Here is a 55,925-nt window from a genome sequence, read left to right on the forward strand (position 1 = left end):
GAGTTGGAGAAGCACGCCGACGCCGACACCGCCGCCGCCGCGCGACGCCTGCTCGTCGCGGAGCACTCCGGCGTCGACCTCTCGACAAGCGGCGCGTACGCCTTCGACGCGGCCGATGCCGAGTCGAACGTCGAGAACATGCTGGGCGCGATCCAGATCCCGCTCGGGGTCGTCGGCCCCGTCGAAATCCGCGGCGGGGCGCTCTCGGGCGAGCACTACCTCCCGATGGCGACGACCGAGGGCGCGCTGCTCGCGTCGGTCAACCGCGGCTGTGCGGCGCTCACCACCGCCGGCGGCGCCGGCGCCCGCGTCCTCAAGAACCGGATGACGCGCGCGCCGGCGTTCCGCGTCGCCGACGTGGCCGAGGCCGAGGCGCTGTCCTCGTGGGTGCGCGACAACGTCGGCGCGCTCCGGGAGGCCGCCGAGTCGACGACGAGCCACGGCGAACTGAAGGAGGCGACGCCGTACGTCGTCGGCAACACCGTCTTCGTCCGGTTCGGCTACGACACGAAGGACGCGATGGGGATGAACATGGCCACCATCGCCACCGAGGAAGCCTGCGACGTGATCGAAGCCGAGACGACCGCCTCGCTCGTGGCGCTCTCGGGCAACCTCTGCACCGACAAGAAGCCCGCCGCGATCAACGCCGTGGAGGGGCGCGGGCGCACCGTCGCCGCCGACGTGAGCGTCCCCCGCGAAACCGTCGAAGGGACGCTGAAGACGACGCCCGAGGCCGTCGCGGAGGTGAACACCCGCAAGAACCTCGTCGGCTCGGCGAAGGCCGGCAGCCTCGGCTTCAACGCCCACGTCGCCAACAGCGTCGCCGCGATGTTCCTCGCCACGGGACAGGACGCCGCACAGGTCGTCGAGGGCGCCAACGCCATCACGACCGCGGAGGTCGACGGCGACGGTGACTTGTACGTCTCGGTCACGATCGCGTCGCTGGAGGTGGGCACCGTCGGCGGCGGGACGACGCTCCCAACCCAGTCGGAGGCGCTGGACGTGCTCGGGATCCGCGGCGGCGGCGACCCCGCCGGCAGCAACGCCGACGCGCTCGCGGAGGCGGTGGCGGTCGCGGCGCTGGCGGGCGAACTCTCGCTGCTGTCGGCGCTGGCCTCTCGCAACCTCTCGTCGGCGCACGCCAGCCTCGGACGGTAAGCGCCGTCGCCGGAAGGGGTGGCCCCCGAACGCTGTCGGTACCGCGACCCCCCGAACGCTGTCGGCACTACCTCGAACGCTGTCGGCACCGCTACCGCTGTCGAGCGCCGTCGCGAGCGCCCGGATCGCCCACACCGCGTGCCGCCGGATCCGCAGCGGGTCGCCCCACAAGTGCGCTGCCATTGGCGTCTGGACCGCGGCCGCGGCGAGCAGGAACTCGCCGACTGCGGGGTGGACGTACACCCACGCCGCGATTCCGGTCGTCTCCTCCCACACGAGCAGCGCGTACGCCGCCGCGCCGTGCATCGTCAGGAACACCCCAAGCAGCGAGACGAACGCCGCGAGAAACAGGAACCCGGCGTACGGCGGCGGGTCGGCCGTCGCGGCGCCGGATTGGAGCGGTAACGCGAGCGGAACGCGGAACGTCCCGGCGGCCTCGACGGTGGCGACCGCCGATTCCGCGAACATTCACATAGTCGGACTGGTCCGCTATTCGATATGAACACTCCGACGCCGTTACAGAAGTCGATACTCACCGCGCGACTCGGTCGCCTCGCCGCGGCGCGCCAGCCGGTCGAGGATGTCGCGCGCCGCCTCGGCGGGGACGCCGTGGTCGGTCGCGTACGCGACGACGGCCTCCTCGGTCGTGTTCCCCTCGCGGATGGCGTCGCGGACGACCTCGTCGCGCGAGCGTGACCCGCCGCCGTCGTCCGCACCGGCGGCCGCGACCGCGTCGGCGTCGAGCCCCGAGTCCTCGAGGTACTCGCGGTCGTCGACGGCGCCCTCGAAGCCGTCCAGTTCGCGCTCCAACTCGGCGACCGTGCCCGCGTCTTCGAACGCTTCCGAGTGCCCGCGCTTGTCGGCGAGGAGCGTCGCCCGCGCCTGCGCGGCGGCCGCGCGGTCGTCGGACTCGTAGAAGCGCTTCAATCGCGCGGTCGGGTGTCGCGTGCCGCACCGCGGGCAGATCGCCGAGTCCTGTCCGTCGGGGTCCGAGACGAGCCAGTAGGTGCCGCAGGAGCGACAGCCGACGACCGCGTACATGACGACCGCTTGCTCGCCATCGGAATTGAACCTTGCCTCCGGCGACCGATCGGTCGGGGCGCGATCGGACCGGGGCGCCCCGTGGGCGCGGCGAGTCTCGTCGCCGTGGCGCCCGCGGAACTAAGGTGGTCGCAGTCGGCGGGGTCCGTATGGAGCGCGAACGGCACGACCCGAGCGCGGACACGGAGGCGGTTCACGGCGTCCACCTGGCACAGTTGGCTGCGGGCGCGGAGACGAGCGTCCAGCACTTCTCGATCGAACCGGGTGCGGAGGTGCCGGCCCACAGCCACCGCCACGAGCAGGCGGGCTACATCACGGCCGGCGCGTTGACGTTCGTTCTCGCCGACGGTGAGGAGGTCGTCTGCGAGGCCGGCGACTCGTACGTCCTCGCCGGCGAGGAGGTCCACGGCGCCGAGAACAGGGGCGACGAGCGGGTGGAGGGCGTCGACATCTTCAGCCCCCCGCGGACGGACCCCGACTGGCAGGAGTAGCCGAGAGCGGGGCGACCGCGGCGCGGGGCCGGCCGCGGGCTCAGTCGGCGCGCACCTCGGCGTCGGCGTCGCCGTCGAGGTCATCCTCGTCGACGCCGGGCGCAGCGGTCACGTCGACCTCGTCGGGCTCCTCGGCGCCGCCGACGTGCATCTCGCCGTCGTCGTCCTCGACGTACGCGTCGTCGGCGAAGCCGGCGACGGCGTTCTCGAACTCGCCGTCGGCCATGCGGTCTGGCGTGGCCGGCGCGTCCGCGACGCCGTCGGCGGGGCGGAACTCGCCCAACGGGTCGTCGATGGTGATCCCGTGGCGCTCGAAGAACTCCTCGTAGCGGCGGTAGTGCTGTTCCAACTCGTCGCTGGGGATCTCCATCATCTCCGCCCAGCCGTGGGTGAAGAAGTCGAAGTTGGCCTGCACGTGGGTGATCTCGCGAGCCTCCGCCTCGGGGTAGCCGGCCTCCAGCGCGGCGACGTAGGTGTCCATCGTCGCGTCGAAGAAGTCGTCGAGGTGCGCGCGGCGCTCCTCCCGGCGGTCCTCGTCGGCCTTGTTGAGGAAGATGTCCGTGTGCATGTCGACGAGCCTGTCGTTGACGTAGCCGCCGACGACCGGCGTGGTGAGCGCGCGCTTGGCGGCCCAGTGGCGGACGTTCTGCCGGAGCTTCATACCCGTCGTTGGGGTCGGATTCCCTTGAATGTGCGGCGAGGATGCGGCCGCGCGACGGCCCGGCGAAGACAGCGGGTCGACGAAGCGAGCAACTGCGAGGCGACCGACGGCGATCGAGTCGCTCGGGCGGCGCGCGACACCTCGATATGCTGTTCTCCTTGTTGTCCTAGAAGACTGCAGAATGCCCTTGATACGTACCCTCGTGAATCCTCACGTCGATAGCAACCCACATTAACCCCGAATCCGAATCCCCGGTATGAGCGAGTCGTTCGTCATCATCGGTGACGGAATCGCGGGTAGTTCCGCCGCCGAAACCCTCCGGGAGGAGGCGCCCGACGCCGACATCACCGTGATCACAGACGAGGGCGAAGCCCTCTACAATCGCATCCTCATCAAGGAGTTCGCCAAGGGGAAGCTCCCCGAGGCCCCGATCTCCATCCACGACGACGGGTGGTACGAGGAGCGCAACATCGACCTCGAACTGAACACGCTCGTCGTCGACATCCGGGTCGACGAGCACGAGGTCGAGACCCACGAGGGCGACGTACTGGGGTACGATAAGCTGCTGTTGGCGGTCGGCGGCACGCCCCAACAGCTTCCCGTCGAGGGAAGCGACGCCGACGGCGTCCACCACTTCTGGACGTTCCAGGACGCCCGCCGCATCCGCGAGTCCGCCGAGTCCGCCGAGGAGGCCGTCATCGTCGGGGCGGGCCTGCTCGGCATCGACCTGGCGGCGATCTGCGGCGCCCAAGACATCGCGGGCAAGTACCTCATGCGCGGGAACTCTTGGTGGCGGTACGCGCTCAACGAGGAGGGCGCGGAGATCATGCACGAGGCGATGCGCGAGCGCGGCGTCGAGCCCGTCTTCGACTCCGGAGTCGATCACTTCGAGACCGACGAGGACGGCCACGTGACGGCCGCGGTCGATCCCAACGGCGACCGCTACGAGGCCGACTTTGCGGGCGTCGCCATCGGGCTGAACCTCAACACCGAACTCGTCGAGGACACGCCCATCGAGACGGACGACGGCATCGTCGTCGACCAGTACATGCAGACGATCGACGAGGATGTGTTCGCGGCGGGCGACATCACCCGCTTCCACGACGTGATCCTCGGCGAACAGGCCCAGAACGGCGCGTGGGGGAGCGCCAAAGAGCAGGGAACCATCGCCGCGAAGAACATGCTCGAGTACGGGGCCGCGGAGTTCCGCTGGGTCTCCTCGTACTCCATCACCCACTTCGACTTCCCGTTCCTCTCGTTTGGCCACCCGACGCTGGGCGACGACGAGGTCATGCGCTCGTTCGGCGACGACGAGTGGCGCCGCCTCGCGCTGAAGGACGGCAAGATCGTCGGCGGCGTGCTCATCGGCAACCTCGCGCCCCAGTCGGCGTACAAGCAGCTCATGCGCGAGCAGGTCGACGTGAGCGGGCAGAAGGACATCCTCATGACAGAGGGCTTCTCGGTCGACGACCTCGGAGTCGAGGACGCGGCGGCGGAGTAACGGGCGACACCTGACCGGTCGGGTCCGTTCCGTTACTCCCGTACACTTCTCCGCCAGCGGCGGCGACTCTACGCCGTCTCACACGATCAAGTAACGTTTATGTGGGTTATTGCCATGCATCACTGAACGACTCGGAACTGACGGTGCGTCGCGTCGGATCCGTCTCCGACGAGGCGACGCTTCGGCACGTCAATCAGTTGAGCGATCGCACGCGGACCCACTTTCACGCGCTGATCGCAGGCGAACGGCAGTCGGTCCCCGACCTCGCCCCTGGAGAGGTCGTGGTGCAGACGTCGTACTACCGGGTCGTCGAATCCGACCGGAGCGGGCGGGTAGCCGACGCCCCGGCCGCAGGCGAGGGACCGTCGGTCGCACCGGACAGCGGCCAGCGACCGACCGGAAGTGAACGACCGGACCGACACCGTTTTCGGCGCCACTCTCGGAGTACGCCCATGGATGGCGGCGGTTCGAGCGACATGACACTCGCCTTTGAGTTGGACGCGCTGAAGTCGTTGGCCGACCCGAACACGGTGTTCAACGACGCGCGCGGGTGGACCGAGTACGTCGGCGTGGTCTCCGAGAAGCCCACGTACGTCGTCACCAACTTCACCCGGAAGCACCGCGTCCGGCAGGACTTCTTCTCGGGCCCCCGCGGCGTGGCCGAGTCGCTGGAGAACGTGAAGCGCCAGTTCGACACCGACCGCCACGTGTTCGTCGGCACGACCGATGAGGACCGCGCGGTCGCCGAGGAGACTGGCTGGGAGTTCCTCCCGTTGACGCAGGCGGCGGAGTCCGCCGGCTGGACGACGACCGACCCCGACGAGGAGTCCGACCCCTTCGCCGACGACGCGCGCGACGACTGGCCGTAGACGCGCGACCTCGATCTTCAGGTTTCGAAACCACTAATCAGCGTCGACCCTTGGGAATAGCTACTCAATGAGTCACCAGTTGCCGGACGTGCAGGCCAGCCGGCCGGACGTCTCCGTCGGACTGAGCCAGGTCGGGGTGACCGGCGTCGACAAGCTCGTGAAGATCGACCGCGGCGACCAGCGGCCGTGGGTGTTCATGGCGGAGTTCTCCGTGTTCGTCGACCTCCCCAGAGAGCGCAAGGGGATCGACATGAGCCGGAACATGGAGGTCATCGACGAGGTGCTGGAGGCGGCGACGCGGGAGGAGGCGTACCGCATCGAGGACGTCTGCGGCGACGCCGCCGAACGCCTGCTCGCGAAACACGACTACACGACGACCGCTGAGATCGAGATGACCGCCGAACTGGCGACCCGCGAGGACACCCCCGCGTCCGGTCGCGAGACGCAGTCCACGTTCACGGTCGTTGCCAGCGCGGTCGCCGACGACGACGGCACTCGCGAGGAGATCGGCGCCGAGGTGACCGGCATGACCGTCTGTCCGTGCTCGCAGGGCATGTCCGAGTCGCGCGCCCGCGAGAAGCTCGACGACCTCGGGGTCGACGACGAGACCGCCGAGGAGTTTCTCGACGCCGTCCCACAGCCGGGCCACTCCCAGCGCGGGCACGCCACGCTCACGTTCACCGCCGACGGCTCCCCGGATGTCGATCTGCTCGACGTGATCGACACCGCCCGCGACGCGATGTCCGCGCGGATCTACAACTACGCCAAGCGTCCCGACGAGGACCACATGACGTATCGGGCGCACGCCGACGCCAAGTTCGTCGAGGACTGTGTCCGCGCGCTCGCCGAGGACGTGGTCGACGAGTACGACCACCTCTCCGACGACGTGGTCGTCCACATGAAGCAGTCCAACGACGAGTCCATCCACCAGCACAACGCTCACGCCGAGCGCGAGGTCAGCATGGGCACCCTTCGCGAAGAGCTCGGGGAGTAGCCACGGTCACAGCCCCAGGGGCGACGCCTCGCTCCAGCGCTCGCGGAACGTCCGGCGAACGTCGCCCGCGAACTCCGGGTCTTTCAGGTCGATCATCGCGAACGACTCCTCGGGGTCGACCGGACTCGGCACCTCCATGCACACCTCCGCATCGTCGACGAGCGTGAACGTTCCGCGCAGCCCCGAGGCGGTCCGGACCTCGAAGTTCGGGTGGTCGGCCATGCGGTCGAAGTACCGGTCGCCGACGCTCTCGGGGAGCTGCGCGGGGAGCTCCTCAGATAACAGCAGCGACACCTCGACGCCCCGTTCGAGCGCCGCCTCCAGCTCCTCGGCGACCGCCTCGCCCACGTCGCCGATGTCCAGCCCGGACGCGGGCGCGGCGGCGATCATCACGACGCGTTCGTCGGCCGCAGACAGGCGTTCGAGCAGCAGGTCGGCGGTCTCCTCGGGGCCGAGCGCGGCCGTCCAGAACTGCTCGGCCGGCGGCTCGCCCGCCTCCAACTCCGCCGACAGCTCGTCGACGACCGCCGCGTACTGCTCGGCCTGCTCGTCGAGCTCGCGCCGCTTCTCCTCCAGCAGCCGATCGAGGGCGGCGTCGGGCTCGACCGCGAGGTACTTCTTCGGGCGACTGGCGGCCTGACTGCGGGCGAGCCGGTGCCGTTCGAGGCTGTTGAGCACGTCGTACACCCGGCCCATCGGCACGCCGCTGGCGTCGGACAACTCCTTGGCGGTTGCCGGTCCCACGTCGAGCAGCGATCGGTACGCGCGAGACTCGTACTCCGAGAGCCCCAAGTCGCGAAGGTCGGCCATACCCGCCACAGGAACCGCGGGATGAAAAACACACTCCACGTTTATCGAGAACTCCGCCGGAGATTCGGTGTCCGCGCCCGACGGTCCTCACTCGGCCGCGTCAGCGACTTGCTGCATGAGCGCGTCGGGCGACTCGGCGGGGTCGGCGTCGCGGCCCCGGAGCGCGGCCGCGCCGTCGGGCGCGCGGTCGCTTTCGGGGACGACGACCTTCTCGTGGTCGGCGACGCGGAGCGCGGCGCGGTGGAGATCGGACCCGACGGGCGCGCCCACGTCGACGACGAGCGGATCGCGGGTGAGCCGCGCCGCGACGGCGCCGTAGCCGGCCACCTGCGCGCCCATGCGCTCTGTCGCACCGGCGAAGGCGCCGACCGCGGCCTCTGCGCGCTCGCGGTAGGCGTCCTCGCCGACGATCGCAGCCAGGTCGACGAGCGCGTCCGCGAACTCGACGACGCCGTCGATGGGGCGCAGCGGCCGATCGAGCAGCCCTACACCCGCGGCCGGCCCGTCGCGGAAGGCGTCGGCGTCGCCGAGCACGTCGATCGCGCGGTCGGCGACCGCGCGGGCGACATCGGCGCCGTCGCCGAGCACGGACTCCGCGGTGCAGAACGCGGCGGTGACGCGAGCGACGTCCTCCAGAAGGTCGGTCTCGGCGTCGTCGGCGTCGAGATGACGGACGGTACCGTCGTCATCGACGAGCGTCTTCCGGAGGTACGCGAGCGCGTTCTCGCCGGACTCGCGCGCGCGCTCGTCGTCCGTGTATGCCGCGAGCGTGAGCAGCGCGTCCGCCGCGAGGGCGTTGCCGCCGGCGTAGGCGGCGAGGTCGGTTCGCTCCCCGTCGGGACCGACGCTCGCGCCGTAGGCGAACCCCGACCAGAGGTCGTCGTCGAGGAACGCGCGGATCGCGTCGGCGACCTCGCGGTACGCCTCGTCGCCGGTGTAGAGGTAGGCGTTGGCGAATGCGCGGAGGACGCCGGCGTCGTCGGCGAGCAGCTTCTCGCGGGCCGGATCCGACCAGTCGCGCGCGGCGGCGTAGCGGAAGACGCCGCCGTCGTCGTCGACGAGGTTGCGCTCGATCGCGTCGAGCGTCTGGGTCGCTTTGTAGCGGTCGCGCTTGAGCGCGAACTCGACCGTCCGCGGTATGGGGAACTTCGCGTCGTCGCCCCAGCCGGCGAACTCGGGGTCCCACTGCGCGTCGAGTTGGCCCGCGAGGTGTTCCTCGATGGCAGTCGTCACCGGACCGCTCGGCGTCTCGTTCCCGGCGAGCGCGCGCGGGACGCGCCCGGCGTCCTCGCCGCGGCCGTCCCACGTCTCGCGGACGCGGTCGAGCACCGATCGGAAGCCGTCGGGCCCGAGGTACGTCGCGCCGGTGAGCAGCTCGCCCGACGGGGTCGCAAACACGGTGGAGGGGAATCCGCCCATGTTGTATCGCTCGCGAACGCGGGGTTCGCGGTCAACGTCCACCTTCACCGGGACGAAGCCGTCGTTGACGTTGGCCGCGATGCGCGGCTCGCCAAACGTCTCGACGAGCATCCGGTGACAGTCGTCGCACCACGGCGCCGTCAGGAACAGCAGCACCGGCTGGCCCGTCCGCTCGGCCTCCGCGAACGCGTCGTCTCCCCACTCGCGCCACTGGACGCGCGTGTCGTCGGTCATACCCGCGCTCGGGCGCGACCGGGGGTAAAGTCGGCGTTCCCGGTCGTTGCTCGCGCCACCAAACGCGGCGTCCGCGGGGAGCGAGCCACCTCCAAAAGGGCTATACAGCGTGCTCGGGTAGCCACGGTATGCGCATTCGGGTCCGTTACCTCCTCGTGGCCCTGCTCGCGATCCCGCTCGCGGACGCGGCGTTCCTGCTGTGGGTGGCGGCGAATCTCCTGACGGCGGTGGAGACGGTCGCGTTGGTCGTCCTCACCGGGCTGCTCGGGACGCTGCTCGTGCGAGCCGAGGGTCGCCACACGCTCCGGGCCGTCCAGCGAAAGCTCGCGGCCGGCGAGGCACCGACGGGCGAAGTGCTCGACGGCGGCTTGCTGATCGCCGCGGGCGCGTTCCTGCTCACGCCCGGGCTGGTGACCGACGCGATCGGCTTCCTGCTCGCGATCCCGCCGACGCGGTACCCGATCCGCGAACTGCTGCGTCGGCACGTCGTCGTGCCGTACGTCGACGCGCGGATGGACGGATTCGCCACCGGGGCGGTTTGGACGGGCGGCTTCCCGAACCCGGAGGGTGCCGGCGGCGGCGGCGACGCAGCCGGGGCGACCAGTGCCACCGGCACCGCGGGCTTCGGCAGCGGGGCGACCGCGAACGACGGCGACACGACTGACGCCGCGGACGACGACGTCGTTGATGTCGATTTTGAGGAGGTCGACGATGGCGACGACAGCGAGGACCGTTCGCGGTAGGCCACCCGTCGAGGGCCGTGCAACCGCACGACGCGGCGGCGGTGGCGAACGGAAACGCTTAACCAATCCCTTCCACTACTCGAAGATGCGCTCGCCTGGGCCAATAGCTCAGTCAGGTTGAGCGCTCGGCTGATAACCGGGAGGTCCGCGGTTCAAATCCGCGTTGGCCCATATCCGGTCCGGACGGTCCTCGTCCGGACGGAATTGGGGCCGTTGGCTCCCCAGTCACCCAATTTCCGCGTTCTAACATTCTGAGACGGTTGTCTCTCGTTTTGTTCGGGAATACGTCTTGCTGGGCCCCGAAACTGTTCGATAGTTTGTCTTACCATCGATCCGGAGACAGCCGTCTCGTTGGATCTCAAAAGCCTTCTCGAAGGAACGGATCCGTTGGCGGGAACGCCGCCGCGAGCGCGTCGCGTCCCTCCGCACCGGCGACATCGATATCGCCGAGTTCGACCAGCCCGTCGGCGCCATGCGAGCCGACGACAAGCCGCGAGAGCGCCCCGATATCGAGTGATACGTCGGGGGCAGCGCCATCGACCACGCGCTCGACGGTTCCCTTTCGGTCCGCGACGCTGAGACGGAAGCCGTCGTCGTTCCATTCGCAGGTGTCGTCGGCCACGTCGAGCGCGATCGATTCCTCGACATCGGCGGGATACTCGATCGCCTCCAGCGCCCGCTCGGCGTCGACGACGCGGGCCATCGGCCCGGGTTTCACCGTCGTCTCCGCGGCGCGAGGGTCATCGAGGTCGTCGAACAACCGAGTGTCGGCGGGGCCGGTGAACCGGAGCCGTTCGACCTGCGAGTCGTGGTTCCGACAGAATCGGAGGAGGTGCCCCCGCGCCTCGCGGTCGACGTGTGCGAACTCGCTCACGGCCATCGTCTTGCCCTCCGTGTCGTCGCCGCCCCGGACCGTATAGACGACGTAGCCGCGGAGGTCGTCGCCGCGGTCGCCGTCCGTCCACCCGTAGACGTACGGGTCGGTGTCCCACGAATGGAAGACGCGCAGCCGCCACCAGTCCTCGCTCCGGTCGAGACGGAACGCGGCGTTCGCCCACCGGTCGTACACCTCCTCCAGTCGGGGCCAGTCGTCGGCGTCGAGGCGCTCGTACGACCCTGCCGGGTCGGGACACGCGCTCGCCAGCGCGTCGGGAGCGATCTCGATCCGCGCGTAGTCGCAGATCCGCTCGTACCCGAGTCGTCGATAGAAGAGGTACTCGAAGGGCCACAGTGCGGCGAACGCGACGCCGTCATCACGGAGCTCTCGGTGAACTCGCGTGAGGAGGTCGCCGACGAGGCCTCGGCGTCGAGCCTCGGGGGGCGACGCGACCGCAGACACGCCCGCCACGTCGCGGACACCGCCGCGGATCCGCGCGGAGAAGTCGTGGTAGCCACAGACGACTGTGAGGTCCCCGGCGTCGAGGTCGCCTCGGTCGACAGCGTCGGACTCCTGGGCGTCGTAGAGCCCCCGCGGGTGAAACGACCCCGGGCGATCGGGGCCCTCCGGCTCGTGATTCGGGCCGCGCTCCGGCGAGAACGCGTAGACGAGCCGGTCGTCGAAGGCGGCTTCGTGTGCGTCGGGGATCCGGCGGTAATCCATATCCCAGAGGGCCGGTCCCGTGGCAAAGCGTTTGTGACGCCGTGCGACGCCGTCCCACCGCGGATCGCGGGATTCTCGGTGCTGGGGTTCCCACACGGGGTATGGGCGACGACACGCGGCTTCGCGACCGGATCACCTGGGATCGGCTCCTCCTCGCGGCGGTTCTGGTCGTCGGCATCGCCGGAACCGGGGTCGTCCGACGACAACTCGGGGTCCTCGGCTACAACGACCTCGGTCGAATCGTGTTTATTTTCGGGTACGGACTCACCGTCTTCGCGGTGTGGTACGGTTGGATCCGCCCGATCGACATCACCGGTCCGAGCGCCCGACGGGAGGTCCCGCCGTCCGGCTCCTCGCGGGGCCCCGGGGGCGGAGCCAGCAGCGACAAGACGGACGCCGGCCGGGACGGCATTGCCGACGACCGGTCCGGTGGCTCCGCTGAACCCACGGAGGGTGGTCGGGCCGGTTCGGCTGGCGACCGGCCGCAGTGACCCGCGAGAGCGTCCATCGCCGCGGCGCCGCAGCGTGGATCGACTCGGGACGAGCCCCACCGATTGGCCGCGTGGGCGGACAGGAAAGGAGCGATAACGGAACGTTAATGCGGCGGCCGAGGCGAACTGGAGATAAGAGATGATCCCGCTCCAGATCGTCGACAGCTTCCTGCTCCCGTACAACGTCGGACAGGCGCTGCTGCTCGGGTTCGTGTTGACGACGCTCGCGACGCTACCGGTGTCCCGGAAGGCGATGGCGATCAACACGATGCTGTTCGGCGTGATCTTCCTGCTGACGCCGCAGTCGCTTGTGCCGGTTCACTACCTCTTCCTCGGCATCGTGCTCGTCGTCGTCGGGCCGCTCGTGTTCGTCGTCTCCCGACGGTAACAACGGGACAGAGCCCGGAGACTCGTTTGGGCGGAATCGCTTGCGGACCGAAACGGAGCGGCAGACGCTCGCGCCGAACGTCATCCTTTTGCCCGCCGCGCCGGACCGACGCGGCATGGTAACCGCCCGCGCGCCGGCGACCAGCGCGAACCTCGGTAGCGGCTTCGACACCTTCGGCGTCGCCCTCTCGCACCCGGCCGACACTGTCACCGTCGAACGCGCGGCCGAGACGCGTATCGAGGTGACGGGGGCGGGCGCGGAGTTCATCCCAACCGACCCGGAGAAGAACGTCGTCGGCGCCGTCGCCGACGCCCTCGACGCCCCGGCGCATATCCGCATCGACAAAGGCGTGCGTCCCTCTTCGGGGCTCGGCTCCTCGGCCGCCTCGGCGGCGGCCGCCGCCGTCGCGCTCAACGACCTCTACGATCGCGGGTACACCCGTCACGGGCTGGTCCCGGTCGCCGCCGAGGGCGAAGCGGTCGTCTCCGGGGAGGCCCACGCGGACAACGTCGCACCCGCGCTGTTGGGTGGCTTCACGGTCGTCCGAAGCGACGACGGCGCGACGAGCGTCGACGCGGAGCTGCCGCTGGTCGCGTGTCTCCCAGAGGTGGTCGTCTCGACACGCGACGCGCGCGGGGTCGTCCCCGAGTCGGTGTCGATGCGCGACCACGTCGAGACCGTCGGAAACGCCGCGACCCTGACGGCTGGGATGTGCCGCTCGGACCCTGAGTTGGTCGGGTGGGGAATGGACGACCCCGTGGTGACGCCGGCGCGCGCAGAGCTCATCACCGGCTACGCGGGCGTCCGGGAGGCAGCACTCGCGGCCGGCGCGACGGGCGTCACCGTCAGCGGCGCCGGGCCGAGCGTGCTCGCGGTGTGTGAACCCGGCGAGCGTCGGTCCGTCGCCGCCGCGATGGTCGAGGGATTCGCCGACGCCGGCGTCGGCTCGCGCGCGTACCAGACGGTCGTCGGCGACGGCGCGACGGTGCTGTAGCGTGCCGACCGACCGACCGCGAGCGGCTCACTCGAGCGCGCGCTCGGCGAACCGCGCGCTGACCTCCGGATCCGGCACCTCGCAGGCGTCCGTCTTCCCGAACACGCCGTAGCGGTACGCGGCGACCAGATCGTACGCCGCATCGCGGAGTCGACACGGCACGACTCGAAGCGCCCACAGCGACTGCCACGGTCCGTCGAGCCGTCGCGCGATCCGCAGCGCTGCCGTCGACTTCGTGTGCGTGCCGGCGTCGTCGACCAGGACGACCGAGTCGTGATCGGTCATCGGGAGGCCGTGTCGCTCCAGCAGCGCTTGCCCGACCGGCGAGTCCAGCGGCGCGAAGCGAAACACGCCGGCGTCGTCGTGGCGGACGAGAAATCGGACCGCGCCGTGACAGAGGTTGCAGACGCCGTCGAAGAGAACGACGGGATTGGTCTCGGGGTCGACATCGGCCAGCGGGTCGGCGTCGTCGTCCATGGCCGTGGTACGGTCCCCGACAGTTTCAACGCCTCGACCCGCGGACCGTCCGGCGACCCACGTACCCGCAGCGCACCCGGAAGCGACTCCCGACTCGTGGCTGACAGGCGACACGGCACGCGCGCTCCGCGGGACGGCGTGTCGCGCACCCGCGTGCGCCCCGCGGCCGATCTCAGATCACCGGTCGCGCGGCTCTGGGGTCAGTATCGCAGAACAACGTTCGCGCGGTCGGACGGCCGGCGCGGGTACCCCAGGTCAGACGCCGCGGCCCTGCAGCTTCTCCTCCTCGGGCATCGTCTCGTTCGCCTGGCCTTTCATGCCGGCGCCGATGCCCTTCGCAATCTCCGTGAGCGTCTCGGGGTCATCATAGTTGTTGACCGCCTGGACGATTGCCTCGCCCATCTTGCTCGGGTCCTCCGCACCGAAGATGCCCGAGCCGACGAAGATGCCGTCGCAGCCGTGCTGCATCATGAGCGCGGCGTCGGCGGGCGTCGCGATGCCGCCGGCGGCGAAGTTGACGACCGGGAGCCGGCCCATGTCGGCCGTCTCGTGGACCAGCTCGCGGGGGGCCTCGTGCTCGCGGGCCCACTCGTCGCGCTCCTCGTAGTTCATTCCCGACAGCTTCCGGATCGAGCGCTGGATGGAGCGCTGGTGGGTGACCGCCTGGTTCACGTCGCCGGTGCCGGCCTCGCCTTTCGTGCGGATCATCGCCGCGCCCTCGTCGATGCGCCGGAGCGCCTCGCCGAGATTGCGGGCGCCACAGACGAACGGCGCGGTGAACTCGCGCTTGTCGATGTGGTAGCGCTCGTCGGCCGTCGTGAGCACCTCGGACTCGTCGAGCATGTCGGCGCCGGCGGCCTCAAGGATCTGCGCCTCGGCGGTGTGGCCGATGCGGCACTTGCCCATCGCGGGGATCGACACCTCGTCGATCACCGTCTCGAGCTTGCCGGGGTCGGCCATGCGCGCGACGCCGCCCCGCTTGCGGATGTCGGCGGGGACGGACTCGAGGTGCATCACGGCGACCGCGCCGGCGTCCTCGGCGATCCGGGCCTGCTCGCGGCTGACCACGTCCATGATAACGCCGCCCTTCTGCATCCGCGCGAACCCGCGCTTGACCAGGTCGGTCCCGCGCTTGAGCTCCTCCAGATCGGTCTCCTCGGTCATGGTTTGGCTTGCGCGCGCGCGTACGTAACGGTTGTCCTTCCGGGGACAGGGCCGCCCGACGGCATCGCCGTCGCCCCGCCGCTTCGGACGCGGCGTGCCGCGACCCCGAGCTACAAGCCGCCACAGCGCCACCGGCAGCCGTGTACCGACGAGACCTCCGCGACACCGACGCCGACGACCTGCTCGCCGCGATGGCGAGCGCCGACGCGGTCGTCCAGGCTGCGCCGGCTCCCGACGACGACCGCGTGGCCTACGCGAAGGCCCGCGAGGGCCGGATCGACCTGTGGCTGTGGGACGGCGCGACCGACACCCGCCTGACCAGCGCGGGCGTCACGGCGATGCGCTACGGCCGCGGCGACCCCGCGTGGTTCGACTGGCACCCCGACGGCGAGGCGGTGGCGTTCCTTTCGAGTGAGGGGGACCTCTCGACGGTCGATGTCGAGACCGGCCGGATCGAGACGCTCACCGGCTACGACGAACCGGACTTGGGCCTCGCGTACGGCCCGGACGGCGAGGCCATCGCGGTCGTGACCGACCACTTCTCGCGCGCGTCGCTCGCGCTCGTCGCCGCCGACGGCTCGCGCGTCGAGGCGCTCGCGGACGACGAGTTCCTCTACGGTGACCCCGCCGTCGCCGACGACGGCACGGTGTACGCGACCCGGAGCGAGCACCGCCACCTGTTCGACTACGAGGCGGACCTCGTCGCCGTCGACCGCGACGACGCGGGCCGCGGGCAGGGGGTCCGCGAGGTGTTCGCCGCCGAGGGCGTGCGCGTGCAGAACGTCCGCCCGCGCCCCGACTCGACGGAGGTCGCGTTCGTCCACGACGCGAGCGGCTTCGACGCCGTCGCCCTGATCGACGGCCGCGAGGGTGATTCGAAGAGCGATGCGGAGTCCGAGGAGCTGTACGCCATCGAGAGAGCGGAGGTCGCCGACCCCGCATGGAGCCCGTCGGGCAAGACCCTCGCGGTCACCGTGACGCGAGACGCCCGCGCGGACGTTCACGTCGTCGACCGCGACGGCTTCGCCGACGAGCTGACCGACGAGGACGCGTTCCACACGGCGCCGCGGTGGCGCGACGGCGACGTGCTCACCGTCCGCGACACGCCCCACGAGCCTGCGACGGTGTGGAACGCCTCCGCGGGCGAGCGGGTGACGCCGAGCGCGTCGCCCGACTTCGGCGCGCGGGTCCCGACGCCGACGACGCTCACGTACGGCTCCGACGGGACGGAGATCCAGGCGGTCGTCTACCCGCCCGCCGCCGACGCCGACGACGAGTCCGTGCCGGTGCTCGTGAAGGCCCACGGCGGCCCCACGTCCTTCGATCGCTTCCGGTTCGACCACCGCGCGGCGTACCTCGCTGCGCTCGGCTACTGTGTGATCCTTCCGAACTACCGCGGCAGCGACGGCTACGGACGCGCGTTCCGCATGGCCAACGACGGCGACTGGGGCGGCGGCGACCTCGACGACGTGATCCGGGCGGCAGACGCCGCCGACGCGGCGTACGACGCCGTCGACGGCGAGCGGTCGGGCATCTACGGCGGCTCCGGCGGCGGGCTGATGGCGGTGAACGCGCTCGGCAGCTCCGACCGCTTCCGCGCCGGCGCGGCCTTCTACGGCGTGTACGACTACGAGACGTTCCTCGACGACACCGACGACATCGGCTGGCAGCTCATGAAGCGCGAACTCGGCGACGTGGCGACGGACCTGGAGAACTACCGCGCGGCGTCGCCGATTCGCCACGTCGAGGGCATCGAGGACCCGCTGCTCGTGCTCCACGGCGAGGACGACGCCCGCGTCCCGATCAGCCAGTCCGAGCAGCTCTGTGACGAGTTGGAGACGCACGGGAAGCGCTACGAGTTCCGCCGCTACGAGGGTGAGCCGCACGGCTTCGGGCGGTGCGAGAACGTCGTGGACGCCTACACCCGGGTCGCCGACCTGTTCGCGAAGTACCTCCGCGTCGATCCGGACGACGGACGCAGCCGCCCACACCCGACCGACGAGCCGGACCGCACGTCGAACTGAGTCGCGACCGCGGCTCCCTCGGGCACCGGGTCACTCGCCAGCAGCCAGCGCCTGATCGATCCGCTCGTTCACCTGCGGGAGCCTGCGCTCCACGAGCGCCGGGAGCCGTCCCGGCAGCCGGTCGCGGTTCCGTTCGATGGCGTCGGTCAGCGCGTCCGTCCGCTGGCGGAGGCCCCGCAGACGGCTGTCGGCGGCCGCGGCGTCGCCCGCCTGCGCGGCCTCGTCCGCGCGCTCGGCGGCCGTCGTGGTCGCCGACAGCGCACGCAGGAGACCCGTGAGACCGCTTCCCCCCTGACCGCCGCCGCCCGGGCCACCAGCGCCGCCCGAATCACCCGCCTCGGTGGAGCCGTCTCCGCCGTCGTCATCGGAATCGCCGGCCGCCTCGGCGGCCGCGGCGAGCACGTCCTCGACGACCGCGGCGGCCTCACCCGGCTGCTCTGCGGTGCTGTCGGGCACGCCCACGTCGTCGATGCCGTCGGCGTCGCCGTCGGCGAAGGCGGTCGCCTGCGCCGTCGTCTCGACCAGCAGCGTGAGCAGGTACGACGTGAGCGACGCCTTCCCCGTGGCCGCCCCGCGGACGGTCGCAGTCGACTGGTCGGCGCCGGGGTTCACCCGGAACGCCCCGATCCGGCCGTCGCCGTCCTCGACCTCGGCCGTGTACGCGCCCTCGCGGTGGACGTACACGGCGACGCCCGCCGCGTCCGCGACGGGGGGCGGGCCGTCGAACACGCCGCCAGCGAAGTCGTCGGCGACGGCGACGCGCTCGAACCCGGGCGCGTCCGCGGCCGGCGACGCGCGCAGCTTCACCGCGTCCGCCGCGGGCGGCTGCACCACGTCGCCGCCGACGCCGACCGTCGTGGGCTCGTCGCCGGCCTCGTGGGCGACCCGCTGGGCGTACGGCGCGACGCCGGCGCCGTTGACCGTGAGGCGGTGCTCGCCCTCGGGCACGTCGCGCAGCGCCACCACGCCGTTGAACGTCGGCGCGACGACCAAGTCGGACTCCAGCAGCGCGAGGCGTTCGACGGACGGCTCGGTCGTCTCGATCCCGTTGCTGCCGGGCGCCTCAGCCGTGCCCGTCGCGTCGCGGAGCAGGCCGACCACGTCGCCCGCGAGGCCGGTCACGTCCACGTCGAACCGCTCGGAGAGTGCGGCGCGGTGGCGCGGGTCAGTCACGTCCGCGATCGGGTTGGTGTACCGCGGCTGCGCCGTCGGCGTGCCCGTGGTCGTGAGGTGGGAGGCGACGGCGTCCTCCGCGAACCGGGGGACAGCGAACTCGAAGCTCAGCTGCGGCCCGGTGAACTCCTCGACGGTCAGCGCCCCCATCGGGACGAGCGCGTACGCGTAGTCGGCTTCGGCCGCCGTGGGCGACCCCTCGTGGGCGAGCCGCAGCCCGGTCTCTCGAAGCGGGAGATCCGCCGGCGGCGACGGGAGTCCGGCCACCGAATCGATCGTCATCGACGCGGGAACGAGGTGGTCGCGCGTGACGTTCGGGAGGTCGGGGTGCTCGTGGATCGGCGCGCCGTCCAGCTCCGGCAGCGAGAACGGGAGCCGGAACCCCTCCCCCCGGGGGAGTCCGTAGGCGGCTGGGATATCCGCCAGCGCGAGCACGCCGTTGGAGATGTCGGCGATGTCGGTCGGCACGGGCAGGCGCTCGAAGGCCGCCGGCGTCTCGTTGACGCTCAGCGCCGACGAGTGGCTGCCGACCTCGCTGATGACGCTCGCTCGCCCGGTCCCGGGGTCGAGGAACTCGTTGTTCGGCACCGACCGGGCGTGCGCCGAGGCGACGAACAGCGTCGGCGCGCCACCATCGGGGTCGCCGGAGTCCTCGCTCACGTCGAGGAACACCTGGAGCAGTTCCCAGTCGTGCCAGTGGAAGTTGGTCGTGAACTGGTCGAACGCCGAGTACAGCCAGTACTGGACGACGACCAGATCCGTGCCGGCGTACTGAACGACGTTGTAGAAGACGGTCCGGTGGGGCGGCTCGCCGCTGGGGTCGTAGTCGCGCGCGTAGCCGTCGACGGCCGCGAACCCGTCGAGCACCGACTCGTCGCCGTAGTCGCCCGCGTACGCCCGCGGGTCCGTCGGGAACCAGCGCTCGCCGACGCCGAAGTACAGCTCCGGCGCGTGCGCCTCGGCGAGCGTTCGCGCGCGCTCGCCCTCGACGCGCTCGGTCGCCGGGGCCCCGTCGCCGCCGCCGAGCGTGTCGAGACAGCCCGTCAGCGACGCCGCACCGACGGCCGCCCCGCCCGCGAGTAGCTCTCGCCTGCGGAGTCGGCGTTCGCGCATCCGGGACTACCCCTCGTTGTGAGTGACGGCGCGCATCATCGTGCGCACGTCGTCGCCCTGGCCCGACAGCAGCGACGGGTACGCGCCGACGGTCACGACGAAGTCTGCGCCCGCGCGCGCGGCCTCGGAGACGTGGATCGTCACCTCCGTCGTGACGCCCTCGGCGATCGTCGCGTCGGCGGTGAACAGCCCGACGGTCGTGTCGGTTCCGAGGATCGACACCGTCTCCTCACCCGTCGACTGGAGGCCGCTGATCCCGTCGTACCGGGTGAGCATCCGCCGTGCGAGATCGCGGGTACTCAGCTCGCCGACCGGGTTGAACGTCTGCCCGGCGATCTCCACCGCCGGCGTCGACAGCGCCACGAACATCGACGCGCGGACGCGCTGGCCGAGCACCTCCGCGGCTTTGTCGTACTGCGCGAGTTGGTTGGTGACTTCGACCTCGCGGGTCTGCCCCGCGACGGTGAACTCCCGCGTCAACACAAGCGGGTCGATCTTGTACTTGGAGAACCCCGTCGACTCCAGCGTCGACTGCGGGACCGACGCGACGTTCGCCGAGAACGTGAGCGGCTTGGACCCGGTGATAGCGCCGAGACAGCCGCTCGTCGCAGTCGCGCTCCCCAACGCGAGTGCTCCGCCCGCCGCCCGAATGAGCTCCCGTCTGCGTGCCTCTCGTGACATTGCCGGGACGACGAGCGCGAGCGATATCAGTTTCGTGGTTCGGTTACCCGACGTCGCCGCCCGGATATCGCCCGCGACACTGCCCCACACGGACGAACGACCCAGTATCGCACCGTTTTTGCCGCTCGGCCGGGTATATCGCATACCGAATGATTTCGAAGGGCTGTGAACAGTGCTCCAAGGGCGGGAAGATGGTGCTGTTCGTGTACGGCTACTGCGACCAGCGCGACTGCTTCTACTGCCCGCTTGGTGAGAACCGCAAGAACGTCACCGACGTGTACGCCAACGAGCGCCTCGTCGAGTCCGACGAGGACGTGATCGAGGAGGCCAAGCGGATGTCGGCGCTGGGCACCTCCATCACCGGTGGCGAGCCGCAGGAGGCGATGGGAAAGACGACCCGCTACCTCCGCCTGCTCAAAGACGAATTCGGCGAGGACCACCACACCCACCTCTACACGGGGATCACCGGCGGCCGCGAGAACATGCGTCGCCTCTCGGAGGCTGGCCTCGACGAGATCCGCTTTCACCCGCCCGTCGAGCAGTGGGGCGATCTCCACGGCACCGAGTGGGAAGACATCCTCTACGTCGCCCGCGAGGAGGGCCTGACGCCGGCGTTCGAGATCCCCGGCATCCGCGCCGAAGAAGAGTTCCTGGAGTTCCTCGACGAGGGAGCCGCCGAGTTCTGCAACATCAACGAGTTCGAGATGTCCGACGGGAACTACCGCCGGATGCAAGAGCAGGGCTTCGAGCTCCAGGAGGGGCACATGTCCGCCGTCGAGGGCTCGAAGGAGGCCATCCTCGACGTGATGGGCGACCACGAGCGCGTCTACTTCTGTACCTCCGTGTTCAAGGACGCCGCCCAGCACCGCAACCGGCTCAAGCGCATGGCGCGCAACCTCCGGCGCCCGTTCGACGAGGTGACCGACGACGGCACCCTCGTGTACGGGAAGACGTACACCGATCCCGACCGGTTCGAGGCGCTGGAGGTGCCCGAGGAGTTCTACTCGGTCAAGTCCGAGCACGTCGAGGTCGCGTGGTGGCTGCTGGAGGAGATGATCGCGGAGGGTGACCTCGACGACGGCGAGGTCGTCGAGCAGTACCCCACCTATGACGGCACCGTCGTCGAGCGGACGCCGCTGGCGTAGCGCGGCGGAAAGCACTTACCCGATTCGCCGTTGGCTCCCGGCGTGACCAACGCCTTCCGTCCGGTCGTGCTCTGTGTTCTCGTCGTCGCCGCCGGGTGCCTTGGCCCCGCCGGCGTGGCGACCCCCGCGACCGACACGCCGACCGAACCGCCGTCCGCAACGTCGACCCCGGGACAGACACCGACCCAGACGGCGCCCGTGACACCGCCCGTCTCGGACGAGGTCGCGGGCGAGCGAGCCGTCGCCGCCGAGCAGGCGCGGATCGAGCGGATCGCCGCGGGGAACGACACCCTCACGGGACTGTCGTTCGGTATCCTCCGCCCCGACGAGTTCGAGGTCGTCGACCGGAACCGAACCGCCGTCATCGTCCGCGTCACCGTCGGGTACAGCGTCTCGTTCGACTGCGACGGCGACGGCGAACCGGAGTCGTCGGCCGATGGCGCGTACACGGAGGCGACGTATCTGGTCACGGAGACGGAAACCGAACTGCGGGCCGTCTCGCAGGGGTTCCTCCCGAGCGGCGGCCACTGTTAGCCCGCGAGCGGAACTACTCCCCGAGCGTCACCGCGTCGTCCGCGCTCCGGCGGAGCGCGTCCGAGCGGCCGTAGCTCCCCGGGGCGATGGCGAGCGTCCGCAGGCCGTACTCGTTGGCGACCTCCAGCGCCGGCTTGAAATCGGTGTCGCGGGAGGCGATCGCGACGGTGGCCGCTCGGCGCTCGGCCGCGAACGACGCCGCGTCGACGGCGAGTTTCACGTCCACGTCGCCGCTGGTGGTGATCACTTGGAAGCCGTTCGCCTCCGCGGCCTGGATCAGCCCCGGCGTGGCGTGCTCGTCGAGATACAGGCGCGCGGTGACGAGGTCGCCTCCGGTCCCGTCCCCACGCGTCGCGGCCCCCCGCAGATCCGCGAGGTCCACGTCGAACTCCTCGCGGAAGACGTTCGGCCCGTCGACGAACAGCGCAACCCCTCGCGGCGTCGCGAGGCTCCCGTCGGCGTCGCGCCACGGTCCGTGTGGCCCGGCGGCGCCGGCGTCGACAGGGGACTCGCGTGCCGTCCCGGGGGCGTCGGCGGCGGCGTCCACTCCGAGAATGCGATCCAGCAATCCCATGCCGAGGGGAGCGGCCGTCCGCCGATACGCGTTCCGGTTCGTCCACCGCCGCGACGCCGCGCGGCCGCCGTCGTGCGAGGGAAACCGACATACCCGCCGCCCGCGATCGTGCGGATATGAGTGACTGGACCGACGCGATCGTCGGAGAGCGCATGACCGTCGACCGCGAGTTCACCGACCGGCTCCGCCAGTCGGAGTTCTCGAACCAGGAGTGGGGGCTGATCATGACCGCCGTCGAGTTCGAAATCGAAGACGCCGACGACCCCGAGAACGCCCGCATCGTCGCCGACACCTCGAAGCTGCCGCAGATCATCCCGGAGCTGGACAACATCTCCCAACAGATGGGCGCGATGAGCGGTGCCGACCCGAGCGGTGACTCCTCTGGTGGCGCGTTCGGCGAGATCGTCTCGGACATCAAGGATGCCCTCCTCGGTGGGGGGGGCAGTGGCGTCGACGACCAGACGCTCGAGGCCGCAGAGGGGCTCACCCAGGAGTACGCCGACGAACTCCAGCGACACCTCGAATCGAAGGGGAAGTTCGAACAGGTCCGACTCGCCTATCAAGAGTAGGCCGGCGGCGGCGTCGACGGCGTCCCGACGCGTTGTCGGTCGAGGAGTTACAGCCGCGCGAGCACCGCGTCCGTGACCTCGCGGGTCGTCGCCTCGCCGCCGAGGTCGGGCGTGCGCGGGCCGTCGGAGAGGACGCCCTCGACGGCCGACCGGATGCGCGCGCCGGCGTCGTCGTCGCCGAGCGACTCGACGAGCATCGCCGCCGAGAGGATCGTCGCCGAAGGGTTCGCGACGCCCTTGCCGGCGATGTCGGGCGCGGTGCCGTGCACCGGCTCGAACAGCCCGCGCTCCTCGCCGACGTTCGCGGAGGGGAGCAGGCCGAGTCCCCCCACGAGGCCGGCGGCCAGGTCCGAGAGCACGTCGCCCGCGAGGTTGGGGCAGACGACCACGCCGAACTGCTCGGGGTCGAGACACACCCGCGTCGCGAACGCGTCCATGAGGACGGTGTCGGCGTCGACGCCGCGCCGCTCGGCTTCCGCGAGCACGGTGTCGCGGAACAGGCCGTCCGTCTCGCGCATCACGTTGGCCTTGTGCGCGACCGTGAAGCCGTCGTGGCCGCGCTCGGCGACGTACTCGCAGGCGAACTCGCCGAGCCTGCGGGAGGCCGACTCGGTGACGACCCGCGTCAGCGTCGACACGTTGTCGGTGAGACGGTCCTCGTGGCCCGCGTACACACCCTCGGTGTTCTCCCGGAGGAAGACTAGATCCGTCTCCGGTCGGAGCGCGTCGACGCCGAGGTACGCCCGCGCGGGGCGGACGTTGACGAACGAGCCGACGGCCTCCCGCAGCGGGAGGATCACGTCGGCGGCCGACTCACCGGCGGCGCCGAACAGCGTCGCATCCGCGCTCGCTGCGAGGTCGTACGTCTCCGCGGGCAGCGCCTCACCCGTCTCGTCGAGCGTCGCGTCGCCCGCCTCGGCCTCGGCGAACGCGTAGTCGCCGACGGCCTCCAGCACCTCGACGGCCGCCGGGACGACCTCTCGGCCGATGCCGTCGCCCTCGATCACCGCGATCTCGGGGGGAGCGTCGGCGTCGCCTCTCGATCCCTCAGTCATCGGTGTAGGGCAGGCTGTCGTTGACCGCCTTCGCGCGGTCGAGGTTCGTCCGCATCACGGCGGTCGTGTCCCAGATGCCCTCCAGCAGGGCCTCGCGCATCGCGTCTGGAACCTCGCCCTCGACGGTCTTCCCGTCGTACTGGACGGTCTCCTCGCGCACGTCGACCTCGATGCCGGCGTCGGGGGTCGCCTCGATGAAGTCCTGGAGGTCGACGGCGTCCTCGTGGTCGACCGCGAGCGTCGCGATCCCCAGCGACTTGCAGTTGTCCTGGAAGATCTCCGCGAACGACTCGCCGACGATGGCCTCGACGCCCCAGCGCATCAGCCCCTGCGGGGCGTGTTCGCGGGAGGAGCCACAGCCGAAGTTGTCGTTGACCGCGAGGACGTTGGCCCCCTGGAACTCGTTCAGCGGGTGGTCGTTGAGGGTTCCCTCGTCGTCGCGACGCTGGTCGTAGAAGGCGTACTCGCCCATGTCGTCGAAGGTGACCGCCTTCAGGAACCGCGCGGGGAGGATCTGGTCGGTGTCGATGTCGTCGCCCCGGATCGGCACTCCGGTGCCGGCCACCCGCCGGATCGCGGGGACGGCCGTCCCCTCGCGGGGCTCGTCGCTCCGGTCGTCGGCGACCGGCGCGTCGTCGCTCATCCGTCCACCTCCGCGTCCGCGACGGGGGATCCCGATCCCGATCCCACCTCGTCGGCGGTGTCGAACTCGCGCACGTCGGTGACGGCGCCCTCGACGGCCGCGGCGGCGACCATCGCGGGCGACATCAGGTGGGTGCGTCCCTCGGTGCTCCCCTGGCGACCGACGTAGTTGCGGTTCGAGGAGGACGCGCACACCTCATCGCCCTCCAGCGCGTCGTCGTTCATCGCCAGACACATCGAGCACCCGGCCTCGCGCCACTGGAAGCCGGCGTCTTTGAATACCCGATGGATGCCCTCCGCCTCCAGCGTGCGCTTGACCGTCCCGGAGCCGGGGACGGCGAGCGCGCGCACGTCGTCGTCGACCGCGCGGCCCGCCAGCACGCGGGCCGCCTCGCGGAAGTCCGCGACGCGGCCGTTCGTGCAGGTGCCGAGGAACGCCACGTCGACCTCGTGCTCCGCCATCGTCTCGCCGGGCGTGACCTCGGTGTGCGCCTGTGCGGTCTCTGCGGCCTCGGGGTCGCGCGTCTCGGCCGGCTCGGGCACCGGCTCGTCGACGCCGACCACCTGCTCGGGATTGGTTCCCCACGACACCTGCGGCGCGAGGCCGTCGGCGTCGACCTCGACCACGTCGTCGTACTCAGCGTCCTCGTCCGAGCGGATGGACTCCCAGTATTCCTTGCGCTCCTCGAACGCCTCGCCCTCGGGGGCGAACCCCCGACCCTCCAGATACTCGTAGGTAGTCTCGTCGGGGTTGATGTAGCCCGCGCGGGCCCCGCCCTCGATGGACATGTTACACACCGCGAGGCGGCCCTCCATGTCGAGGCTCCGGATCGCCTCGCCGCCGTACTCGTACACGTGGCCGACGCCGCCGTCGACGCCGAGCTCGCGGATCACGTGGAGGATGACGTCCTTGGCGCCGACGCCGTCGCCGAGTTCGCCGGTGATCTCGACGCGCCGGACGGCCTTCTTGTCCGCCGAGATGGAGCCGGTGGCGAACACGTCGCGGATCTGGCTGGTGCCGATCCCCATCCCGATGGCGCCGAAGGCGCCGTGGGTGGAGGTGTGGCTGTCGCCGCAGACCACGGTCATGCCCGGCTGGACGAAGCCCAGCTCGGGGCCGACGACGTGGGCGATACCCTGCCGGTCGTCGTCGAGGCCGAAGAAGCGGATGCCCGCGTCCTCGGTATTGCGCTCCAGATGGGTGAGCATCTCCTCGGCGCGCTCGTCTGCGAGCGGGCGCTCGCGCCCCTCGCTCGTCGTCGGGACGATGTGGTCGGTCGTCGCGACGGTACGGTCCGGGAACGCGACCTCCATGTCGCGCTCGCGCAGCATGCCGAACGCCTGCGGGCTCGTCACCTCGTGGACGAGGTGGAGGCCGATGAACAGCTGGTCCTGTCCGTTCGGCAGGTCGGCCACCTTGTGGCGTTCCCACACCTTGTCGTACAGCGTTCCCTCGCTCATCGGCGGACGTCTCCCGGGTCGTCGCTCGCGCGCGAACGCCCGCGCGACCACACGTCGTTCGGCTCCGGGTACGGGGCGGTGTGGTCCACGTCGGCGATGGTGTCGCCGTTGCGGTCACCGTCAGTCGCGGCGGTCTGATCTCGATCCTCAGTCATCGGCGCGTACCTCGGTTTTCTCCTCGTCCGATTCGGCCTCCGCCTCCTCGTCGGCGCCCCACGCGAACAGCGCGCGGAGGTTCTCGCCCACGTCCTCGATGTCGTGGTTCTTCTCGGCCTCGCGAAGCTGCGTGTAGGAGGGTCGGCCGGCCTGATTCTCGGCGATCCACTCGCGGGCGAAGGTGCCGTCCTGCACCGCCTCCAGCACCTCCTCCATGTTCTCGCGGGCATGCTCGTCGACGATCTCGTCGCCGCGCGAGAGCCCACCGTACTCGGCGGTGTCCGACACCGAGTCCCACATCTCGCCCATCCCGCCCTCGTACATGAGGTCGACGATGAGCTTCATCTCGTTCAGGCACTCGAAGTACGCCATCTCACGGGAGTAGCCCGCGTCGACGAGCGTCTCGTACCCCTGCTTCACGAGTGAGGTGACGCCGCCGCACAGCACCGCCTGCTCGCCGAACAGGTCCGTCTCCGTCTCCTCGCGGAACGTCGTCTCGACGACGCCCGCACGGGTACAGCCGATGGCGTGGGCGTACGCGAGGGCCTCCTCGCGCGCGCCGCCCGTTTCGTCCTGGTAGACGGCCAGCAATCCGGGCGTCCCCTCGCCGGCCTCGTAGTTACGCCGCACGAGGTGGCCCGGGGATTTCGGCGCGATCATCGTCACGTCGACCCCCGCCGGCGGGACGATCTGGTTGTAGTGGATGTTGAAGCCGTGGGCGAACTGGAGGGTGTCACCCTCCTCGACACCCTCGCGGATGTCCTCCCACACGTCCGGCTGGACGGTATCTGGCACGAGCACGGAGACGATGTCCGCCTCTGCGGCGGCTTTGGCGGGCGTCTCGACGCGCAGGCCGTCGTTCTCGGCGGCCGAGCGCGAGGAGGAGGCCTCGTGCAGGCCGACGATCACGTCGACGCCGGAGTCGTCCAAGTTCTGCGCGTGGGCGTGCCCCTGGCTGCCGTAGCCGAGCACGGCAACGGTCTTGTCGTCGATCTGTGCGCGGTCCGCGTCATCATCGTAGTATACCTCGGTGTCGAAGGTGGAATCGGAGTCTGTCATGTGTGTGGTGTGTGAAGTGTCTCAGTCGTCGTAGTTGGTGAACTCGTCGTCGGTCGAGTCGGCTGAGTGACCCGGCTCCTCGCCGGGGGTCGTCGGGGAGTCGCCCCGCTCCAGCGCGGTCTGACCGGTCCGGGCGATCTCGATGATGCCGAACTGGTCGAACGCGTCGATCGCGTCGTCGATCGTGTTCTCGTCGCCGGTGATCTGCACCGTAATGGTGCGCGGCCCCGCGTCCAGCGTCTGCCCGTCGTACATCGAGGTGATCGCGTGGACCTTGTCGGGGTCTTTCCCGCGGACCTTCAGCAGGACGAGCTCGGCGGCGACGGCGTCGTTGCTCAGTTCGCCGACCGCGATGACAGGCGTGAGCTTCGCGAGCTGCTTTTTCGCCTGCTCGATACCCGCCTCGGTCTCCTCGACGACGAGGGTGATCCGCGAGTGCCCCTCGACGGTCGTCGGGCCGACCGTCAGGCTCTCGATGTTGAACTGTCGCCGCCGGAACAGCCCCGCGGCGCGCGCGAGCACGCCCGGCTCGTCCTCGACGAGCGCCGAGACCGTCGCTCGCCGCGTTGGCTCGGGCCCGTGGTCCGGCTCCTTTCGGACGCCGTGTTCGTCGCGGCGACCCGACGGGTGGGGTCGTTCCTCGGGGTGCGGGCCGGCGAGTCCAGTCTCCGGCGCGTCGCCGCCCGTGGGCCGGGCGTGCTCGACCAGGGGGGACTCAACGGGGTGGTCGGTGCCGCCGTCGGTGGCGGCATGCTCCTCCGGAGCCAGTTCGTCGCCACCCTGCTCGCTCCGCTCGGCCTCGCCCGTCATAGCTGGTCCTCCGCGAGCGCGAACTGCCCGTTCGCCGCGCCGCTGGCGACCATCGGGTAGACGTTCTCCTCGGGGTCGATATGCGCGTCGACGACGGAGGGGCCGTCGTACGCGAGCGCCTCCTCGACGACGCTCTCCACGTCGTCGTACTCGTCGATGCGGAAGCCCTTCGCACCGAACGCCTCCGCGAGCGTGTCGAACTCCGGCATCCAGTCGTACTGGGAGGCCATGTGGTTCCCCTCGAAGAAGGCGTCCTGCCACTGTCGGACCATCCCGATGTACTCGTTGTTGAGCACGACGACGGTGATGTCGAGATCCTCGCGGACGGCGACCGACAGCTCCTGAATCGTCATCAGGAACGAGCCGTCGCCCTCGAAGCTGATCACCTCGCGGTCGTCGTCGGCCGCGACGCGGGCGCCGATGGCCGCGGGCAGGCCGTATCCCATCGTTCCCAGCCCGTGCGAGGAGACGAAGGTGCGCGGCTCACGGTACGTCCAGTACTGCGCGGCCCACATCTGGTGTTGGCCGACGCCGGTGGTAACGTACGTGTCGTCGTCCATCGCGGCGTCGAACGCCTCGACGACGAACTGCGGTTTCACCGGCTCGTCGGGGTCGATGGCGTAGTCCATCGGGTACTGCTCGCGCCACTCGTCGCACTGGGTGCACCACGACTCGGTGTCGGGGGCGTCCCCGTAGCCGATGGCGGCGTCGAGCTGGTCGAGGACGGTCGCGGCGTCGCCGATGACCGGGTAGTCCGCGTGGACGTTCTTCGAGATCTCGGCGGGATCGATGTCGACGTGGACGACCTCCGCCTCGGGGGCAAAGGTGTCGACGCCGCCGGTGAGGCGGTCGTCAAAGCGCGTCCCCACGGCGATCAGGCAGTCGGTGTGCGTGATCGCCATGTTGGCGTAGCCGGTGCCGTGCATGCCCGCCCACGAGAGACACAGGTCGTCGTCTTCGGGGAAGCTCCCGATGCCGGGCATCGTCGTCACGACCGGGATCTCGAACTCGCGGGCGAACGCCCGCGCCTGCTCGGTCGCGTCGCCCTTGATCACGCCGCCGCCGAACAGGCAGAGGGGTCGATCGGCAGCCTCGATGGCGGCGGCAGCCGCCTCGACCTGCTCCTCGTCGGCCTCGAGATCGGGCACGGCGCGATCGGGCGCCGTGGGTTCGCCGACCGGGCGGTCAGTCTCGCCGAAGGTGATGTCCTTCGGGAGGTCGACCAGTGTCGGTCCGGGCCGGCCGGTGTTCGCGAGCGCGAACGCCTCGCCGACCGTCTGGCCGACCTCGTCGGAGTCGTTGGCGAAGTAGTTGTGCTTCGTGATGGGCGCGGTGACGCCGACGGTGTCGGTCTCCTGGAAGGCGTCGGAGCCGACCATGTCCGAGGGGACCTGCCCCGTCAGCGCGAGCATCGCGTCCGAGTCCATCGACGCGTCCGCGATGCCCGTGACGAGGTTCGTCGCGCCCGGCCCCGAGGTCGCCATACAGACGCCGGGGTCGCCCCGGACGACGCCGTAGGCGTCGGCCGCGTGGACGGCGCCCTGCTCGTGGGCCATCGTCACGTGATCGACCGTGGAGGCCGACAGCGCGTCGTAGACGGGCATGATCGCCCCGCCCTGCACGCCGAAGGCGGTCTCGACGCCCGCGGCTTCGAGCGCGGCGACGACGGCGTTCGCGCCGCTTCCGGGCGCGCGCGTCGCCGCCTCCTCGCGAGCTGCGGCCGCGTCGTCGTCCGTCCGTTCTGGCTGGTCCGCTCGATCGGTTCGCCCCTCATCGTCACCCTCGTCGGGCGACGCGGCGTCGGGGGTCGCTGGCTCGCTCATCGTCGTGGTCCTCCATCCGTGTGTGTCATTCGTTCGCGGTCGGTGATCGCTGGTCGCTAATCGGATACGGTCGATACGTGCGTCGGGAGTGGGTGGTGTGGGGGCGCTTACCCCCCTACGATACCCGCGATTCCGGCGAGAAGGGCAATGACGCGCTCCGCGGGCGCCGGGCGAACGGCGGTCGGCGCGGATCTCGTCGTCATCTCGCCTTCGGTTTTCGGCGCGTGCCTCATAACCGTGACGCGGGTGGCAACGATTGCACCCCGGTGGGTTAGACGCGGGCCTCCTGCTCGCGCTCCTCCTCGGGGTCCTCCTCCATCTCGGCGACGCCCTCCTCGCGGGCGAACCGGCGCACGTCGCTCATGGTCACGCGGCCCTCGGCGCCAGCGTCTTTCACCCGGCGGGTGACCGCGCGCACCTGCGACTCAGTGGGGTCGAATCCGGCGTCGGTCAGCCGCTGGCGGACCGAGTGGGTGCCGGTGTGTTTCCCCATCACCAGCTCGCGGGTCGCGCCGACCATCTCCGGGGTCATGACCCCCGGCTCGAACGTGTCGCTGTTCTCGATGACGCCGGCGGCGTGGATGCCGGACTCGTGGCTGAAGGCGTTGCGCCCGACCACGGGCTTGTTCGGCGGCACCGCGATGTCGCTGGCCTGCTCGACCATCCGCGACACCTCTGTGATCTTCGTCGTGTCGACGCCGGTGTCGGCGTCGTACAGCGACTCGGCGGCCATGACGACCTCCTCGAGGGCGGCGTTGCCGGCGCGCTCGCCGATGCCGTTGACCGACACCTGCATCTGGTCGGCGCCGGCCTCGACGCCGGCCAGCGCGTTCGCGCCCGCCAGCCCGAAGTCGTCGTGTGTATGCACGTCGATGCCGGCGTCGGTGTGCTCGGCGACGACCTCGATCAGGTCGCCGAAGCGCCGCGGCGTCGCCACCCCGCAGGTGTCGGGGATGTTGATCCAGTCGACCCCGACCTCGTCGACGGCCTCGATGACCTCGACGAGGAACGACTCCTCGGTCCGGGTGGCGTCCATCGGCGAGAACATCACCTCGGCGCCCGAGTCGGTGGCCATCTCGACGGCCTCGACGGCCCGCTGTTTCACCTCCTCGCGGGTGGCGTGCATGGAGTCTTCGATCTGCACGTCGCTCGTGGAGACGAACGTGTGGATCATCCCGACCCCCGAGTCGATGGCGGCCTGGATGTCTTTCTCGACCACGCGGGCGAGCCCGCAGACGGTTGTATCGGTCGACTCCGCGATGTTGCTGACGGCCTCGAACTCCGCGTCGGAGTTGACCGGGAACCCCGCCTCGATGACGGAGACGCCCAACTCGTCGAGCGCCGCGGCTATCTCTCGTTTCTCCTCGGTCGTGAACGACGTTCGCGGCGACTGCTCGCCGTCGCGCAGCGTCGTGTCGAAGATGCGGACAGAGTCGAACTCGTCAGAAGCACTCAGCGTGCCCTGGAAGAACTCGTTCCGCCGGACTGGTTACCGACGAGTCCTGGTTATGGGACATCATCGCATGTGAGAGCAGAACTGATTGTAAAGCGTTGTGGTCGGACAGGTCACGGCGTCGGCGAACGATCATCACGAACGTTCGATCAGAAGAGGGATCGCAGTACTGCGGCGACTACCCACCAACTCGAATTCATAGTATATCCTAATACACATGGTATTGACGAACGGTCGGCGCCGCGGCGTCACGCAGACGGTGCGACGGGGTCGAGTGTCGAGCGCGACGGGTTCGCGCCGGTCAGACGCCCGTCGGACCGCGGACCGAACCCTTTTGAAAGCACACGCCGTGAGGCGCGATATGAGCGATTTCGGGCTCGACCTCCGCGACGCCGAGGAGCTGATCGAGTCGGAGGGAACGGTGGGGGACGTGGTGCTGGGGGTGCTCGACGGGAGGACCGAGCCTGAGGAGTGGGTGCGCAACGTCGAGTACGGCAACGTCCTCGTGCTCGCCGTCGAAGGGGACCTGAACGAGTTGGCCAGCGGGTTCGCCCGCGAGGTGAACGACATGGGCGGCGAACTCACGCACTTCCGGGGCTTCCTCATCGTCTCGCCCCCGGGCGTCGGCATCGACACCGATCGGTTGAACTGACCGGGCGCCGGCCCCGGCGACTGCGGCGCGCGGTTACTCCCGACGGCCGCCGAGCGCTACCAGGAAGCTCCGACTCGCTACCCCGAGAAGCGGTCGGTCTCGGCGCCGCACGCCGCACAGCGCAGGACGTACTCCTCGGCGTCCGGGTCGGCGCCCTCGCCTCGGGGCTCGACATCATACTCGCGGTCGGCCTCTGCGCCGCAGGCGGGACACTCCTCGCTGATCACCGCGCCGTCGGCGTCCTTCGGCGCGCCGACCGCGAGAAAGCGACACGGCTCGTCGCCGGCGGCGACCGCCCGGTTCGGGGCGCCCGCGGGGACGAAGAACGCCTCGTCGGCGCCGACGCGGTACGTCCGCCCGGGCGTCTCGACCGCCAGTTCGCCGTCGATGACGTAGAACAGTTCCTCGTGGTCGGGGTGGCGGTGGAACCCCCACGGCACTCGCTCGCCGGGGTCAGCCTCGTAGTAGTTGCAGCCGAACAACGACGCCCCGACGGCCTCGTCGAGTTCCCGCTTCGCTCGCGTCGGGTTCGGCGTGTTCGCCACGTCGTCGACGGCGACGTGGCGGTAGCCGCGGTCGGCGCCGTCGTCCCGGTCGTCTCCGTCTCCGTCTTCGTCGGCCGCGCCGCCGGCGTCCGATCCGTCTCCGCTCACCGCTGCGCCCCTCTTTCGTCAGCCTGCCCGTCTACGGCACCGCCTCCGTCGCTGTCGGCCGGCAGCAACACGAGGTGATGGCCGTCGGGGTCGTACAGCTCGACCGAGCCGTCGGACGACTCCCGGACCGTCACCGAGGGGAGGTCGCCGTAGGCGTGCTCGGCGACGGCCGCGGGCTCGCGCACCCGGACCGCGAGGTCGACGTGGACGCCCCCGCGGGCGCCCGCGAGGCCGAGTTGGGGCTCCCACAGCTCCACGTCGAACTGCCGCTCGGCGCCGGCGGGCCCGCGCAGCCGGATCCGCCGGCGGTCGTCGCCGCGGTCGACCGCCGAGAAGCCCAGGGCAGACCAGCAGTCGCTCGCGAGGTCGACGTTCACGACCTCCAGCACCACCTCGAAGACCCCGATCAATCCGGTCCCGGTATCGTCGGGGGCCGTCCCGCCGATCTCCGGCGCGTGGCCGTCCGCGTCCTCCAGATACAGCGAGCGGAAGGAGCCGAAGTCGACCTCGGTGGCGTCGGGGAACCGCGCGCGCCACCCGGGGTACTCGCGGCCGGTCGTCTCGAACGCGAAGTGCGTGTGGAGGCCGCCGCGCGGGACCGAGTCGGGGCGACGGAGCACGAACTCGGTGCCGCCGACATCAAAGGCGCACTCGGTGTCGCTGCGTCGGGTCGGAACCAGACCGAACCTGTCGGCGTACCACGCCGCCGCGCGCCCGAGGTCGGTCACCTCCAGCGCCAGCGACGCCAGCGCCGGACGCGGCTGCGTCGTCGCGGGTCGCGTTGTCATCTCGTCCGCCCTTCCGGCGGCACCCCACTTAAGCCCGCGGCGCCCCTCTCGTCTCCCGATGCCGATGAAAGGTGCCGGCGACGCCGACCTCGCCGTGATCGACGAGTTCGACGGCGGAGTTGGGTGGATCGCCTACCCCGACGAGACGATGGAGCGGGCGAGCCACGCCCTCGCGGTCGACGGCGACGTGTGGGTGCTCGACCCCGTAGACGCCGACGGGGTCGACGACCTCCTCGCGGGGCTGGACGGCGAGGTGGCGGGCATCGTCGTCTGTCTCGACCGCCACAAGCGCGACGCCGCCGCGATCGCGACCCGCCACGACGTGCCCGTGTACGTGCCCGACTGGATGACCGGCGTCGCGACGAAACTCGACGCCCCCGTCGAGCGGTTCGGGCGCGAACTCGGCGGCATGCGCGCGGTCACGGTCCGCGACTCGTCGATCCCGCCGTGGCAGGAGGTGGCGCTGTACGACGAGGAGGGGGCTATGCTGTACGTGCCCGAGTCGGTCGGGGCGTCCGCGTACATGCGCACGGAGTCGGAGACGCTTGGGGTCCACCCGATGCTCCGGCTGACGCCCCCGCGGCGCGCGCTCGCGGGCCTCGATCCCGAGCGAGTACTGTGCGGTCACGGCGCCGGCGTCACGGCGGACGGCGGTCGCGCGCTCGCAGCCGCGCTCGATGGATCCCGCGGGAAGGCGCCAGGACTGTACGCGAAGACCCTCCGGCAGTTCCTCGGGTGAGCGTCCCGTCGTGACCTCCGGAGACGGCGACGGTCGCGTGGACGACGCGGCCCAGCGGGCGGCCGACGGCACGTCGCGCGCGGACCCCGCGCCCGTCCACATCACGGCCGACCTGCTCTCGCTGCTGTGCGAGCGCGCGGCCGACGCCGACCCCGACGAGGAGAACGTCGTCCTGGACGCGACGGCTGCCGGGGACTTGATCGACGCGCCCGGGGGACTGGACCCGTCGACGCCGGTCCTCACGCACTTCTACTTCCCCGGAGCCGGCGGCTCGGTGTCGGCGGTGTTCGGGATGGACCTGGGTCGGCCCGCCGGCCGCGCGCGGTTCCTCTCGCACCCCCGCGGCGACCGCCGACTCACCGAGGAGGACGACCTCGCGGCCGTGGTGCTGGTGGCGGTGCCGCCGTTCGAGCGCGGGGACGTGACCGCGTACGACCGCCGCGGACGACGGCGCGAGCTCGTCGTTGTCGACGCGTACCCGCCCGAAGAGGGAATCGACGAGTGAGGCCGCCGCGTCGGGCGCGGTCGTCGTCGCGGTTCCCCTACTCCAGGTAGCCGAGGTCGCGGAGCTGGTCGGTTATCTCGTCGAACTCAGCTTCGGACAGCGAGCCCTGCTTCTGGTGTTGGATGACGATGCTGCGCAGGAGAAACCGCACCAGGTCCGACGTGGACGAGAAGCTCGTCCCCTCGATCGTCTCCTCGACGCGCTCGGCGAGGTCCTTCGGGATGGAGACGGTAGTGTAGTCAGTCATGTCTCCACGGAGGAGCGCGCGACCGATAAGCGCGGCGGAGCGGTGAGCGATGCAACTGCGGCGGAGCGGTGCAAGCGCGCTGGAGCGGTACAAGATAGGTGGTCGCGCCCGCGATCGCTCGCGCGCTCGCTCCACGCGTCTGCACGCCCACCGTCTGCTCGCGCGTGGTGTCGCCACCGCGGGACGACCGCGGGCCCGTCCGTTTTAGTCCCCGGGGCGGCAACGCGGCGTAATGGCAGCCAGACCGCCGCAGGGAGACACGAGCGAACCCGAGTCCATCGAGTTCGGCATCGCGGCGCTCGACGAACGGCTCGACCGGGCCGGGGTTCGGTTCCCGGCGACGACCGAGGAGCTGATCGCGTCGATGGGTGACACCCGGGTGCCCTATGACGCCGCGGGCAACAGTCTCGACCTTGCGGAGGTGCTCCGGGAGCTTCCAGAGGAGGAGTTCGAGTCCGAGCGCGACCTACTCAACCGCCTGCACCCGATCTTCGAGGACCGCCGCCGCAGCGGCGCGGGGTCACTGCTCGGGCGGGTCCGCTCGATCCTTCCCTTCTGAGGCATCTGGCGCGTCGTCGTCGGCCGACTCGACGCCCGCCGCTTCGACGGCCTCGTCGACCTCCCGTTCGAGCGCCTCGACGCGGTCCAGCGTCTCGCCGTGGAGCGTGACCAGCAGGTCCGAGAGGACGCCGAAGATGAGCAGTTGGACGCCGAGGATGATCCCGACGCCGGCGACGATCGCGAGCACGTTATGAGAGATGGTGTTGACGAACCAGTCGTACGCGACGTACGCGGCGATGAGCGCGCCCGCGAGGCCGGCGACCCCGCCCGCGCTCCCAAAGTAGAACAGCGGGTTCGAGGTCTTCGCCTGCCGATAGATGGCCATCAGGATGATCCCGCCGTCGCGTACCGGGTGGAGGTTCGTGTTCGAGCCGTCCGGGCGCGGGAGGTACGTGATCGGGACGACCGTCGTGCGGACGCCGTGGCGCGCACACTCGACGGCCAGCTCCGTCTCGATGCCGAACCCGTCGGCCGTGAGGCGGAGGCGCCGGAACGAGTCGACGGTGAACGCGCGGTACCCCGAGAGGATGTCGCCGTAGTCCTCGCGGTGGATGAGCGAGAACAGGCCGTTGAAGATCGTGTTGCCGGCGCGGTTGAGTCCCGTCATCGCGTCTTCGTGCATGTCGGCGAAGCGGTCGCCGATGACGTGCTCGGCGGTGCCCTCGCGGAGCGGGTCGAGCATGGCGTCGGCGTCGCTCGCGCGGTAGGTGCCGTCCGCGTCGGCCATGAGGACGAACTCCGCGGTGATGTGCTCGTGGACCGCCTCGCGGATGGCCTGACCCTTGCCGGAACCGGACTGGATCTCCACGCGCGCGCCGGCCTCGCGGGCGCGCTCGCGAGTGTCGTCGCTGGAGCCGCCGTCGATGACGAGGATCTCGGTGAAGCCGTTATCGCGGAAATCGGTGACGACGTCCGCGACCGTGGCCGCCTCATCGTACGTGGGGAGGAGGACGCAGACGTCGTCGGTCATGTGTGTGCGGTGGTGTGGGTGGCGAGTTAGGGGTTTCGGGAGCGTCCGACCTCACGAGGGTGGTGGTGAAAGGCCGTAATCCCCTTTCAAATGGGATATCTTGTACAACCTGCCGAGACCCCGAGACCGTGGCCGGTAAGCTGATCAAGAACGTAGAGCCGGCGGATCTATGTGATTTGACGAGCAGAATATCACATTCTCGACGAACGTAAATAAACAAGAGCGTGTCATAGAATCCATCTCATAGTTTCTCATAGCCCGGTTCGATTCCTCGCTCGTAGTTGGTGATGGCAATGACGAGTCGGAGACACAGCGCAAGGAACACTTCTGTTCGTGCGTGGACGCGGCCTCGGGCGCGGACGTGCCCGAGGCCGCAGTCCTTGACTGCGTCGTTAGTCCGTTCGACCCCTGTCCGGTGGTTGTACGTCTCGTCTAAGACTGACTGCTTGAGCTGAACGTCCTCGCTGTGTTCGTCGATGCGGTCTTCGACTCTGTACTCGATATCTTTCGGGTCGTCAGTGTTTCGCGGGTTGTACGGAGCGATTGGCACGACCCCTGCGGCCAGCAGGTGGTCGTGCCAATCGAGGATGTCGTAGGCGCTGTCTCCAAGCATCCAGACCGGTGTATCGACGGCGAGCGTGTCACGCGTGACGCGCTCGCCGTCTCTTGATCTGCTTGTTTGGCCTGTGTGAACTCCGCTGCGATTGGGATCTTTGCGCCGGTTGAGACGATCGTACAGCCGAAACCGTAGTAGTACTCCTCGGCTGTTGGGTCGTAGTTCAACGACGCAGCGTCGTTGTATTGGATCGCTTCGATGTGAGTTGAATCGATGGAGTACGTCGAGTCGAGCAGGCCGCGGACGGCGGCCTGCTCGACGAGCCTGTCGAAGACATCGTCAATAACGTGTTCGAGGTCGGTGAGAAAGCGATCGACCGTGTCTCTGGATGGCGGTTTGTCGAGTCCGCAGTAGTACCAGACGAGGCTGTGCTGGAGTTCTCGTGTAACCGGCCGCGTGCCGTAGACATCCTCGTAGTAGCAGTGCAGAAAGCCACGAAAGAGATCCGGTGGCTGATGCACTCGTGTTCGCCCCCGGCGAGCGGGGGCGAACACGTCGTACTCCAGGAGAAACTCGAACTCAAGATGCTCAAACAGCGGTACTGTCTCGGTAGCCGCCGCATTCAATAAATCGTCGACCGAAGCTACATCTTGCAGGGCGTTGGTACTGCTGGACACAGTTTCCAAACCCTGCGGCCTCCCACGGGAGGCTTTCTATGACACGCTCTTTGGAGCTAGGGGGCTGGAAGCCAACGATGGACAAGAAGTGTTGGTTTCCGAACTATCGGAATTTCCAGAAACCATCACTATCCTTAGCAACAACGATGACCAGAGACAGACTATCGGTAACCGAGCGCGGCGCTTAGCTAAACGACAGTATACCTGGGAAGCATCCTCCCAAACACTCATCAATTTCCTCCAAACGCAGTTCGACCTCAATTGAGGCTCTTTTCCTCGCCAATTCTCCGAGACTGGGCATACACTTCACAAGGCTTATCCTCGTTTTCCAAGTCCATCGATGCAATGAGTCGAAGCGATAGCGACACGACCCCGGACGGCGGAAATCCCGCCTCCACCGTCCCGGGCATCGACTACTCCTTCGCGGGGAAGTCGGCCGCGGACGTCGTCCGCGACCTCTATCACGTACCGACGCTCCTCGCGGTCGTCGCGTTCATGCTGTGGGTCCGCCTCCAGTCCTACGGCAACTTCATCCGCGACGGCCAGGTGTACTTCAACGGGAACGACGCGTGGTACCACCTCCGCGAGGTCCGCTACGCCGTCGCGAACTGGCCGTCCACGATGCCGTTCGACCCGTGGACGCACTACCCGTTCGGGACGAGCACCGGGCAGTTCGGGACGCTCTACGACCAGTTGGTCGCCACCGCGGCCCTCGTCGTCGGTCTCGGGTCACCGTCCAGTACGCTCGTCGCCAAGACCCTCCTCGTCGCGCCCGCGGTCTTCGGCGCGCTCGTCGCGATCCCCACCTACCTCATCGGGAAGCGCCTCGGCGGTCGCCTCTCGGGGCTGTTCGGCGCCGTCATCCTGATGCTCCTGCCCGGGACGTTCCTCCGTCGCGGCCTCGTCGGCTTCGCCGACCACAACATCGCGGAACCGTTCTTCCAGGCGTTCGCCGTCGTCGCGATCATGGTCGCGCTCGCGGTGGCCCAACGTGACCGCCCCATCTGGGAACTCATCCAAGCTGGTGAGTTGGACGAGCTGAAACCCACACTTTACTGGAGCGCACTCGCAGGGTTCACGATCGGGCTGTACCTGTGGACGTGGCCCCCAGGCGTCCTCCTGCTCGGCATCTTCGCCGCCTACGTCGCGTTCCAGGCCGTCTCGGACTACGCGGGCGACCGCTCGCCGGACCACGTCGCGTTCGTCGCCGTCGTCTCCATGGTCGTGACTGCGGTGATGGCCCTGGTGAAGTTCGAAGAGGCGTCGTTCGCACCTTCCCAGTTCAGCCTCATCCAGCCCACCTTCGCGCTCGCGACCGCCGCGGGCGCCGTCTTCCTCGCGTTCCTCGCGCGGCGACTCGACGCCCGCCAGTTCGAGGACGACCGCCTGAACGACCACGCGTTCGCGGGCATCGTCGGCGTCCTCGGTGCCGTCGGCGTCCTCCTCGTCATCGTCGTCGACGCGGCGCCGTTCACGACGATCGAGGGCAACCTCCTCCGGTTCGTCGGCTTCTCCGCGGGCGCACAGACGCGCACCATCGGCGAGGCCCAGCCGTTCCTCCAGTCCGGGCTCGTCCAGTACTACGGCTCCTTCGGCGTCGTCGTCGCCGAGTACGGCTTCGCGTTCGTCACGGCCCTCGCGGCGGCCGTCTGGATGCTCGTCAAGCCGCTGTGGAAGCGCGGCACGACGGCCGATTACTACTACCTCGGCGCGTCGACGCTCGTCGTCCTGTTCGTGTTCGTCGGCTCGCCCGTGTTCAACAGCGTCGCGAGCGGTCTCGGACTCAACCCGCAGGTGACCGGCCTCGCGCTCGTCGCGCTGCTCGTGTTCGGCGCGGCCGCACGCGTGCGCTACGACGCCGAGCACCTGTTCGTGTTCGTCTGGGCAACGTTCATTACCTCCGCCGCGTTCACGCAGGTGCGCTTCAACTACTACCTCGCGGTCGCCGTCGCGGGGCTGAACGCCTACTTCCTGAAGGAAGTCCTCGCAGTCATCGGGATCGACTTCTCTGCCGACCGCTCGCTGTCGGACGTCGAGACGCACCAGCTAATCGCCGTCGCGGCCGCGGTGCTGGTCGTGCTCGCACCCGTCCTCGTCGTACCCCTCTCGCTCGGCGACACGGGCACCCCCTCCGTCGACAAGACGAACACCGCCGTCGGCGTCGGCAACAGCACCGGCCCGGGCGCGGTGACCATCTGGGACCAGAACCTGGAGTGGATGAGCCGGAACACGCCCGCCGAGGGGAACCTCGGGGGCGCCGGCAACGCCGACGAGCTGGCGTACTACGGCACCTACCAGCGGCCCGCAGACGACGATTACGACTACCCCGAGGGAACATACGGCGTGATGTCCTGGTGGGACTACGGCCACTGGATCACCACGCAGGGCGAGCGCATCCCGCACGCGAACCCGTTCCAGCAGGGCGCCACCTCGGCGGCGAACTACCTCTTGGCACCGAGCGAGGAGCGAGCGAGCGAGGTGCTCGCGAACATCGACGCCGACGACGACGAGGCCAAGCGGATGCGCTACGTGATGGTCGACTGGAAGATGGTCACCGTCGGATCGAAGTTCGGCGCGCCCATCGTCTTCGACGACGACACGAACGCCTCCGACTACTACTCGCCGACGCTGCGCGCCCAGCAGACTCAACAGGGGACCCGCTACGGCGTCGCGTTCTACGACAAGAAGCAGCGCTACTACGAGAGCATGATGGTGCGGTTGTACAAGTACCACGGCAGCCGCGCCGAGCCGACGGTGAACACGCTGTTCGGCGAGCGCGTGATTGTCTTCAACTACGACACCGTCTCCGGCCAGGACGGCACCACGTACAAGGTGCTGCCGCAGGGCGAGAACGCGACGGCGATCCGCACCTTCGGCAACATGAGCGCCGCCCGGCAGTTCGTCGAGGAGGACGGCACCGCGCAGATCGGCGGCGTCGGCTCGTTCCCGCGCGAGGCCGTCCCCGCCCTGGAGCACTACCGGCTCGTCAGCACCACCGACACCTCGGCGTACGCGTCCGGGCAGTACCAGCGGACGGTGCTGCAGGAGTCGCGAGCCACCGGGCTTCGCCCGTCGCTGCTCCAGCAGATGCAGCCGCAGTGGGTGAAGACGTTCGAGAAGGTGCCCGGCGCGACCATCGAGGGCTCGGGCGCCGAGCCGAACGAGACGATCACCGCGACCGTCCGGCTGCGGGTGCCCGAGGGCGGCACCGGCGGCAACGCCTCGACGTTCACGTACACGCAGCAGACGACCGCGAACGCGGACGGGGAGTTCTCGTTCACGGTGCCGTACTCCACGACCGGCTACGACGAGTACGGGCCGGAGAACGGGTACACGAACGTGAGCGTCCGCGCGACGGGCGCCTACACGATCTCCGGCAAGGTGCGCTCGAACGAGTCGGCGTACATCGTGCGCAACCAAGGGACCGTGAACGTCAGCGAGGGACTGGTCAACGGCGCCCGCAACGGGATCATGAGCGTGACGCTGGAGGAGACGGTGCTGCGCGCGCCCGAGGGCGCCCAGCAGAACGGCACCGACGCGAACGAGTCGACGAACACGACGGAGAACACGAGTTCGCTCGCGACCGGCGCCGACGCGCTCGCGGGGCTGAACACGACGCCCGGCGGCGAGTCCTCGGCTGGGGGGACGCTCGGGGACGACCAGTCCGGCACGGCCGCGCCGTCGCTGCGCGCGCCGGTCAGACGAACGGTCGCGCCGTAGATGACCGACGCCCCGCGGAGCGGTCGTGGCGCCGGCGGAGCCGACGGAGCCGACGATACCGACATCGAGCGCGAGGAGGGGCCGCTCGGGACGTACCTCCGCGGGGTCGCGATGGGGAGCGCGGACGCGGTTCCCGGCGTCTCCGGCGGCACGATCGCGTTGATCACCGGTATCTACGACCGGCTCATCGCGGCCGTCACGGCGGCGTCGCCGGCGCTCGCGCGGCGCGCGCTCGAGGGACTGCTCGGCGACCGCGATCAGCTTCGCGCCGTCTGGGCCGAACTCGACGGCGCGTTCCTGCTCGCGCTCGGCGTCGGCATCGCCACCGCGATCCTCACCGTGACGCGGGCGCTTCACGTCGCACTGGAGGCGGTTCCCGTCCTCACCTACGGCTTCTTTTTCGGGCTGATCGGCGCCTCGGCGATAGTGCTTAGAGACGAGTTCCGCGTCGACACCACGGGCCGGGCCGCCGCGGCGGTCGCGGGGGCGGTGCTGGCGTTCGTCGCCTCCGGGAGCGCGTCGGCCGCGCTCGGAGAGTCGGCGCTCGCGACGTTCGTCGCGGGCGCGGTCGCCGTCAGCGCGATGATCCTCCCCGGGATCTCGGGGTCGTTGCTGCTCGTCATCCTCGGGCAGTACGAACGCATGACCGAGGCGCTGTCCGTGTTCGTCGACGCGCTGTTGGCGGTCGCGACCGGCGGTCCGACGGCGACGGTAGTCGAGACGGGCGTGCCCGTGGTCGCGTTCCTCGCCGGCGGCGTCGTCGGCCTGTTGACCGTCGCGCACGCGGTTCGGGCGGCGCTTGCGGCCCGTCGGGAGGCGACGCTCGCGTTCCTGATCGGGCTGATCGTCGGGGCGCTCCGGGCGCCCGTCGTCCGCGTCGGCGAGGAGGTCGGCGCGTGGAGCGTCGCGGTCGGCGGCGAGTTCGCCGTCGCGGCCGCCGTCGGCGCGCTGCTGGTCGTCGGGGTCGACCGCCTCGCCGGCGGTATCGACCTGGACTGACCGGGGGAGGGGGGGGACCGAGCCGATGCCACGACGCGGCGGTGTCTCGGCTGCCACCCGCGAACCGACCGAACCCGCGGGCGTTTTGTCTCCCCGCGGCCCAGCACGGGTATGAGCGAAGACGAGGCCGGCGCGGTCGACGGAGCCGTCCGCGAGGTGACCGTCCACGCTGCGGGTCACGAGCACGTCAGCGCCGACCACGAGAGCACGTTCGAGGTGACGAGCGACGACTGGCTCACGCCTACGGGCGACTGCATCCTCGCGGTCGAGGCGGACGCGACGCCCGCGGACGTGCCGCGCCCGTTCGTCGAGGCGTGTCGCTCGCGCGAGGCGACGATCGTCGCCGAGTTCCGCGCCGCCGACGCGACCGAGACCGTGACGGGCCACGGCCATCCCGACCTCTCCTACGAGGGCGACCGCAGCATGGTCGGCCGGACGAGCGACTACGTCGACGGGCGGACGATCATGGTCGACGCCGACACGGCGGCCGCCGACTTCGACCGACGGCTCGTGACGGCGCTGGAGCGAGGCGCGCCGCTGACGGTGACGCTGCGTGTCGAGCCGTCGCCGTAGCCACGGAACCTACGGGCCGGGCGCGACGCTCACTCCACCGAACACTCCGCTTCCGGAACTCCCTCGACGGGCGCTTCTGACTGCTCGTAGGTGGTGCCGCCGGTAGCAGCCGAGAGCATCGGCAGCGAGAGCGTGTAGTCGAACGCGAGAGCGAACCGCGAGAACGGGTCCGCGAGGAACGTGGCGGGGTCGCCGACGCCGGCGAAGACGACGCCGGTGCGGAGGCTGACCACCTCGTACTCGCCCGTGTGGCCGACCGCGGACAGCCCGATCGCACCCTTCCCGCCGAGGTTCGTGAACAGCGACGTGTAAATCGACAGATCGATCGTCGGTCCCTCCGTGCCGATATCCAGGTTCCGCCCGTCGCCGAAGCAGTCCTCGGGCGCGGCCGCGGCGGGCGCGACGGCCGGGCCACCGATCGCCGCCAGCGACACAAGGAGGGCGAACACCGCGCGAACCGGGACCGGGCGTCTCACAGGAACCGTTCGGCGGTCCGAATAAAAAGTCGACCGAGCCGGCTATCGGTCGTGATACTCCGGTGGCTCGCGTTCGATCCCCTCGACGAGGTACGCCGCGCTCGCGGGGTTGGTCGCGAGCGGCACGTCGTGCACGTCGCAGATCCGGAGGAGCGCGGAGATGTCCGGCTCGTGCGGCTGGGCGGTCAGGGGGTCGCGCAGGAAGACGATGCCGTGGCAGTCGCCGTTGGCGACCTCTGCACCGATCTGCATGTCGCCGCCCAGCGGTCCCGAGGACTTGCGCTCGACGGTCAGGTCGGTTTCCTCGTTCAGCCGTTTGCCGGTCGTCCCGGTCGCGAGCAGGTCGTGACCGGCGAGAGCCTCGGTGTACTCGCGAGCGAACTCGACGAGGGTGTCTTTCTGTTCGTCGTGGGCGATGAGCGCGATGCGCATACCGTGTGCTCGACGGGGCGGCACTTGAGTACCGGTGGGGCGTCGACGAGACCGAGAGCCACTGTTGCTGGCGCGAGCCCGTTACTTGAAGCGGAACGTCTCCAGGTTCTTCGGGGCGAACGTCCGCATGTTGTAATCGTGGTACAGCGCCGACGAGAAGTCCTGGACCGAGCGCTCGTCGCCGTGGACACACAGTACCTTCTCGGGGCGGGGGTTCATCGTCTTCACGAAGTTCTCCAGCCCCTGCCGGTCGGCGTGCCCGGAGAAGCCGTCGACGACCTCAATCCCCATCCGCAGCGAGATAGTCGACTCGCGGCTGCGGTCGCGGGGGTCCTGCACCGGGATCTCGTCCCAGCCGTTCTGGATGCGACGCCCGAGGGTTCCCTGCGCCTGGTAGCCGACGAAGGTGAGCGTCGAGTGCTCCTCGCTGCCGAGGTGGCGCAGCCACGACATGATCGGCCCGCCGGTCATCATCCCCGAGGTGGAGAGGATGATGCAGGGGCCGCCGTCGGCGACCTCCTGGCGCTCGTCCTCGCCGCCGTCGATGTGGTTGAACTGGTCGGCGAGGAAGGGGTTCTCGTCCTCGTGGAAGATGCGGTCGCGGAGGTCGTCCCGGAGGTACTCCGGATAGGTCGTGTGGATCGCTGTCGCCTCCCAGATCATCCCGTCGAGGTGGACTGGCATCTCGGGGATCTTGTCGGTGCGCATCGCCTCCTCCAGCACCATCATGATCTCCTGGGAGCGCCCGACCGCGAACGCCGGGATCAGCACCTTCCCGTCGTCCTCGTACGTCTCGTTGATCACCTCGACCAGCTTGCGCTCGGAGTCCTCCTGATCGGTCTGGTAGTCGTTGCGTCCGCCGTAGGTGGACTCCATCACGAGCGTCTCGACGCGCGGGAAGTCGTTGACCGCGCCGTTGAACAGGCGGGTGTCGTCGTAGTGGATGTCGCCGGAGAAGGCGACGTTGTAGAGGCCGTCGCCGATGTGGAAGTGCGACACCGCCGAACCGAGGATGTGGCCCGCGTTGTGGAACGTGAGCTTCACGTCGGGCGCGATGTCGGTCACATCGCCGTACTCCAGCGGGATGGTGTGTTTGATCGCTTCGCGCACTTGCGCCGAGTCGTAGGGGGGCGTGCGCCCCTCCTTGCTCGCCACGTCGAGGTAGTCGAGCGTGAGCAGGCCCATCAGGTCGCGCGTCGGCTCCGTGCAGTAGATCGGGCCGTCGTACCCGTACTTGAACAAAAGCGGGATGAGCGCGGAGTGGTCGAGGTGAGCGTGGGTGAGCACGACCGCGTCGACGTTCTGCGCGCCCGCGCCCAGCGCTTCGGGCACCTGGAGGTACGGCACCTCGCCCTCGGCGCCGGGCTTGTCGCCGCAGTCGATGAGGATGCGCGTCTCGGCGGTGTTGAGAATGAAGGAGGCGCGGCCGACCTCGCGGCAGCAGCCGAGGGTCGTGATGCGCACCCACTGCTCGTCGGCCATCTCTTCGCGGTGGATGGTGCGGCCGACGCGTTCGAGGATGTCGCGACGCTCCTCGCGCTCCTGCTTCAGGAAGTTCCGGACGTTCGACACCGTGGAGGACTCGATCGGCGGGGTGCGCACGACCTCGGGCGTCCAGCCGACCTCCTGGGTGATCTCCCGAAGGGTGGAGCCGCGGCGACCGATGACCATGCCGGGCTTCTCGGCCTCAATGACGACCTCGCCGGTGTCCTCGTGGAAGTCGAGGTCGGCGACGCCGGCGTCGTCGGGGATGATCTCTTCGATCTTCTCTCTCGCCTCCCTCGGCTCTGAGAGGACGTCCGGGTGCGGGCGAACGGTGATCCGCTTTCGGAGCTTGGAGGCGAGCTGTCGGACGAGGTCGCCGTCCTGGGCGAACTCCTTCGGGTGACGCGTGTAGATGACCAGCTCCGGTCCCTCGTACTTCACGTCGGTGACGGAGATGTCGTCGGGGATCTCCGATTCGATCTGTGCTTTCGTGTCGGCTAACTGCTTCTCGACTTGACTCATATGTGAGAGGATCGTCGCGGGTACCGGGGCGCGCGGCTGTCGAACGCGAGGCCCTCGGGTCGACTGTGCGGTGAAGACTGCATGTGTACGGGACGCTCCGTTGGATCTGCCCTCGTGGGCGACGGAAAACCCGCTTGTCTCCTCGTATCCATCCCTCGTTATAAAACCCTTCGCAACCCTCAATCGGGCGGCCGCCCCTACGGCCGGTATGCGACTCACGCCGGCGTCCGTCGCCGCAGAGCGCGATCGCGTCTGCGATCGCGCCCCCGCGGTCGTCCCGCTCCTCAACGACACCCGAACCGCGCTGAGCGAGTTGTTCGACACCGAGGTCGACGCCGTCTCCGAGGCCGCGTACCGTCGCGAGGTCGACCGTGTGTTCGCCGACGGCGACCGCGCGGTCAACGTCGCCGCGCTCGCCGGTCTCCTCCGAGAGCTCGACGTGGAGGGCGACTACCCCGGGTTCGTCGTCGACGAACTGCTCGGGCGACGGCTCGCGTCAACCATCGCGGGGGGGCAGCCGCTCGCGCTGTTGGCGGAGGCGACGTTCCACTTCGTGGACACCCGGGTCCACGGCGATCCCGGCGACGCCGCGGGCGTGGACGACCTCGACGCGGCGCTCGCGGCCGGCTTCCAGACGCGACTGCCGGGGTGGTCGTGGCGCGACGGCGACAGCCCGTTCGCGGTGGAGCCACGCCGGGACTAGGTCACCCCGTCGTGTGGATCAGGGGCACCAGGTCCTCCTCGTCGGGAGCGTCGTCGTCCGGGACCGCGACCGACTCCGGGTATCGCTCGAAGCCGGCGGACTCGTAGAAGGGGACCAGCCCCTCCCGACAGAGGAGGACCGGCTTCACGTCGTCGAGGCGCTCGTGGTCGGTGAGCACGTCGACGAGAGCGACGCCGACGCCGTCGCCGCGGCGGTCGGCGGCGACGATCACGTCGTAAACCCGGGCGTAGTAGACGAAGTCCGTGATGACGCGCGCGCCGGCGACGAGGGACCCGGCGGCGGGGTCAGCGTCGGCGCCGTGCTCGCGGAGGCCGACGGCGAGGTCGGTGTTCGCCAGCGCCCGTGCCACGTCGTCGCGCTCGCGGTCGTCCCACCAGCCGTAGTCGCCGAACAGCGCGTGGAGGTCGGCGGCGTCGCCGGCGTCGAGTTCGACGGGTGTGAGGGGCATACCGTCGGCTGCTCCCGTGACGACCGTAAGCGTTGGTAACGCGCGAGAGCGCGTGACACGGCGGGGGAACGCTCTTTCCGGTCGGCGCGGTCCGTTCACGTATGAGCGCCGCCGACAGCGGTTCGGTCACCGATCGCCGTCGCCGCGGGCGGCGTGTCCGCGTTCCGGTCCCGCCGCGTGGCGCGTAGCCACGCACCACCTTCTCTCCTCCCACGGGCCGAACGCACCGAGTTTAAGACGGCAGTCCGATATCCACGAACATGAGCGAACACGAATCCGCCGACTCCGGCGACGACGATCAGGAGTTGGGGATCACGAAGTCGAAGGAGTACGAGACCGGCGAGTGGTACGCCGAAGTGGTACAGAAGGCGCAGCTGGCGAGCTACGGGCCCGAGGGGATGTCCGGGTTCATCGTCACCCGCCCCCGCGGGTACGCGCTGTGGGAGCGCCTCCAGGGCTTTCTGGACGCGGAGTTCAAGGACACCGGGGTACAGAACGCGTACTTCCCCATGTTCATCCCCGAGTCGTATCTGGAGGCCGAGAAGGACATCGTGGAGGGGTTCGACCCCGAGGTCGCCTGGGTGACCCAGGGCGGCCACGAGGAGTTGGAGGAACGCCTCGCGGTCCGCCCCACCTCCGAGTCGATCATCACGCCCTACATCAGCCAGTGGGTGCGGAGCCACCGCGACCTCCCCTTGCGCGTGAACCAGTGGTGCTCGGTCGTGCGCTGGGAGGCGACGGAGACGAAGCCGTTCTTTCGCACAAAGGAGTTCCTCTGGCAGGAGGGCCACACCGCCCACGCCGACCGCGACGGCGCCTGGGAGGAGACGATGACGCGCCTCGACCAGTACGAGTCGGTGTACGAGGACTTCCTCGCGATCCCCGTGCTCCGCGGACAGAAGCCCGACCACGACACGTTCCCCGGCGCCGACACGACCACCACGGTCGAGGCGCTCATGCCCGACGGCAAGTCCGTCCAGGGCGGCACCTCCCACTACCTCGGGACGAGCTTCGCGGAGGCATTCGACATCACGTTCGCCGACGAGGACGAGGCCGAGCGAACGGCCCACACGACCTCGTGGGGGCTGTCGTGGCGCGCGCTGGGCGCGCTGATCATGACCCACTCCGACGACCAGGGGCTCGTGTTGCCCCCCACCGTCGCGCCCACGCAAGTCGCCATCGTTCCCATCTGGCAAGAGGAGACGAAAGACGAGGTGCTCTCGTACGCCGAGGGCGTCGCCGACGACCTCGAAGAGGCGGGGATCCGCGTCGAACTCGACGACCGCGACACGCGCAATCCCGGCTTCAAGTTCAACGAACATGAACTCAACGGCGTCCCCGTCCGCTTCGAGATCGGTCCCTACGAGGTCGACGACGACGAGGTCACGGTCGTCCACCGCCCCGACGGCGATGAGTCGACCGTCGACCGCGACCACATCGCGGAGACGACCCGCGAGCACCTCGACGAGGTGTACGCGAAGCTGTACGCCGCCGCCGAGGAGAACCTCGACGGTGAGGTGCGCGAGGCCGACTCGCGCAACGAGATCCTCGGCACTATCGGCCAACACGGCGGCTACGTGAAGGCGCCGTGGTGCGGCGACCAGTCCTGCGAGGCCGAGATCAAAGACCAGATCGCCGCGGAGATCGTGATGGTCCCCTTCGAGGCGGACGACGACCGTCACGGCACCGACCACGACGACGCCTGCGCGGTCTGTGACGACGACGCGACGCGAACGGCGTACTTCGCGAAGTCGTACTAAATCCGACCGCGAATTCGGACCAATCCCAGCCGCGAAATCGGACCGACCGCCGGGGTCGTACTGACCGCGGAGTCGCCGGGACCGACCCCACCAACGGTTCTCCGAACGACAACTCGGCTTCGAGTCACAGCGTGCCGTCCAGCGATCGAATCGTTCACAGTCGTCCGAGAGGATATCGTCACCCTATATCATCCTAATATGCCAATAACACACCCTTAGCCGTTTAGGGTCAACCCTTTACCCGGGCCGCGAGAACTGACACCCATGACTGAGCCGGATGCGTCGGCGCACGTCGGGGGCCTGGCGGACCCCACTGACGAGCGCTCGAACTGTGGTGTGGGGGCCGTCGTCGACCTCGACGGCGGGCGATCGCACGACGTAGTAACGGACGCACTCGAACTGCTGGAGAACCTCGAACATCGAGGGACGACGGGTGCCGAACAGAACACCGGCGACGGCGCCGGCATCATGATCGAACGGCCCGACGAGTTCTTCGCAGGCGTCGTCGACGACGATCTCCCCGAGATGTACGCGGTCGGGTCGCTGTTCATGCCGACCGACGACACCGCGCGCGAGGAGTTGGAGGCGCTGTTCGCGGAGACGCTCGCGGAGTACGACCTGGACGTGCTCGCCTGGCGCGACGTGCCCACCGACGCTGCGGGCGCCGACCTGGGACAGACAGCGCTCGATTCGGAACCGGACGTTCGACAGGCGTTCGTCGCGCCCGCCGAGGGGGCCGCCCTCGATGAGGAGCCGTTCGACCGACGGCTGTACGTCGCCCGGCGCGCCCTCGAGTCGGCCGCCGAGGACGTGGCGGGCGAGCGCTTCTACGTCTGCTCGCTCGACCGCCGACGCGTCGTCTACAAGGGGCTGTTGAAGGCCGACCAGATCGACGCCTACTACCCCGACCTCCGCGACGACCGGCTGACCTCGGGCGTCGCGCTCGTCCACGCGCGCTTCTCGACGAACACGCTCGGCGCGTGGCACCTCGCGCACCCGTACCGCAACGTCGTCCACAACGGCGAGTTCAACACCATCCAGGGGAACGTCAACTGGATGCGCGCGCGCCAGTCCGACCTCGCGGACAGCGGCTTCACCGACGAGGAACTCGACGCCGTCCGGCCGGTCATCTCCGACCCGAACCAGTCGGACACGGCATCGGTCGACGAGACGCTCGACCTCCTCTTACACGGCGGGCGCGAACTCCCCCACGCGCTCCGGATGATGATCCCCGAGGCGTACCGCAAAGACGACGCGATGAGCGAGGCGCGCCGCGACTTCTACGACTACCACGCCTCGCTGGTCGAGCCCTGGGACGGCCCCGCATTGGTCATCGGCTTCGACGGCGACCGCGTCGCCGGCGTGCTCGACCGCAACGGCCTGCGCCCGTGCCGCTACGACGTGACCGCCGACAACCGGCTCGTGATGGGCAGTGAGGTCGGCGCGCTGGAGCACGACCCCAGCGAGGTCCGCGAGCGCGGTCGCCTCCGTCCGGGCGAGACGTTCGTCGCCGACCGCACCGAGGGGCGCGTCCTCGACGACGAGGAGGTGTTCGCCGACCTCACCGACGACCGGTACGGCGAGTGGGTCGACGACGAGCAGCGCGACCTCGCGGGCGTGACGGCCGATGCTGACCCGTCGCCCGAGACCGGGCCGGACGGCGACCTCCGGAGCAAGCAGGCCGCCTTCGGCTACACGACCGACCAGCTGAACCACCTCATCGGCCCGATGGCCGAGCAGGGGAAGGACCCGGTCGGATCGATGGGCGACGACACCCCGCTGTCGGTGCTTTCGGAGTTCGACCGGCCGCTGTTCACCTACTTCAAGCAGCTGTTCGCGCAGGTGTCGAACCCGCCGATCGACTACATCCGCGAGGAGCTGGTCACGTCGCTGGAGACCCGCCTCGGCCCGCAGCACAACCTCCTCGGGGAGACCCCAGAGCACGCCCGCCAGGTCGTCAACGACTCGCCCGTCCTCACCGAGGCGGAGACAGCGACGCTGTGCGACCTCGACACCGTCACCGACGGCGACCTCAGGTCGGTCACCCTCGACATGACGTTCGACGCTGACGACGACCTCCGGACGACCGTCGAGGACCTCCGGGCGGCCGCCGCGGAGGCGGTCCGCGACGGCGCCGACGTGCTCGTGCTCTCAGACCGCGACATGGGCGCGGACCGACTCCACGTCCCGAGCCTGCTGGCGACGGGCGCGGTCCACCATCACCTCGTACGCGAGGGGCTGCGCGCCCGCGCCGGCCTCGTCGTCGAGTCTGGCGACCCCCGCGAGGTTCATCACGTGGCGTGTCTCGTCGGCTACGGCGCCGGCGCGGTCTGCCCGTACCTCGCGTACGACACCGTCCGCGACATCGTCGCCGGCCCCGACGGCGCCGACGAGGAGAAGTCGCTGTCGGCCTACCGCGACGCCCTGGAGATGGGCCTGCTCAAGACGATGGCGAAGATGGGCATCTCGACGGTCGAGTCCTACCAGGGCGCGCAGATCTTCGAGGCGGTCGGCCTCGACTCGGACCTGGTGCGCGAGTACTTCGAGGGCACCGAGATCCGGACCGAGGGGATTGGCCTCCCGGAGATCGAGTCGGACCTCCGCGAGCGGTACGCGGTCGGCTTCGGCGACGACCCCGACTTGGAGACGCAGGGCGAGTACGAGCACCGCTCTTCGGGCATCAAACACGGCTGGAACCCCCACTCGGTGAACGCGCTCCACACCGCCGTCCGCGAGGGCGACCGCGACGCGTGGGACGAGTTCTCGGCGCAGGTGAACGACCCCGACGAGCCCGCGGAGCTGCGGAACCTCCTCGACATCGGCAACGACCGCGAGCCGATCCCGGTGGATGAGGTCGAGCCCGTCGGCGACATCGCCGAGCGCTTCTCGACGGCCGCGATGAGCCTCGGGAGCCTCTCGCCCGAGCAACACGAGAACAACGCGATCGCGATGAATCGCTTGGGCGCGAAGTCCAACACCGGCGAGGGCGGCGAGCCGCCCGAGCGCTTCGACACCGAGCGCGGGTGCAGCGTCAAGCAGGTCGCCTCCGGGCGCTTCGGCGTCACCTCGAACTACCTCGCGAACGCCGAAGAGATCCAGATCAAGATGGCGCAGGGCTCCAAGCCCGGGGAAGGTGGCCACCTCCCCGGCGCGAAGGTGAACGAGTACATCGCCCACGTGCGCTACTCGACGCCCGGCGTCGGGCTCATCTCGCCGCCGCCGCTGCACGACATCTACTCCATCGAGGACCTCAAACAGCTGATCTACGACCTGAAGGCGGCCAACCCCGAGGCCGACATCAACGTGAAGCTCGTCTCCGAGGCGGGCATCGGCACCATCGCCGCCGGCGTCGCGAAGGCGGAGGCGGACGTGGTCCACATCTCCGGCCACTCCGGCGGGACGGGCGCGTCGCCGAAGACCTCGATCAAGAACGCCGGCCTCCCATGGGAGCTGGGGGTCGCCGAGGCGAACCAGATGCTGCGTGCGACGGGGCTACGCGACCGGATCACCGTCTCCGCTGACGGCGGGCTCAAGACCGGCCGTGACGTGGCCGTCGCCGCCTTGCTCGGCGCCGAGGAGTTCGCGTTCGGGACGGCAGCGCTCGTCTCGTCGGGTTGCGTGATGGCCCGGCAGTGCCACCAGAACACCTGCCCGGTCGGCGTCGCCACCCAGCGCGAGGACCTCCGGGATCGGTTCCCCGGCGAGCCCGAGCACGTGATCAACTACATGCAGTTCATCGCCCAGGAGCTGCGCGAGATCATGGCCGACCTGGGCTTCACCTCGGTCGACGAGCTGGTCGGGCGGGTCGACTGCCTCTCTCAACGCGAGGTCGATCACCCGAAGGCGAGCAAGCTCGACCTCTCGGCGCTCATCGCCGAGCCGAGCGACGACGGCCCGCGCCACAAGGTGCGCGAGCAGGACCACCCGGACCTCGCGGAGGCGCTCGACTGGGAGCTGCTCGACGAACTCGGCGACGCGGTCGAGTCGGGCGAGCCGACAGCGCTCGCGGCCGACGTGGACAACACCGACCGCGCGGTCGGCGCCACGCTGTCGAACCGGATCTCGCAGGCTCACGGCGAGGACGGTCTCCCCGCGGGCACGCTGGATCTCGACTTCCGCGGCGAGGCGGGCCAGTCGTTCGGCGCGTTCCTCGCGTCGGGCGTGGACGCCCACCTCGTCGGCGCCGCGAACGACTACGTCGGCAAGGGACTGTCGGGCGGCACAGTCGTCGTCCAGACGCCCGAGGACGCCGCCTTCGAGCCCGACGAGAACGTCCTCGTCGGCAACGTGGCGCTGTACGGCGCCACCGACGGCGAGGCGTACGTCAACGGCGTCGCCGGCGAGCGCTTCGCCGTGCGCAACTCCGGCGTGAAAGCCGTCGTCGAGGGCGTCGGCGACCACGGCTGCGAGTACATGACCGGCGGCGTCGTCGCGGTGCTGGGCGACGTGGGGCGCAACTTCGCCGCGGGGATGTCCGGCGGCGTCGCGTATGTCCACGACCCCGACGACAAACTGGCCGCGAAGACGAACACGGGCTTCGTGAGCCTCAGCGACGACCTCACTGACCAGGACGAGGCGATGGTCCGCCGGCTCGTCGAGAACCACCTCGCGCGCACCGACAGCGATCGCGCGGCGGAACTGCTCGACGACTGGGAGTCGGTCGTCGGCGAGTTCACCCGCGTGCTCCCGGACGCGTACGCCGAGGTCATCGCCGAGGGCCGCGGCGACGACGTGCGCGAGGAGCTTCCCGACGCCGCGGAGGGCGGCCAGGCGACCGCAGAGTTCGGCGCGGGCGCCGTCGGCGACGACTGAGCCGAGGTCGACCGTAGGGAGGCCTCGGATAGACGGCGTATACAAATCGCTTCGCGATTTGTGCGCTCGCGAGACCCGCGGTCTCGTGAACCGCGAGATCTCCGGGCCGAGGCCCCCACGAACAGGGCAAAGTCGACCGCGACGAGACCAGAGTGGTTTGGCGGAGCGGTCCTGTGCCGCCCTGCCCACAAGATGGCGAAACGGGCGCGTCTCAGAAGTCGGGCGTAGCCCGACAACGGCGAGAATCGTACTCGTCGCAGGAATCGCTCACACGAGATCCATCGCCCGCTCGGTTAGGCGGTAGCGATACGCCGGTCGGACGAACACGATCTGTCCGTACTCCTCGGATCTCGTGACTTCCTCGGAGGACTCGATCGCTTCGACGGCGGTGTTGAGTCGGTTCACAGGGTCTCCGGACCACAGGAACTCCGTCACCCGCTCCGGCTCGATCCCGAGCTCCGTGGCGAGGATACTCCGGATCGTTCGACCGGCGCCGTCGGCGACGGCGACGGACGGCGCCGACGCCCGGCCCCGCGACCCGTTCCGTTCCGCAGCATCCTCGGCGAGCGTTGTGACCTGTAGTTCGTCGTCGATATGCGAGATCAGCGCATCCAGATTCGCTTCCGCTTCCTCGGCGACCTGCCCGTTCACTATCTCATCGAGGCGCTCGCTGATCGCGAATACGTCCGGGGCGGGTGGCACTGTCTGCGCGAGGACGCCAGCATCGACGAGGTGGTTCAGCACTGTCCTCGGTTGGTAGTCGATATCGACATCGAGGGAGTCGCGCAGCTCCGTTCGCTTGATACCCTCGTCTTCTGGGCCGACCCCCGCCTCGTAGAACGCCGTTGCGACGGTCACCTGATCGGCAACGCTGTGCGTGCCCCCCTTGCGCTCCCGGATGTACTTCTCCAAGCGGTTGAAATCGGAGTTGTCATCCCCGTCGATCGTGAGCGCGTCGGTGACGTGACCCGGAAGATCCGGACGCGGCGCGTCACGATGCCGTCGGGCCTTCTCCGACAGCCGCGTGTTGTCATAGAGCGCCCGCGCAACCGGGAGGCCACGGAGATAGTTATACTCGTGGAGGATCTCCATCCCGTGTTCGGTCAAACCGTAGAACTGCGACGGGAGATCGCGGGCGTCCTCATTCGGCGGGTACCGATAGCGGTCGATGATATCGTTGTCACTGAGAACGTCCAGTTGGTCCCGGATCGCGGCCTTGTTCTTCGGCATCATGTACGCCAGCTCATCGAGCGACGGGAGATGATCCGGGTGACCGATGATGTACTGCAGGATCAAGTGCCGCGTCTCCTGAGAGAGGAGGTCGTAGATCTGCCGCTGTTCTTCGAACGGACCGTCACCCGTCGCGGCAGGCGCGTCACTCATGTTCTCACGTGGGAGTATCTCGGCGACGCGAATAATACTTTGGGTGAACTGATGTGGTCAAACACCTTTTTAGTCATATTGGTCAGCAATCTATTTATTCACTCCCCGAAGAGCACACAGTATGACTGACCCCGGTCCCCCTCCGAACGCCGCAGCGGTCATGGAGGGGGTGAACGAGGCGCTCCAGGGAATCGAACTGGAACCACACGAAACCTCAGAAGTCATGGGGTTCGCCAACCGGGAACTGCCGCACCTCCACACCCCCGAGGACTCGTATTTCGTCCTCGGGAGCTACCGCGATCGGTACCTTCGGCGGCTCCGCATCGTCCAGAACGAACTGGACAAGCGACTCGGCACGTACCCGTTCTTGATGGCTGACCTTCCGGAATTGGATATCGACCGCCTCCCCGTCTTCCGTATCCGCTTCGTTCTCCTCGCCACACACGCCGACACCATCGTTGCCGTGTACGAACAGGACGCCGGCGGCGAAGTCACCGAACTCGGGAAGATCAGCACGACGCCGTACTTCGGTAGTTCGTACGTGTTACCGCGGGACTACGCGTGGATGACCGAGCGGAACTTCGACACCGAAGCGGACGTCATCGCGGCTGCCGCGACCATCTATTTCAACGACGACCTCGACGAGCCCACAACCGAAGACGAACTGGATTCGCTCGTCGCCACCGCCCACGAGAACGATATCAGTCTCACGACCTCGGAGATCATCGACCGCCTGCAGAGTCGAGAAGACGGCAAACACGCACCCGTCTCATACAGCTGGGTCCACCTCAACGAGTTTCGTCTCTTCGAACTCCACGACCGATGCTTCGCCTGGTCCAACCCGGACGACTTGCGCGACGCCGTGGACGAAGTTCCGTAGTGTTGGGTTGCCGCTGACCGAGAGATCAGAATAGGCTGACCCGTACCGAGAGGTCC

50 protein-coding genes, 1 tRNA gene and 2 pseudogenes (1 of these 53 only partly in view) are annotated in these 55,925 nt (G+C 69.4%); 25 read left to right on the forward strand and 28 right to left on the reverse strand.

What is annotated here, in order from left to right:
- Positions 1-1,158 carry the 3' portion of a hydroxymethylglutaryl-CoA reductase (NADPH) gene (hmgA, locus tag BUE16_RS13545; protein WP_073310633.1) on the forward strand. 63 nt of this gene lie to the left of the window's left edge, so 1,158 of the gene's 1,221 nt are visible here — the last part of the coding sequence; the start codon falls outside the window, past its left edge; it ends in the stop codon at positions 1,156-1,158.
- A gap of 516 nt (positions 1,159-1,674) precedes the next feature.
- Here the strand turns inward: hmgA and BUE16_RS13550 are convergent.
- The gene (locus tag BUE16_RS13550; RefSeq protein ID WP_073310635.1) at positions 1,675-2,199 is read right to left on the reverse strand and encodes a DUF5817 domain-containing protein; all 525 of its coding nucleotides are present in this window, start codon (positions 2,197-2,199) and stop codon (positions 1,675-1,677) included.
- Between the two features lie 149 nt (positions 2,200-2,348).
- Here BUE16_RS13550 and BUE16_RS13555 point away from each other — a divergent pair, with 149 nt between their 5' ends.
- On the forward strand, positions 2,349-2,690 hold the full coding sequence (locus BUE16_RS13555) for a cupin domain-containing protein (protein WP_073310637.1): 342 nt from the start codon (positions 2,349-2,351) through the stop codon (positions 2,688-2,690).
- A 40-nt stretch (positions 2,691-2,730) separates the two neighbouring features.
- Here BUE16_RS13555 and BUE16_RS13560 read toward each other — a convergent pair whose 3' ends face one another.
- Positions 2,731-3,351 (reverse strand): DUF6149 family protein, encoded by a 621-nt coding sequence (locus BUE16_RS13560; RefSeq protein WP_073310639.1) that lies wholly within the window; start codon positions 3,349-3,351, stop codon positions 2,731-2,733.
- A gap of 256 nt (positions 3,352-3,607) precedes the next feature.
- Between BUE16_RS13560 and BUE16_RS13565 the strand changes: the two genes are divergently transcribed.
- The 3 genes from BUE16_RS13565 to mptA all read left to right on the forward strand — a co-directional run bounded on the left by BUE16_RS13565 (position 3,608) and on the right by mptA (position 6,715).
- Positions 3,608-4,852, forward strand: a complete 1,245-nt coding sequence (locus BUE16_RS13565; RefSeq protein ID WP_073310642.1) for an NAD(P)/FAD-dependent oxidoreductase — start codon at positions 3,608-3,610, stop codon at positions 4,850-4,852.
- Between the two features lie 452 nt (positions 4,853-5,304).
- Positions 5,305-5,721, forward strand: a complete 417-nt coding sequence (locus BUE16_RS13570; protein WP_073310643.1) for a DUF7124 domain-containing protein — start codon at positions 5,305-5,307, stop codon at positions 5,719-5,721.
- A 67-nt stretch (positions 5,722-5,788) separates the two neighbouring features.
- On the forward strand, positions 5,789-6,715 hold the full coding sequence (mptA, locus tag BUE16_RS13575) for a GTP cyclohydrolase MptA (protein ID WP_073310645.1): 927 nt from the start codon (positions 5,789-5,791) through the stop codon (positions 6,713-6,715).
- Positions 6,716-6,721: 6 nt separating this feature from the next.
- On the opposite strand, the gene BUE16_RS13580 is transcribed toward mptA, so the two are convergent.
- Both BUE16_RS13580 and BUE16_RS13585 read right to left on the reverse strand, forming a co-directional pair.
- Positions 6,722-7,525 carry a TrmB family transcriptional regulator gene (locus tag BUE16_RS13580; protein WP_073310647.1) on the reverse strand — a complete coding sequence of 268 codons (804 nt, stop codon included), beginning with the start codon at positions 7,523-7,525 and terminating at the stop codon, positions 6,722-6,724.
- 87 nt (positions 7,526-7,612) lie between these two features.
- Complete coding sequence (locus BUE16_RS13585) at positions 7,613-9,178, reverse strand: DUF255 domain-containing protein (RefSeq protein WP_073310650.1); 1,566 nt, start codon at positions 9,176-9,178, stop codon at positions 7,613-7,615.
- Between the two features lie 134 nt (positions 9,179-9,312).
- On the opposite strand from BUE16_RS13585, the gene BUE16_RS13590 reads away from it, so the two are divergent.
- Positions 9,313-9,921, forward strand: a complete 609-nt coding sequence (locus tag BUE16_RS13590) for an FxsA family protein (RefSeq protein ID WP_073310744.1) — start codon at positions 9,313-9,315, stop codon at positions 9,919-9,921.
- A 97-nt stretch (positions 9,922-10,018) separates the two neighbouring features.
- Positions 10,019-10,092: transfer RNA gene (locus BUE16_RS13595), tRNA-Ile, on the forward strand.
- Between the two features lie 187 nt (positions 10,093-10,279).
- On the opposite strand, the gene BUE16_RS13600 is transcribed toward BUE16_RS13595, so the two are convergent.
- A complete protein-coding gene (locus BUE16_RS13600; protein ID WP_073310652.1) occupies positions 10,280-11,521 on the reverse strand; it encodes a GNAT family N-acetyltransferase in 1,242 nt (413 codons plus the stop codon).
- A 101-nt stretch (positions 11,522-11,622) separates the two neighbouring features.
- Between BUE16_RS13600 and BUE16_RS17410 the strand changes: the two genes are divergently transcribed.
- From BUE16_RS17410 to BUE16_RS13615, 3 genes are all read left to right on the forward strand, one after another.
- A complete protein-coding gene (locus tag BUE16_RS17410; RefSeq protein ID WP_073310654.1) occupies positions 11,623-12,012 on the forward strand; it encodes a hypothetical protein in 390 nt (129 codons plus the stop codon).
- Between the two features lie 139 nt (positions 12,013-12,151).
- On the forward strand, positions 12,152-12,400 hold the full coding sequence (locus BUE16_RS13610; RefSeq protein ID WP_073310656.1) for a hypothetical protein: 249 nt from the start codon (positions 12,152-12,154) through the stop codon (positions 12,398-12,400).
- Positions 12,401-12,515: 115 nt separating this feature from the next.
- A complete protein-coding gene (locus tag BUE16_RS13615; protein WP_073310658.1) occupies positions 12,516-13,394 on the forward strand; it encodes a homoserine kinase in 879 nt (292 codons plus the stop codon).
- A 27-nt stretch (positions 13,395-13,421) separates the two neighbouring features.
- On the opposite strand, the gene BUE16_RS13620 is transcribed toward BUE16_RS13615, so the two are convergent.
- Entirely contained in the window at positions 13,422-13,871 is a 450-nt protein-coding gene (locus BUE16_RS13620) for a thiol-disulfide oxidoreductase DCC family protein (protein ID WP_073310660.1), read from the reverse strand.
- Between the two features lie 255 nt (positions 13,872-14,126).
- Positions 14,127-15,035, reverse strand: a complete 909-nt coding sequence (gene pdxS / locus BUE16_RS13625; protein ID WP_073310663.1) for a pyridoxal 5'-phosphate synthase lyase subunit PdxS — start codon at positions 15,033-15,035, stop codon at positions 14,127-14,129.
- Between the two features lie 140 nt (positions 15,036-15,175).
- On the opposite strand from pdxS, the gene BUE16_RS13630 reads away from it, so the two are divergent.
- Positions 15,176-17,059, forward strand: coding sequence for a S9 family peptidase (locus BUE16_RS13630; RefSeq protein WP_073310665.1), 1,884 nt, complete (start codon positions 15,176-15,178; stop codon positions 17,057-17,059).
- Between the two features lie 30 nt (positions 17,060-17,089).
- On the opposite strand, the gene BUE16_RS13635 is transcribed toward BUE16_RS13630, so the two are convergent.
- The gene (locus tag BUE16_RS13635) at positions 17,090-19,345 is read right to left on the reverse strand and encodes a hypothetical protein (RefSeq protein ID WP_073310667.1); all 2,256 of its coding nucleotides are present in this window, start codon (positions 19,343-19,345) and stop codon (positions 17,090-17,092) included.
- 6 nt (positions 19,346-19,351) lie between these two features.
- Positions 19,352-20,026: a DUF6517 family protein gene (locus BUE16_RS13640; protein WP_073310746.1), complete on the reverse strand. Its 675-nt coding sequence runs from the start codon at positions 20,024-20,026 to the stop codon at positions 19,352-19,354.
- Between the two features lie 149 nt (positions 20,027-20,175).
- Between BUE16_RS13640 and BUE16_RS13645 the strand changes: the two genes are divergently transcribed.
- Entirely contained in the window at positions 20,176-21,171 is a 996-nt protein-coding gene (locus BUE16_RS13645; RefSeq protein ID WP_073310669.1) for a radical SAM protein, read from the forward strand.
- Positions 21,172-21,213: 42 nt separating this feature from the next.
- A complete protein-coding gene (locus BUE16_RS17025) occupies positions 21,214-21,705 on the forward strand; it encodes a hypothetical protein (RefSeq protein WP_073310671.1) in 492 nt (163 codons plus the stop codon).
- 13 nt (positions 21,706-21,718) lie between these two features.
- On the opposite strand, the gene BUE16_RS13655 is transcribed toward BUE16_RS17025, so the two are convergent.
- Positions 21,719-22,279 carry an NYN domain-containing protein gene (locus tag BUE16_RS13655; protein ID WP_079991661.1) on the reverse strand — a complete coding sequence of 187 codons (561 nt, stop codon included), beginning with the start codon at positions 22,277-22,279 and terminating at the stop codon, positions 21,719-21,721.
- Between the two features lie 116 nt (positions 22,280-22,395).
- On the opposite strand from BUE16_RS13655, the gene BUE16_RS13660 reads away from it, so the two are divergent.
- Complete coding sequence (locus BUE16_RS13660; RefSeq protein WP_073310673.1) at positions 22,396-22,848, forward strand: DUF5799 family protein; 453 nt, start codon at positions 22,396-22,398, stop codon at positions 22,846-22,848.
- A 47-nt stretch (positions 22,849-22,895) separates the two neighbouring features.
- Here the strand turns inward: BUE16_RS13660 and BUE16_RS13665 are convergent, their stop codons facing one another.
- The 8 genes from BUE16_RS13665 to BUE16_RS13695 all read right to left on the reverse strand — a co-directional run bounded on the left by BUE16_RS13665 (position 22,896) and on the right by BUE16_RS13695 (position 31,310).
- The gene (locus tag BUE16_RS13665; RefSeq protein WP_073310675.1) at positions 22,896-23,903 is read right to left on the reverse strand and encodes an isocitrate/isopropylmalate dehydrogenase family protein; all 1,008 of its coding nucleotides are present in this window, start codon (positions 23,901-23,903) and stop codon (positions 22,896-22,898) included.
- Positions 23,896-24,546: a 3-isopropylmalate dehydratase small subunit gene (locus BUE16_RS13670; protein ID WP_079991662.1), complete on the reverse strand. Its 651-nt coding sequence runs from the start codon at positions 24,544-24,546 to the stop codon at positions 23,896-23,898. The genes BUE16_RS13665 and BUE16_RS13670 overlap by 8 nt, the downstream gene beginning before the upstream one ends.
- Positions 24,543-26,006, reverse strand: coding sequence for a 3-isopropylmalate dehydratase large subunit (gene leuC / locus BUE16_RS13675; RefSeq protein ID WP_073310677.1), 1,464 nt, complete (start codon positions 26,004-26,006; stop codon positions 24,543-24,545). Before leuC ends, BUE16_RS13670 begins: the two co-directional genes overlap by 4 nt.
- Positions 26,003-26,161 (reverse strand): hypothetical protein, encoded by a 159-nt coding sequence (locus tag BUE16_RS16740; protein ID WP_159435766.1) that lies wholly within the window; start codon positions 26,159-26,161, stop codon positions 26,003-26,005. The genes leuC and BUE16_RS16740 overlap by 4 nt, the downstream gene beginning before the upstream one ends.
- On the reverse strand, positions 26,154-27,221 hold the full coding sequence (gene ilvC / locus BUE16_RS13680) for a ketol-acid reductoisomerase (protein WP_073310679.1): 1,068 nt from the start codon (positions 27,219-27,221) through the stop codon (positions 26,154-26,156). The genes BUE16_RS16740 and ilvC overlap by 8 nt, the downstream gene beginning before the upstream one ends.
- 21 nt (positions 27,222-27,242) lie before the next feature.
- Positions 27,243-28,031, reverse strand: coding sequence for an acetolactate synthase small subunit (gene ilvN, locus BUE16_RS13685; protein ID WP_079991663.1), 789 nt, complete (start codon positions 28,029-28,031; stop codon positions 27,243-27,245).
- Entirely contained in the window at positions 28,028-29,854 is a 1,827-nt protein-coding gene (gene ilvB / locus BUE16_RS13690; RefSeq protein ID WP_073310681.1) for a biosynthetic-type acetolactate synthase large subunit, read from the reverse strand. Before ilvB ends, ilvN begins: the two co-directional genes overlap by 4 nt.
- 271 nt (positions 29,855-30,125) lie before the next feature.
- Complete coding sequence (locus BUE16_RS13695) at positions 30,126-31,310, reverse strand: LeuA family protein (protein WP_079991664.1); 1,185 nt, start codon at positions 31,308-31,310, stop codon at positions 30,126-30,128.
- Positions 31,311-31,668: 358 nt separating this feature from the next.
- Between BUE16_RS13695 and BUE16_RS13700 the strand changes: the two are divergent.
- Positions 31,669-31,956, forward strand: a pseudogene (locus BUE16_RS13700) (DUF5779 family protein); the annotation flags it as partial.
- Positions 31,957-32,036: 80 nt separating this feature from the next.
- Here the strand turns inward: BUE16_RS13700 and BUE16_RS13705 are convergent.
- Positions 32,037-32,612 carry a cupin domain-containing protein gene (locus BUE16_RS13705; RefSeq protein ID WP_079991665.1) on the reverse strand — a complete coding sequence of 192 codons (576 nt, stop codon included), beginning with the start codon at positions 32,610-32,612 and terminating at the stop codon, positions 32,037-32,039.
- Positions 32,609-33,400, reverse strand: coding sequence for a VOC family protein (locus BUE16_RS13710; protein WP_073310685.1), 792 nt, complete (start codon positions 33,398-33,400; stop codon positions 32,609-32,611). The genes BUE16_RS13705 and BUE16_RS13710 overlap by 4 nt, the downstream gene beginning before the upstream one ends.
- A 64-nt stretch (positions 33,401-33,464) precedes the next feature.
- Between BUE16_RS13710 and BUE16_RS13715 the strand changes: the two genes are divergently transcribed.
- Entirely contained in the window at positions 33,465-34,139 is a 675-nt protein-coding gene (locus BUE16_RS13715) for a hypothetical protein (RefSeq protein WP_073310757.1), read from the forward strand.
- Between the two features lie 10 nt (positions 34,140-34,149).
- Positions 34,150-34,644, forward strand: a complete 495-nt coding sequence (locus BUE16_RS13720; RefSeq protein WP_073310687.1) for a hypothetical protein — start codon at positions 34,150-34,152, stop codon at positions 34,642-34,644.
- Positions 34,645-34,681: 37 nt separating this feature from the next.
- On the opposite strand, the gene BUE16_RS13725 is transcribed toward BUE16_RS13720, so the two are convergent.
- Complete coding sequence (locus BUE16_RS13725; protein ID WP_073310689.1) at positions 34,682-34,891, reverse strand: ribbon-helix-helix domain-containing protein; 210 nt, start codon at positions 34,889-34,891, stop codon at positions 34,682-34,684.
- Positions 34,892-35,123: 232 nt separating this feature from the next.
- Here BUE16_RS13725 and BUE16_RS13730 point away from each other — a divergent pair, with 232 nt between their 5' ends.
- A complete protein-coding gene (locus tag BUE16_RS13730) occupies positions 35,124-35,450 on the forward strand; it encodes a DUF5789 family protein (protein WP_073310691.1) in 327 nt (108 codons plus the stop codon).
- Here the strand turns inward: BUE16_RS13730 and aglJ are convergent.
- Together aglJ and BUE16_RS13740 are read right to left on the reverse strand one after the other, a co-directional pair.
- On the reverse strand, positions 35,412-36,422 hold the full coding sequence (gene aglJ, locus BUE16_RS13735; RefSeq protein ID WP_073310693.1) for an S-layer glycoprotein N-glycosyltransferase AglJ: 1,011 nt from the start codon (positions 36,420-36,422) through the stop codon (positions 35,412-35,414). The genes BUE16_RS13730 and aglJ overlap by 39 nt on opposite strands.
- A gap of 241 nt (positions 36,423-36,663) precedes the next feature.
- Positions 36,664-37,655: pseudogene (locus tag BUE16_RS13740) on the reverse strand (transposase).
- Positions 37,656-38,000: 345 nt separating this feature from the next.
- Between BUE16_RS13740 and BUE16_RS13745 the strand changes: the two are divergent.
- The 3 genes from BUE16_RS13745 (at position 38,001) to BUE16_RS13755 (ending at position 42,947) form a co-directional block, all read left to right on the forward strand.
- The gene (locus BUE16_RS13745) at positions 38,001-41,375 is read left to right on the forward strand and encodes an oligosaccharyl transferase, archaeosortase A system-associated (protein WP_073310695.1); all 3,375 of its coding nucleotides are present in this window, start codon (positions 38,001-38,003) and stop codon (positions 41,373-41,375) included.
- A 111-nt stretch (positions 41,376-41,486) separates the two neighbouring features.
- Positions 41,487-42,374: a DUF368 domain-containing protein gene (locus BUE16_RS13750; RefSeq protein WP_234972406.1), complete on the forward strand. Its 888-nt coding sequence runs from the start codon at positions 41,487-41,489 to the stop codon at positions 42,372-42,374.
- A gap of 111 nt (positions 42,375-42,485) precedes the next feature.
- Positions 42,486-42,947 (forward strand): DUF371 domain-containing protein, encoded by a 462-nt coding sequence (locus BUE16_RS13755; RefSeq protein ID WP_073310697.1) that lies wholly within the window; start codon positions 42,486-42,488, stop codon positions 42,945-42,947.
- A 29-nt stretch (positions 42,948-42,976) separates the two neighbouring features.
- Here BUE16_RS13755 and BUE16_RS13760 read toward each other — a convergent pair whose 3' ends face one another.
- The 3 genes from BUE16_RS13760 to BUE16_RS13770 all read right to left on the reverse strand — a co-directional run bounded on the left by BUE16_RS13760 (position 42,977) and on the right by BUE16_RS13770 (position 45,862).
- On the reverse strand, positions 42,977-43,423 hold the full coding sequence (locus tag BUE16_RS13760; RefSeq protein WP_079991667.1) for a DUF7332 family protein: 447 nt from the start codon (positions 43,421-43,423) through the stop codon (positions 42,977-42,979).
- Between the two features lie 42 nt (positions 43,424-43,465).
- Positions 43,466-43,855, reverse strand: a complete 390-nt coding sequence (locus BUE16_RS13765) for a methylglyoxal synthase (RefSeq protein ID WP_073310699.1) — start codon at positions 43,853-43,855, stop codon at positions 43,466-43,468.
- Positions 43,856-43,936: 81 nt separating this feature from the next.
- Positions 43,937-45,862, reverse strand: coding sequence for a beta-CASP ribonuclease aCPSF1 (locus BUE16_RS13770; protein ID WP_073310701.1), 1,926 nt, complete (start codon positions 45,860-45,862; stop codon positions 43,937-43,939).
- 208 nt (positions 45,863-46,070) lie between these two features.
- On the opposite strand from BUE16_RS13770, the gene BUE16_RS13775 reads away from it, so the two are divergent.
- Complete coding sequence (locus BUE16_RS13775; RefSeq protein ID WP_073310703.1) at positions 46,071-46,565, forward strand: hypothetical protein; 495 nt, start codon at positions 46,071-46,073, stop codon at positions 46,563-46,565.
- Position 46,566: 1 nt separating this feature from the next.
- Here the strand turns inward: BUE16_RS13775 and BUE16_RS13780 are convergent, their stop codons facing one another.
- Positions 46,567-47,034 carry a GNAT family N-acetyltransferase gene (locus tag BUE16_RS13780; protein ID WP_073310705.1) on the reverse strand — a complete coding sequence of 156 codons (468 nt, stop codon included), beginning with the start codon at positions 47,032-47,034 and terminating at the stop codon, positions 46,567-46,569.
- Positions 47,035-47,294: 260 nt separating this feature from the next.
- On the opposite strand from BUE16_RS13780, the gene proS reads away from it, so the two are divergent.
- Together proS and gltB are read left to right on the forward strand one after the other, a co-directional pair.
- Positions 47,295-48,794 (forward strand): proline--tRNA ligase, encoded by a 1,500-nt coding sequence (gene proS, locus BUE16_RS13785; RefSeq protein ID WP_073310707.1) that lies wholly within the window; start codon positions 47,295-47,297, stop codon positions 48,792-48,794.
- A 264-nt stretch (positions 48,795-49,058) separates the two neighbouring features.
- Positions 49,059-53,606: a glutamate synthase large subunit gene (gene gltB / locus BUE16_RS13790; protein WP_073310709.1), complete on the forward strand. Its 4,548-nt coding sequence runs from the start codon at positions 49,059-49,061 to the stop codon at positions 53,604-53,606.
- 267 nt (positions 53,607-53,873) lie between these two features.
- Here gltB and BUE16_RS13795 read toward each other — a convergent pair whose 3' ends face one another.
- Entirely contained in the window at positions 53,874-54,989 is a 1,116-nt protein-coding gene (locus BUE16_RS13795; protein ID WP_073310710.1) for a hypothetical protein, read from the reverse strand.
- Positions 54,990-55,110: 121 nt separating this feature from the next.
- On the opposite strand from BUE16_RS13795, the gene BUE16_RS13800 reads away from it, so the two are divergent.
- A complete protein-coding gene (locus BUE16_RS13800; RefSeq protein ID WP_079991668.1) occupies positions 55,111-55,869 on the forward strand; it encodes a hypothetical protein in 759 nt (252 codons plus the stop codon).
- The last annotated feature ends 56 nt before the right edge of the window (positions 55,870-55,925 follow it).

The sequence above is a fragment of the Halobaculum gomorrense genome (genome assembly GCF_900129775.1).
In the GTDB taxonomy this organism is placed as follows: domain Archaea; phylum Halobacteriota; class Halobacteria; order Halobacteriales; family Haloferacaceae; genus Halobaculum; species Halobaculum gomorrense.

Coding starts and splice junctions, on each gene's coding strand:
- BUE16_RS13570 (WP_073310643.1), top strand. CDS start 5,305: ATGGATGGCGGCGGTTCGAGCGACATGACACTCGCCTTTGAGTTGGAC.
- BUE16_RS13710 (WP_073310685.1), bottom strand. CDS start 33,400: ATGACAACGCGACCCGCGACGACGCAGCCGCGTCCGGCGCTGGCGTCG.
- BUE16_RS16740 (WP_159435766.1), bottom strand. CDS start 26,161: ATGACTGAGGATCGAGATCAGACCGCCGCGACTGACGGTGACCGCAAC.
- aglJ (WP_073310693.1), bottom strand. CDS start 36,422: ATGACCGACGACGTCTGCGTCCTCCTCCCCACGTACGATGAGGCGGCC.
- BUE16_RS13745 (WP_073310695.1), top strand. CDS start 38,001: ATGAGTCGAAGCGATAGCGACACGACCCCGGACGGCGGAAATCCCGCC.
- BUE16_RS13775 (WP_073310703.1), top strand. CDS start 46,071: ATGCGACTCACGCCGGCGTCCGTCGCCGCAGAGCGCGATCGCGTCTGC.
- BUE16_RS13750 (WP_234972406.1), top strand. CDS start 41,487: ATGGGGAGCGCGGACGCGGTTCCCGGCGTCTCCGGCGGCACGATCGCG.
- BUE16_RS13800 (WP_079991668.1), top strand. CDS start 55,111: ATGACTGACCCCGGTCCCCCTCCGAACGCCGCAGCGGTCATGGAGGGG.
- BUE16_RS13610 (WP_073310656.1), top strand. CDS start 12,152: ATGATCCCGCTCCAGATCGTCGACAGCTTCCTGCTCCCGTACAACGTC.
- BUE16_RS13555 (WP_073310637.1), top strand. CDS start 2,349: ATGGAGCGCGAACGGCACGACCCGAGCGCGGACACGGAGGCGGTTCAC.
- BUE16_RS13645 (WP_073310669.1), top strand. CDS start 20,176: ATGATTTCGAAGGGCTGTGAACAGTGCTCCAAGGGCGGGAAGATGGTG.
- BUE16_RS13560 (WP_073310639.1), bottom strand. CDS start 3,351: ATGAAGCTCCGGCAGAACGTCCGCCACTGGGCCGCCAAGCGCGCGCTC.
- BUE16_RS13585 (WP_073310650.1), bottom strand. CDS start 9,178: ATGACCGACGACACGCGCGTCCAGTGGCGCGAGTGGGGAGACGACGCG.
- BUE16_RS13655 (WP_079991661.1), bottom strand. CDS start 22,279: ATGGGATTGCTGGATCGCATTCTCGGAGTGGACGCCGCCGCCGACGCC.
- ilvN (WP_079991663.1), bottom strand. CDS start 28,031: ATGACGGGCGAGGCCGAGCGGAGCGAGCAGGGTGGCGACGAACTGGCT.
- BUE16_RS13635 (WP_073310667.1), bottom strand. CDS start 19,345: ATGCGCGAACGCCGACTCCGCAGGCGAGAGCTACTCGCGGGCGGGGCG.
- BUE16_RS13770 (WP_073310701.1), bottom strand. CDS start 45,862: ATGAGTCAAGTCGAGAAGCAGTTAGCCGACACGAAAGCACAGATCGAA.
- BUE16_RS13580 (WP_073310647.1), bottom strand. CDS start 7,525: ATGGCCGACCTTCGCGACTTGGGGCTCTCGGAGTACGAGTCTCGCGCG.
- BUE16_RS17410 (WP_073310654.1), top strand. CDS start 11,623: ATGGGCGACGACACGCGGCTTCGCGACCGGATCACCTGGGATCGGCTC.
- BUE16_RS13665 (WP_073310675.1), bottom strand. CDS start 23,903: ATGACTGAGGGATCGAGAGGCGACGCCGACGCTCCCCCCGAGATCGCG.
- BUE16_RS13615 (WP_073310658.1), top strand. CDS start 12,516: ATGGTAACCGCCCGCGCGCCGGCGACCAGCGCGAACCTCGGTAGCGGC.
- BUE16_RS13765 (WP_073310699.1), bottom strand. CDS start 43,855: ATGCGCATCGCGCTCATCGCCCACGACGAACAGAAAGACACCCTCGTC.
- BUE16_RS13795 (WP_073310710.1), bottom strand. CDS start 54,989: ATGAGTGACGCGCCTGCCGCGACGGGTGACGGTCCGTTCGAAGAACAG.
- BUE16_RS13780 (WP_073310705.1), bottom strand. CDS start 47,034: ATGCCCCTCACACCCGTCGAACTCGACGCCGGCGACGCCGCCGACCTC.
- BUE16_RS13715 (WP_073310757.1), top strand. CDS start 33,465: ATGAAAGGTGCCGGCGACGCCGACCTCGCCGTGATCGACGAGTTCGAC.
- ilvB (WP_073310681.1), bottom strand. CDS start 29,854: ATGAGCGAGCCAGCGACCCCCGACGCCGCGTCGCCCGACGAGGGTGAC.
- mptA (WP_073310645.1), top strand. CDS start 5,789: ATGAGTCACCAGTTGCCGGACGTGCAGGCCAGCCGGCCGGACGTCTCC.
- leuC (WP_073310677.1), bottom strand. CDS start 26,006: ATGAGCGAGGGAACGCTGTACGACAAGGTGTGGGAACGCCACAAGGTG.
- ilvC (WP_073310679.1), bottom strand. CDS start 27,221: ATGACAGACTCCGATTCCACCTTCGACACCGAGGTATACTACGATGAT.
- BUE16_RS13670 (WP_079991662.1), bottom strand. CDS start 24,546: ATGAGCGACGACGCGCCGGTCGCCGACGACCGGAGCGACGAGCCCCGC.
- BUE16_RS13550 (WP_073310635.1), bottom strand. CDS start 2,199: ATGTACGCGGTCGTCGGCTGTCGCTCCTGCGGCACCTACTGGCTCGTC.
- BUE16_RS13725 (WP_073310689.1), bottom strand. CDS start 34,891: ATGACTGACTACACTACCGTCTCCATCCCGAAGGACCTCGCCGAGCGC.
- BUE16_RS13730 (WP_073310691.1), top strand. CDS start 35,124: ATGGCAGCCAGACCGCCGCAGGGAGACACGAGCGAACCCGAGTCCATC.
- BUE16_RS13600 (WP_073310652.1), bottom strand. CDS start 11,521: ATGGATTACCGCCGGATCCCCGACGCACACGAAGCCGCCTTCGACGAC.
- BUE16_RS13640 (WP_073310746.1), bottom strand. CDS start 20,026: ATGTCACGAGAGGCACGCAGACGGGAGCTCATTCGGGCGGCGGGCGGA.
- gltB (WP_073310709.1), top strand. CDS start 49,059: ATGACTGAGCCGGATGCGTCGGCGCACGTCGGGGGCCTGGCGGACCCC.
- proS (WP_073310707.1), top strand. CDS start 47,295: ATGAGCGAACACGAATCCGCCGACTCCGGCGACGACGATCAGGAGTTG.
- pdxS (WP_073310663.1), bottom strand. CDS start 15,035: ATGACCGAGGAGACCGATCTGGAGGAGCTCAAGCGCGGGACCGACCTG.
- BUE16_RS13620 (WP_073310660.1), bottom strand. CDS start 13,871: ATGGACGACGACGCCGACCCGCTGGCCGATGTCGACCCCGAGACCAAT.
- BUE16_RS13565 (WP_073310642.1), top strand. CDS start 3,608: ATGAGCGAGTCGTTCGTCATCATCGGTGACGGAATCGCGGGTAGTTCC.
- BUE16_RS13660 (WP_073310673.1), top strand. CDS start 22,396: ATGAGTGACTGGACCGACGCGATCGTCGGAGAGCGCATGACCGTCGAC.
- BUE16_RS13755 (WP_073310697.1), top strand. CDS start 42,486: ATGAGCGAAGACGAGGCCGGCGCGGTCGACGGAGCCGTCCGCGAGGTG.